We start from the raw sequence: 57,671 nt of genomic DNA on the forward strand, positions 1-57,671 counted from the left end.
CGGTGACGGCTGGTGTTTTGGTCGACTTCAGACGATACCGCCGGTCTCCCGCTGCCGCCACCTCCGCAGGAGCCGCCGGCCCTGGTCCAGCCCACCCGTGCACAGCGCCCGGCCTCAGGCAAAAATGGCCAAAGTCGAGGGAAAATGACCCTCACTGAAATCATGCATCATCGGCCTTGGACTCCAACAGCGGACCGGCCGGAACACTGAGCCCGCGTCGTCCAATCGATCAAACTGAAAAGTCGATGGTCAGATTCTTGAGGTCGAGAACGGCGCCCGCCCGAAGCAAAGCATCCAATCCCAATATGCCATTCATCTTGAAGCCATAGTCCAATCCGCCGAATTCGATGTCCAGCCATGAGGCTTCGTGTCCGCCGATGGCAATCGCATCGACTGGTCGGGAAAAGACATACTCCACCCCACCCACTCCTCGTATCCTGCGAAGGCTGTCAGTGGTTTCGGGGTAAATGCCGAGAGAGGCGACCGCATCAATGGACAGCAGCGTGGTGGCCGAGCCGGTATCGACCAACACATCGTCAATCTCCAGCCTGACGCCGCGATAGACCAAGGTCACCGGCGCAAACAGCAAGGAATCGCGGAGTATCAGCTTCATGCACCGGTCCTGATACCCATCCAGCGCCGCTCCTCGACCCGCAACTCTTGGCGGCTGGTATGCACGAACACAAATTCGCGGGCGGGATAGACCTGATGAAGACGGCGGTAGGCAGCAAATGCGGCGGCGCCATCGGGACATTTTTCCACGACGGTCATGTCATCGCCGACGAAGACGTCTCCCTCCTCATGGAATTGGATCGCCTCGACGACCAGCCATTCGTTTGGATACTCGGCTCGAACCTCTGCCCACTTCATTCGTACCTCCTGGCGCTACCGTCAAGTGATCGATCTCTTTGGCTTCATTCCGCGGATGTCCGCGCCGCCTGTTTGATCGCGTTGCTGTAGTGGCAGCCATTCCAGCGATTGCCGTCCGGCTCTTTGCCGACGCCGGTGAAGTCTTGCGTCACCTCGTCCCAGGCCCAGAACCAGGGGAATTCGGCCCTGTCTCGTGTGGGCTCCTTGCCGCGATCCTTTTCCCACTTCATGTTAGGCTTAGTGCGCAGGATGCCGGCGCCTTTCTTACCCACATCCGGGGCAAGCATGAAGGGACGGATGTTCATTCGCACACCGTCGTTGAGGTCGGGCTGCCAGCCGATGGCCTGCTGCGACAGCGGCTTCCAGCGGACGAAGAGGTCGTAGGGCGGCTCGCCTTCCAGGATGAGCTTGAGCGTGGCCTGCAATTGTTTGGCGGCTTGCAGCTTGGCGTCGCTGCCGGACTCTCCGGCGTCCACGGCGGCTTGCTGGCGGCGCATCCAATCGCCAAGGTAGGAATAGGTCAGCTTTTCCAGATTGGCCTGGGTGAGCTTGTGATAATTCACCAGCGCGCTGAATCCGCTCTTGTGGCCGTCCCAGAGGTGCCAGATGAAGGGGCGGTGGTGGAAGAGCCTGCAATGCTGCTCGAAGAAGCCGTTGCGCAGCCAGTCCTCCAGCGAGGCGCCGGCGTAACCCGCCTGGGCGAGCAATTCTTCCAACCGGGCGGCGTTCCAATCCACACCAAAGGCGCGGGCGAGGAGTTCGCGCAGGCGTTCGGCGGCCGGGCCTTCGCCTTTGGCGGGGCTGATGGGCACGATGCCGTCCTCATCCGCCAGCGTTTCCAGACCATCCGGGCCGAGTGCCGGGCAATCGGGAAAGCTCGAACCGGTCTGGCGCGGCCACTGGTAGCCGAGCAAACGCGCCACGGCGACATGCAACGGCTGGTCGGCACCGGCCGGGTGGCCGTTGAACAGCCATTGCGTCGGGTCGCTGGAGAACGGCTTCGGCAATCCGTCCGGATACTCTTCTGCGGCCACCCTCTCCCAGTAAGCTAGGTCGAAGGGGACTTTGATTAAGGTCAGGTTTGGAAGTTTGAGAGAACTGTTGTCGAGCCTTTTCACCTGATCCCGATACTCCTGCGATTGGCAGTAAGCCCACATCGCCGGCAAATCCTTCTCGTCCTTCGGAATAACCGCAGCGGTATTTTCATCAAAGAGATCACCGAGATACAACGCGCATGGCAATGTAGTCATTTGACCAATGGCGACACCTCGATGTTGCCATGCTTGCTCACCTCGCAACCACGCACCGACGGAATCTTCTCCCAAGCGTTCAGAAACGAATCGCAATAGCTGGCCGCGTCCGCTCTCCCAAAGAACAACTTGCTCGCGACCTCCGTAAGCAGCAGGAACATCCACGCGCCCCTGTAGTGGCGACCAGACGTTTCCAAACGGGGTGTGCTCCCAAAACGAGTGAATAAATCGGCTCATGTCGCCAGTAGCTATCCCCTTATAAGAGTCTGCAAATGCTCTCAGTAAGAGAGTCGGTCTATCCCTATCGGTAATGATTCGAGCGTCGGGATTGTCTAGTTGCTTCAGTTGCCCGAGCAGCACCACTTGATCAGTCAGCAACGCGGTGGATTTTGCTTCAAGCGGTAGCATTGGCGAGACATCAAGACTCGAAAACGTCGAGTCTCTATTTGTGGTAGCTTTCGATATTGTTGTTAAATTTACATTCACAACCTCTCCGCCAATTGTGGCGAAGGCGTGCTTCCCAAGTTGAGCCACAAAACTAAACCTTGTCGTTTTTAACAAGTGTTCCCGCAGTTTCCTATATGGCCCTATAAATAACCACGCTTGTGGACTTACTATCGCAGTCGCCCCCGCATTGGCACACAGCTCGATGCATCGTTCCAAGCAGCAGGTGGCCAAGTCCGTCCGTCCACGAGGGTAAGCGGCTTCCATGAATCCCTTGAGTTCTGGATCAAGGTCGTTACACCCTCGATAAGGCACGTTGGTGGCGAGGAGCGTGAACTGCCCAGCAAGAATTTCCGCCGCCTTGGCCAGCCCGCGCGCGGTCACGGCCAATTCATGCGCGCGATCGTCCTGGGTCTCCTGCGCCAGTGCCTGCTCGAGCAGAGGCTGGAGTTCATGGAACCCAGCCTCCAGCAAATCGCCCTCGCCCGCGCGCGGGTTGATGAGGCTGCCCAGAACGGGCGCATTCCGGAACAGCCGGTAAAGCCGCTCCATACCGTTCCTGAGCTTCTCGCCGTCACCGGCAATCGCCAACCAGTCGGCTTCGCGGGTGTTCGGCGCGAGGCCGGAGCAGGCCAGATTCATCGCCGGAAGCCGGCAGTGGCCCACGCGTCGCCAGGCGGCCAGCGCCAGGTTGAACGCGGCAATCTGGGTGCAGCGCGGGTCGATCTCCAGGCCGAACAGGTTGTCGCGGATGACCGCCGCTACCGCCGCTGCCTCGTCCAGCCCTTCCTCCTCCAGGCGCAAGGCCACCAGCCGCTCGAACATCGCCACCACGAAATGCCCGCTTCCCATGCAGGGGTCGAGGCACTTGAGTTCTTTCGCGGTCTTTGGCCAACCGTCGAAGGTGCCGGCGGCGGGGGTCCAAAGAAAGGATGAAGGATGAGGGATGAAGGATGAAGGGGAGTCAGGGGCTTCGCCGTCGGGGGGGATCTTGACGAAGCGGAGGTATTTCCATGGGCAGCCGGGCAGGGCAACAAACCGGCGGGCATCTTCCTCGGTGGCAAACTTCATCCTTCCTCCTTCCTCCTTCATCCTTTTCCCCGCGTGCCACGCGCCAAGCGTGTTGTCCAACAGAAAGTCCACCATGTAATCCTCGGTGAACAGTTGGGTGACGGCCGGCAGTTCGTCCGCGCCGATCTTGTTGCCGGCGGCGTTGACCTGGTCCTTGCGCTCCGCCTGCCAGAATTGATAGCACCAGCCAAGGCTGTCGCTTGCGGTGAACACGTCCACCGGCAGCCCGGTGACGAGCTGGACGAGTCCCTGGCGGTCTTCCAGCGGCAGTTCTACCCCGCCCGCCGGATCATCCGCGCGGAAGATCTCCGGCAACTCGACGGCGGCAAAGCGGGCAGCGACCGCCCAGGCGTCCTTCAAGCCCAGCGAGGGGCCAAGTTCCTCGCAATCGTCCAGGGACACGGATACGCCGTGCTCGGGCGATATGAGTAGATCGTTTTCCAGCAGAAAGCGGGCGAACAACAGCCGATGCCACTGGTCGTAGGCGAGCTTCTCGACCAGGTGTTCGATCGCGTAAGCGCCGCGCCTGGTCCGGCTCTCGCCATCGCCGAGTTGCTTGGCCTGCGCCCGGAGTTGGCGGCGGTGCGTACGCTGGGCCTCGTCCATGTGTCGGTAAGGATCAGGCTCATGCACGGCCAGCGCTTCAAGCGCCTTGCGGGCGCCGGCCACGGCGAGATTGCGGGCCTCACGCGCCGCACGTTCCAACTGGCGGCGAAGGGGCGTGGACAGAGTGCTCATAGGATCACCGGACCCTCTTCGAGTTTGGCTTCTACTTGTTGGCGCACGTCGGCGAGCCACTGGTCGAGCTCGTCCGTGTTGTTGATGATGGCGCCGGGCAACACAACCCGCACGGCCTTGGGGGTGGCCAGCTTGGCGGCCTCTTCGAGCGCGCGTGCGAAACGCTGCGGCACGGCGTCGAGCAGGTTGCGCCGGTCGGCGAGGGTGCGGGCTTGCAGGGCGGCGAGGATGTCGTCGTCGGTGCCGATCGCAGCCTTGGGTGGCGGCGTGAGTTGGCAGGTCTCGGCAATCGCGGCGCGCTGTTCTCCCGTCTGGCTGGCCCAGACCGGGGAGGCGGCCAGCTTGGCCTCGCCGGCCAGGAAGGCGGCGGCAAGGTCGTCCTGCAATTGGCCAAGGGCGATGCGCAGCGCCGTCGTGAGCTGTTTGGTCAGCTCGGGCACGGGATCGGGCTCAGCCAGCAGTGTGCGGCCGCTGGTGACGGCGGCGATGGAGAGGGCGCAGGCGTCGGCTTCCGGCAGGCAGGTGGCGAACTCGTGAAAGTCGAGCAGGCGTTCCCAGGCGGGCCAGCGCTTTGCGATGGCCTCGGATGCCTTTTTCCATGCGGCAAGGTTGGCGGCGAGCCCGTCCTTCTGCCCGTGGAGCTTGAGCAGTTGCGCATTGCCGCTCTGGAGTTGCAGGTCGCGCAGGTCCTGGGTATCCGGGGTGTCGGGCCGGGGGGCCGCGCCGCCGGCGGATTCGGCCAGGGCCAGCAGCTTTTTCAGGAACTCGGCGGCGGCCTCGGATTCCTTGCCGTTCTGGGTGCCGATGCCGGTCTTCTGGAACAGGGCCTTGAGGTCGAGCCGCTGGCCCACATCGAGCGGCGGCACATCGACATAGAAGCTGGCGACGCCCACCTGATTCTGCGGCAACGATGCCTGGACGGGCTGGCCATTGAGGGTGGCGCGCAGGTTGCCGGCCACCAGCATGACGAGCAGCGCGCCGTCGATGGCGTCCTGCGGCCAGCCATAGGGGGCGGCCTTGAAATGCTCGCGCAGATCCTTGCCCTTCTTGCCGGCCCCAACGAGATCGAACACCCGGCGGCAGACCGGGTGCTGCGTGGGATTGCCGGGGTAGCCCACTTGAGCGAGGGCGCCGACATCACCGCCACGGGCACGACTGACGACCTGACCCCAGTTGGCGTGGTCCGCCTCGGCGAATTGCGGGAACAGCCGCACCAAGGCGCTGTCGGCCGAGTCCTGCACCTTGTCGGCCAGCTCGACGCCGTTGGCCTCCTGCCCGCCGCCGAGAAAGACCTTGGCGCCGCCGATGATGTGACCGAGCCGTTCCGCAATGCGGTGCTGCGCCACCGCCAGATGGGTCTCGACGGCCTTGCGGGCCTCGATGGCCTCGGGCGTGCCGGCCGGCCCATGCGCGTCCAGCGTCTCCTGGGCGGCAACCTGCGAGGCAATGGCCTGCTTCAATTCCTCGTGGTGGATGCGCGGCAGGTAGCCGAAGAGCATGGGGCTGTCGACACCGGCGGCACGGGCATCGTTCAGCACCGACTTTTCGTCGTCGCTCCAGCCATCGCGCACCCACAGGGTGACCTCGTCGCTGCCGGTGGTGGGCCGGCTGGCGGACAGCTCGAAGGCGAGTTTGCGTGGCTGGCGCGAGTTGCCCTGCTGCAGGGAGACCGGCTTGAGCGCCTGCTTGGTGCCCTCGCGCAGCAATTCGGCGCGCCGGGAATTGATCCGTTGGTCGTCATTGAGCGCGGTCGTGCGGCGACGGTTGAAGTCGTGGGTCCAGAGGGCGCCCTCGCGGGTCTGGAGGCGGTACTCGGTTTCCACCGCCATGAGCTGACCGGTATCGACGAGCTGCTTGAGGTGCTCGGGGATGCGTTGCTCCAGCCTCTGACGGTCTGTCTTCAGATCGCTGACGAGTAGATCCACCAGCGTGTCCGCGTCCGCCCGCACACCGTCGTCGGCACCCGGAGTGCGGGGCAATTTCCCGATCAGGAAGATCAGGGCACACAGACTGGAGCGGAGATCGCCGTCCGGGGTGCCATCGCGCTGCTTGCGGATGATCTCGTCATACTCGCGCTCCAGCTCTCCGGAGTTGAGTAGATCGGTGGAAATCTGATCGTAGATGAAGTCCGCCGGCACCACGGTGCCGACGGCCGCCGCCGCAGTCTGGCGCGTCGCCTCGAAGACGATCTGCAACTGGGAGCGCAACTGGGCCTTGGTGCCGGAGTGGTCGGTGTTGCGCAGTACCTTCTCCCAGAACCGGCGCCGGGTGGGGAGCAAGGGGTAATCGGCGACGAAGAACTTGTCGTCTTCGTGGGTGGCGGCGAGGCGGGTGTTCTGGAGATGACGGGCCAGCTCGCCTTGATTGGCATCCAGGCACTTCGCGATGCTTGACTCTTGCTCGGGCTTCTTGCGCAGGACGGTCTTACGGATGACGCTTTCGACATCGGTGTCGGAGAGCTGCACCTTGACCGCGAAGCGGGCCTGAAGCCGTTGCAGGGCGGGAGTGGCGCTGTGCAACGCGGACTGGCCTGTGCCCACGAAGAGCAGGCGACTGCCAAGATCGGTGCAGACGTGCTCGGCGATTTCCTGAACGTCGTTCGCCCGTTGAATCTTCTCGCCGATAAACTGCTGGATCTCGTCCACCACCAGCAGCGTGCAGGAGAGCTGGCCGACATGCCCGAAGATCTGCTTCACGATCTCCAGCGCATCATCGACGGTCGGGGAGTTGTTGTCTTTGAACTGGTCCCGAATGGCCGCCTGGGCGTTGGCGGCGGTGGCGTACTTGGGCTCGGCATTGACGAGCGCCTCGGCCAGGGGGACGGAGAGCTTCAAGCTGAGGACTTCGCGGGCAAGCTGGCGACTCTGCTGCTCGAGTGCCGCCTCGACCTTGGTCTCCAGCCCGGATGAGCGCAGCCAGAGGATGAATCGGGCCTGCGCGAGATTCTCCGGCAAGCCGGCGGCGCGCAGCAGCAGTTGGATGAACGCCAGGCGGACGTTGTCCATGGAGCCCGCGCCGAGGGTTCCCGCCGCGGCGCGCAAGCCGCCCAGGGGTTTGGTGCGGTTGGTCAATTCCGTCAGCAGATCGGTGATTTCCGTTGGCAGGGTCACCAGCGAGCGGGCGGTGGCACCATCTGCGAAGTGGTAATCCTCCCAGAGGTAACGCAGCACTTTGACGAGATGGGACTTGCCACTGCCGAAGAAGCCGCTGACCCAGACCGCCTTCTGCTCTTCGCGCCCCAGTCCATCGAGGAACGCCTTGAGAATTCGCTCCATCCCGTGCGCGTATTCGCCGTCGCAGACAAAATTCTGTAGCTCGAAGCGGAGCGTCTTGATCTGTCCCGCGTCATGGCCGATTTCGGAGACCTTCGAGACGCCGTTGTTCAGCAGCTCAAGGGTGATGGGATCACGAAAGTAAAGCTCGCGGTTCGTCACGGGTTGATGAAGCTCTCGGCTGAGGTGATGGGAACGGCCATGTAGTTGAAGCCGTCGCGCGCGTCCATGAAGCGATAGACATTGCCGGCGTATTCGCCCGGAAAGAGCACCAGCAAGCGACCGCGAACGCAGTCTTCGACCCGCTCGATCAGGCTGGACACCCGCAGGAAGTCGAACAGCGTCGCCAGCCCGGTGACGGCCACGACGCTGGCGGCATTGACATCAGCGCCAGCCCAGGCCTGACGCACCCGCTCAACGGCCAGGTCTTCGAGCTCGCTGCTGGCGCTGAACTGCTCCGGCTCGGCGAAGATGGCTTCGCGATACTCGTGGGCCGAGATCCATTGCGGCAGCACGTCGGTGAGGTCAACGGTGGTCCAGCCGTGGTCGGCTTCGAGCGTGAGTGCTTCGAACTGCGGCAGCCGCGCCCGTACCCGCCGTTCTTCTGCCGGCGGATACACCGCAAACCAGACGCGCTGTTTGCCCGAGGTGTGGGCTGCCCAGGGCAGGCGCACCTGGCGGGAGTAGTTGGAAAGCAGGCGGTCGATGGCGCTCATGATGGCTCGGTTTGGAATTCCGCGAGCAGCGGGAAGTTCAGGTCAACGACTTCGCCCACCGCACGCAGGTTGAGCAGTCCCGCCCGATGGGCTTCCTGGCCCATGGCCCTGGCACGGTCGGCATTCAGATCAAGGAGCGCGCACCAAGGGTTGGAAAACACCGCCGCACCGTGGTAGCCGGCGAAATTCCCAAGGAAAAAGGCCATGGTGACGGCCACTGCTGTCGGCTTGATGCGCTGGCGGGTCTTGTTCGCGTGACCGGTGAGGTGCCCGGACTGGGTCCAGGAGGAGGCGGCATTGCGTGCGACCTTGTTCCGGCTCAGCTCTGAATACTGATCCGGAAACGCGGTTTCCAATGCGTGCGCCAGGCTGGCCGTTTCAACGCGTTGGCCTTCCGATGCGTCCAGGACCGCTGGCGTGGTGGCCCGGAACAGTGGATCGCGCGCCCAGGCCTCCTGGACGGCCAGGAGCGGCAGGCTCGCGGCGTCGATGGCGTGAAGCTTTCGGAGAAGTCCGAAAATCGGTGTGGCTTCTTTGAGCGCATACAGTTCGCGCAAGTGACGAAGCGATTTCTGCCGGGTGCTGTCTGTAATCTTGCCCAGCACGTTCTTCAGAAGAATGGCCTCGCGGTAATCGGTGGCATCGGAGCCGACAGGAACCGCGGACAGCACCGCGTCAAGCTCTGCCAGCATCATGGTACGGCTGATATGCGCGCCACCGGAAGAGAACTTGAAGCCGAAGGTCTCCAAAGCTGGGGCGGTCGCGGGAAAATCAGGTGAAAAAAGGCTACTGGCTCGCACTATTCCTCGTCGGCAAGAAAATAGGAAATATACCGAGGGATCGCCAGAGAAACAGGACGCTGTCACGCGGCGCACCTGTTGTGCCGCATTCGGCCTTTCGCTGGCCTCAAACACGTCCAGCAGTTTCTTCGCGCTAGGGAAGCGCTGATAAAATTAGCACTTGCGGGGCCATGGGATTCTTATGTCGTTGTTTCTGAAAGGCCACCGACTGCGATCACCGAATAAATCAGCGTTTGCCTAGGCTAAGGGACAAGAGAACAGCCCCACAACCAGTCGGCGACGAGGATTGCGGAGGGAGTTTACGCCCGATGCCTGTGGTGTCAACGGCTCCACGAAGGCGGTGGGAGGACCTTCGCGGCTCTACGCGGGAGACACTCGGGAGGGTTCGCCTAGAGCTTTGCCGGCCGACGCCGTGCTTGTGCCGAAGCCGTGCTTGTTGGGATATGGGCGCATGGGCGCGTCCGGGTACCTAGGCGGCTACCGCGGTGTCTGGACGCAGCCCTGCACTCGGCCATGTAGCCAACCAGTCGACGCGCGGATCGCAATGGGGCAGCAGTCTCCCGCCACAACCGGAAACACGTACACCACTGTAAAAAAACACTACTGATTCGCGAACGCTCACGAGGCAACCGTCCGGAATCGCGCCAACACTGGCGTTTAGGGCATGAAAATACTAGCTGACCATGATTGGATCTTTGGGTTTTGGTGGTGTAGCCACGGTTCCATACCGCGTTAATTTTATGAGAATCAAGTCAATGTTTGCCAGTCCAGTCCACGGGTTCTGCTTGTCTGGCAATCCGCCTGCCCGGAAAGCCCGGGGTCAGTCACGTGGCCAGCCCCGTCCCCTGAACCCATGCTCCTTCAGCCCAGTGCCGCCCATGGTCCACGCTGAAACGATGACCTGACCGCAACATACAGGCACCAACACGCGGCGATCGAGATGGTACCCGCCAGGCCGGAATCTCTCTAACCGGTCGGTCGGCAGCAGGTCCCGGACCGGTTCGGCGGCGGTCATCAGATCGCCCTCGAGGTGCTTGGCGGCGCTGAAGCTGGCGGCGACGTGCGGTAACCCGGTGGCGGGCGGGCCGGGGTTGGGCAGTGTGGCGGGCGTGATCGGCGTCGGCGATGACTCGCGCCGCTCAGCGGGCGCCGGCGGTGACGGCGACCAGTGCGCCGGCACCAGCGCCGCGCGCAGGTTCGCCAGCATCCCCCCGGCCGCGCGCGCGGCCTCGCCGCCCACATCGCCCACCAGGACCCGGATGTCGTGCGCGATCACGAGGGCGCGCTGGGCGTGGCTCGACCAACCTGCCGTGATCGATACGGGCAGATAGGAGACCGCCGAGATCAGCGCCAGCCCGAGCGTCAGGTCGCGCAGGGTGCTGAGGGTGTGGCGGCCGAGGGTCTGGAGGGTGGCGACGGAAACCGAGGCGGGTGAGGATCGAGAACGGCGGGGGCGGCTGGGTATCCGGGCACTGGCGAGCGGGCGTGGAAAGCACGGGCCGGTACTGTACCAGAGCGCGGGGCTACATTTTGGTGATGGCGCGCATCAGGCGCTTGCAGCGACGTGCAAGCTAAACGGGCGACGATGGCAGGACGCCACGCCTAGGCTGGCGATCATCTACCGCGTACCGCTGGCACGGGCTTGGTGGCTTGCCGTTGGCGCGCCGCTGGAGTGAGGGGTCAGGCATCACTGTGACGTGGTGTTCGTAAACGTGCTGCGATCAGCGGTGAGAGGGCGAGGATCACCATCCCGCCGATCATGAAGCCACCTTGCCAAGGCACGTAGTCGGCGATGATGCGTTCCCACGAGAGTCCGACAGCGCGACCGACGCCAACCTCGAAGCAGAGCATCAGGATGAGCCAGAGCAGGCCAACCGCTACCAGTGGCTTGGCATCCCGCGCGCCGATCCATCCAATCGCTAGGTAGGCGATCAGGAGAATCATGAGCGACCCTGTGAGAACGCCAATCTGCCGTGACGCAAGGTCTCCAACAACGGGTTGGAGGAAAAGCGTCCGCAGTGTCCCGTGAACCGCCTCGGCCAAGGCAATCAGAAGCCACACCGCGAAGCCGCGAAGCAAATATGTAGTCATGCTTGATCGAACCATAACAAGTTGCTGCGCCGACATATATTTTGCGCGTCAGGGCAAAAGAATAGAAGTATCAATCAGTTTTTTTAACTTCATCATCGCGAATCGCGTGCGGGACGCTGGATTCATTCCTACGCCTTGTCTGTTACACCAATCTGATAGCTCCTCCGCATCGAAATCAATCTTACATGCCTTAAATCCGCTTTCTTCCATCTCATGATATCTTGCTTCTGTGATTGCTCGCATCTCGTCATACGACATTGAGAATGTATCTTTATCCATAGCAATCTTACGAAGATAATCATATGGATTACGTCGATAATATGGAATTGCGCAGTATCTATCTTGAGTTTTCATATTAGGAGCGAGCGATTATTGAATACGCGATTCCTTGAGTGGCTAATTTCTCCCGCATGGGGAAGCCTGGTTCGTCCACTACATCCCCCTCGGCGTTATGGGCTGTACCGATTTGCTTGCCTTTATTAAACACGGACCGTCAGCGCTGTCGCGCCTGCAGCGAATTATTGGAGTCATAGCTGGAAAGCGCTTCGGGGCCGGGTGCCAAGGGAGTGAGTCAAGCGGCGATGGCCGAGGCGCCGACCGAGCGAGCCGGAGAGCGGGGGCAGAACCTGGCCCCATCGCTCGCTTTCGAGTCCGTGCCCCGGAGTAAGGCGTCGTGCTACGCGGCCAGCGCCGCTGGCGGGGTTGGCACATGAGCGGTGGGGAGGCTGGCTGGGGGCGAGATTGGTGGTCTGTGGCGTTTGGGTTCAAGCCTGGTGCTGGTCGGGTGGGCAACGGGTCTGCCCGGACCGCGCCCGCCTCTTGGAGGATCACATCGTTGTATGGCGGTCCCTTGACCGGACTGTTGCGCCGGCTGATGAGCAATGTGGTTGATTCCGATCCGAAGGGCCTCGGCCAGCGCGTCGCCAACCGGACGGGCCGCCGGGTCCAGCGAAGACCAGGCGGAGAAGATGGCGCCGAAGGCGATCCAGAGGAGGTGTTTTGGGCGCATGGTCTTCCTCCTAGGAGGCCAGGTACATCGCGGGTTGCGAGCGGAAGGGCGGCGGAGCGCCAATGGGCATCGGCAGCAAACAAGAATCATTGGGGGTTATTTGCCACCCGCTCCTGAAGGCGCGTCCCGAGAATGCTCTCACCTCTGCAACACGATCTGGTAGTCGGTGGTGGAAGTCGTTGGACACCCTTACAACGGCGTCGGTAGGTTATCCGAAGCGGCCAGAACGCTGGAGCGTATTCCGCCTGTGTTGGTGTCGGACATTTCCGATGGCGGCTCGCTGGCTTTTCCGCAGCGGAAACCAAGAAGCGTATAGGAACGCCGCAACGGCGGGGCACGCACCACCGCGACCGAGCGGAGCCGACTCAATCAGGCGTCTTTGACGCCTTGCAGTGCCCCGTTTCCGCACTCATCCTCCCGACCAACGGCATCGGCCGCAGGACCGCCGTCAGGAACCGTGGCCGTGACCAAGGCAGGAACACGTCGTCGACCCAACACGCGGACAGCCGCCAAACCCGTAACATGCCAACCCATCCAGCGTTCGACCGGAACGTCGCAACACCGGTCAGACTCCTCATCGCTGAAGATGAGGCCCTGTTGAGGAGCACGCTCCCGGACTTGCTGCGCGCCATTGCCCCCGATGCCGTGGACGTCGTGGCGGAATGCGGGACCAGGACCGCGGCCTTGCGCCATGCCCGCTCGCTCACACCCGACGTGATCTTGCTCGACCTGCGGATGCCGGACCACGAGGGTGGACCCTGCACGCTGAGCGGGGCCGAGACTGTCGCTGCCTTGTTTCGCCAAAGTCCGGCGTCGCGGATCCTGTGCCTGACCTCGCATGAGGATGCCCAGATCGTCCGCACCTGTCTGGACGCCGGGGCGCTCGGCTTCCTGAGCAAAGGCGTCCTGCCCGGCGAACTCTGGCAGGCCATCCGCACCGTCCACGCGGGCCAACGGTACGTGGAGGCCCAACTCCTCGCGGACGCTGACCGACGTACGACGCTGTCCGCCGACCAGGTGCGGGCGGACCTGCTGGTCGGCCGGCGCGGCGATGTCCTGCGCCTGTTACTTGACGGTTACTCGCCGACCGAAATCGCCGCCACGCTGCCGGTCGGCAAGAAGCATGTCGACAAGAAAATTGCGGAAATCAAAGCCATCCTGGGGGCGACCACCCATATCCGCATCTACCGTCAGTGTCGGCAGTTGGGCCTCATCGAGGACTGATCGATCGCCATGCACAGCCGCGAGCCGCTCCCGCCCTATGATCCCGCCCTATGATCCCGCACAGGCACTGGCCCTGGCCTCCGGGAGGACGGCGATCCGGGATCGCATCCTGGCGGGCGCGCTCGCGTTCCTCGCGCCCGACTCGGAGGTCGCCCCGCTGCTTGATGTCGCGTCGTACCGCGACGCATCAGGAGAACGCGGCGAACTCGCCCACCGGGCGATCACGCTGATGACACAGGCCGGCATGCCGCAGCTCGCGAAAATCTTCCGGGCCTTGAGCGATGCGCTGCAAGCGGGACGTCTCGGCGAGGCCGAACGGATTGCCGGCGGACTTCCCGAGGCGATCCGCCAGGTTCATGCGGCGGTCGCCGTCGCCGCGACCGGCGAAACCTAGACCCTCCGGGCTATTGCCTGGCCGCGCCGTTGGGCGTTCTAATAGCCCGATGGGCGGCGTTGGTTCCAGGGGGCTCGCCCGTTGGCGCGGTGCACGACCGGCGAGCGCTCGACGACGCGGGCGCCACGTCGCGGTGCCGGACCTGCCGGCTCCGCCAGACCCGAACGCTTCGCCAACGATTGCACCAAGCGCGGGACCGCGGCATGTTAAGCCGACCCTGCGTGTGCCAGTGTCGACCAATCCCGCGATTGGACCGCTTCATCTCCATCAACCGGTAGGCGAATGGAGTCAAAACGCCCAAGCGCCACTCCCGAGCGCGGAACTAACCGGTTCGCCGCCGGTCTTATATTGCTTGCGATCCACTGGTGGTTGGCGTTCTTGCCGATCGCCCGACCGGTCGCCGCGCCAAGCAGTGTGTGTGCGGATGCCCCGGTAGTGCTGGTCCACCCACAGGTGAGATCCCGCGACGAACACGTCATCGCACAGATCGTCAGAGGACTACGTGAACGCACCCATGCCGCAGTCGGGGTCTGTTCGATCGAGGAGCTACCCGGCTCAACGCTGGACAGCGAGGGCAAAGCCGTGGTTGCCGTCGGGGAGAACGCATCCGCCGCGGCGACCCTGATCTACAACAGGGCACCCGTCGTTCCTATTCTGGTACGGCAACTGCCGAAGGAGACAGGCAGCGGGATTTCACTGTTTCTCGATCCAAACCTCTACATCCAGCAGCTTCGCGCGTTATCGCCGGACGTGAACGTCGTCACGCTGATCCACCGTGACGACGTTCCGCAGTCCTTCATCGACACCGTCAGGGCCGCAGCTGCGGCGCATCGGCTGCGTTTCGAGGCGATCGGGGTGGCCACGCTTCGCGATGCTGCGGTGGTCGTCGAGACCGTGGTGCGTCAAGCCGGCCCCCAAGACGGCATTTGGTTGCAAGGTCGTGTGATCGGCATGAACGCCGACATCCTACTCCCGAAGATCGTCGCGTCGAGCTGGGAGAGAAAGGTTCCGGTGTTTACCGACGAGGCGGATTATGTCGCCCGCGGCCTGCTGTTCGCCGTCACCCACGACTATTCCGATCTCGGGCGGTCGGTCGCCGACCTGATCGATAGCGCTCGGCAAGGTATTCGGTACGCGAACGGCGTCAAGACAGTGCTCAATGGCCGCACGGCCACCGCGATCGGTATTTTCCTGCCAACGTCACAGGAAAAGGAGTTCGATGATGTCTACAAATGACCAGCCCCCGAGCACCACGAGTTTCCTGCGTCAACTGCTGCAGGTCTTCCTTACGCTCAGCCTCGTGATAGGACTCGTCGCCCCGGTCATCATCTTTTTGACTTCCTGGCACCAGATACGCATCTTTAGCGAACGCACGGCCCAAGAGATCGCTGCGGTATTCGCAGGCGATGTCCGATATGCCCTGCTCGTTGCATCGGCCGAGGACGCGCAAGTGGTCGTCAGCAATATCCTGAAGTTTCCAGAGGTGTTATCCGCGGAAGTGGTCAACGAGCGAGGTGAACGCCTGGCCGTAGGGAATGCGCGGGACTTGGCGGCGGCGCGTCGCACGTTCGCCATCGCGCGGGTGGTGACCGCCGAATCGATCGGCGCGCCATCCGCGCTAGACGAAGGTCAGCGCACGCAAGTGGATCTCGGTCGTATCCGGATCACCGTCTCGCTCGACCGCGCTTATCGCACCTGCTTTGACGCCGCCCTTTATGCTGCCGTTCAGATCGTCGCGGTGACGCTGTTGTTATCGCTCGCGCTGATCCGCGTCTCAAGGAAGATGCTTGCGCCGTTGGCGACGCTGGTGCAGTCGCTGCGGAGCGATGCCGGCGACGCCAGCCTCCCGGCAGTCGCGGCGTGCAGTCCGTCGGAGGTGCACTTCATCTACCGGGCGATCGACGCGATGCGACGGCGCATCGCCGACGACAACCAACGCCTGGTCCGGTACGCCGATGGCCTGGAAACCATGGTCGCGGAACGCACGCGCGCGCTGGAGGAGACCCGCGACCAAGCGGAGAGCGCCAATCGCGCCAAGACGCTGTTCCTGGCGAACGTCAGTCACGAACTGCGCACGCCGTTGCAGGCGATCATCCTGCATGCCCGCTTGATCGGCGGCGGGACTGGGTTAGACAGCGCTCGCAACAGCCTCAGCACGATTCTGAGCGCATCGTCCCATCTCCTGGAATTGATCGAGCAACTTTTGGATCTGTCGAAGGCGGAATCGGACCATGGTCTGGAACTCTCCTATAGCACGTTCGGGATTCGCGACTTGGTCCACGAGGCGGCTTCCACCATTCGGGCCACACTCGCGCCCGGCAACACGTTGACGGTGCACTGTTGCGGGGACCCCGCCGCGATCGTGTCCGACCGGACCCGGTTGCTGCAGGTCATGTACAACCTGCTGCGCAATGCGGATAAGTTCACCACGAACGGCCGTATCACGCTCACGCTGGATGTCACGAACGACCCCGATTGCGTGCGGCTGACGATCACTGACGACGGGATCGGCATCCCGCAGGAACAAATCGACCGCATCTTCGAGCCATTCTTCCAGGGCAAGTCCGCACAAGGCACCGTGTCCAGGGGGATCGGGATTGGTCTGTGGGTCACCAAGACCATTGTCGACGCCCTTGGTGGGCGCATCGACGTTTCCAGCACGCCGGGAGCGGGGGCCGCATTCCGCGTCGAGATCCCGCGAGTCCCCAACCTCCTTGCTGCGAGGGCCGCCCCCCAAAGCCCGGATGGCGAACAGAAAACCGTTGCGGCCGGTCGGCGGTCATCCCGTGGTATTCGGGTCTTGTTCGGCGAAGACGAGGCGGTCATCCGCGAGGCGATGAGCCTATTTCTTCGGGACGCGGGATACGTCCTGGACGAATGCGCGGACGGTGTCTCGGTGCTGGCGATGCTTCAGCAGGACCCGCGCGGATACGATGTGGTGGTGTTGGATCACCGGATGCCTGGCCGCACTGGACTGGAGATCCTCACGGCGATGCGCGACACGCTACACCTGGGAACGCCGGTCATCCTATTGACCGGCAACGACACCGCCGAACTGCAGGAGGAAGCGGCGCGCTGCGGCGCCGTACTGATCGCCAAACCCGTTCAGCCAGAGCGGCTGATCGAAGCCATCGCGCTTGCCGCGGGTGAGGCGGCTGCGACGGTGACCGGCCCAGAGGGTTGAAGACCATGGATCGTAACCTCGTGTCCGTGTCGTTATGTCTTGGGGAATTACTGCCGCCGTAAGACATCGATCAGCCCGGCGCAAAATCCGAAATACTCGCCACGGAGCGATTGGTAGGCGGCGGTTCGTGGCGACATCGGGCGTTCGGCCGTGGTGCGCCCGTCAGCGGCACCCATGCGCCGATGGAGCCGCTCCAAGATGTAGCCCAACTCGTTCGGCGCTATATCTTCCCCGGAGACGATCCGGGCGCGCAGGGACAGGACGAAATCGCGTGCGGCCAAGTAACCGCGACGGTAGCCGCGTTGAAAAGGAGAGATATTCGACTTGATCATTGTTCGTCTCCCGGCCCTTGAGCGATGCAAGTCCAACAGCAAGGGCTGCTCACGGTCGATTCGGCGGGCTCCGACGATTCGACCTATGGGAAGCCTTCCGTTCCCGCCCCGGAGCCTAGCGAATGACTGCGAACGCTCAATGGACGTCAAAAGACGCGACTGTTCCACTATTCGGATGACCGTGACGACGCGCCTTGGGATTGCCCATGGCAACTCACTTGGAACACTGTCCGGTGACCTTCGTTGGAGGAGAGCATGGTTCGCAGTCGAGGTTGCTCCCCAAGATTGCGAACAAATGCGCGGTATACCAGGCGTCAAAGGCGCCGATTTTCATGGCGCTCGCAGCGGTCAAAGCGGCTGAACCGGCACGACAGAAAACGAAATGTAGTATCCTTATAGGGGATCCGGCGTGGATGCCGTTGCGGGATTTGCATGGGGCTCGATAACCCTGCCAGTGATCGGCACAACGAAGATGGAGCTGACAAGAAAGACTTGATTGCTGTTTCCTCTTCGGGAAGGTGTGCCGCCCACGACTATTTGTTATCCTCGGATCTGTCGACATGAGATTCGCCATAAAAGCATCCACCCGAATCCATTCCGGCATAGCTGTCCACAGAGCATCCGGTCGCTGGATTGATGATATTCCGCTCCCAATCATTCCACGGGTTTGCTTGTGGCCAATCATCAAATAGCGCAGACGGGCTTGCCGTCGTATTCGGCGCGGGTCTTATGGAGTCGCAGTCGGAGTCGTTTGGTGACCACTCGCACCATGCCCTGCGGTTAGCGTCCTCTGCCACTGACGGGTTTCCGTCGCTGGAAGCGGGTGCGGCATGGCGCGAGGCAACATTCCGCTGGCTCATCAATCCTCGCAGGCCGGAAGCCGCAAGCTGGACAAAGAGACCAGAAATTACCATGGTCACGCCGAGATCGCGGTCGAAAACGAACGCGCCCACGATGAGAATCGTAACCGCGAGCGTCCACCAGGAGCGGCCGGGAACGGTACGCAAAGCAGAGAAGTTCATCTTGGTCTCCGTTGTTAAACCTGAAATCCACCCCGGTCGGGTCGCGATGCCGGTCGCCACCGATCGATTCGGGACCAGCACCTGTTATGTGCTCGCATTAACCCGCCGGAGCGCTGCCTCGACCTTCGGCAGGTAGTCCAGCGTCTCCTGTTTCAGTGGTCGCCCGATGCCGGCCAGATAGTTCTGGATTCGCTGCGGCCCGGCGTTGTAGGCCATCACGGCATGCTCCCAGTTCCCGAAGGTTCGGTAGTCCCGTGCGAGGTGCATGGCCGCCCCTTCGGCCGCCTCCACGGGGTCAAAGGGATTCGCTACGCCCAGCGCCGCGGCGGTTTTGGGCATGATCTGGAACATTCCCTGCGCACCCGCGGGCGAGACCGCCCCCAGGTTGAAGGTGCTCTCAACATAGGCAATCGCCGTCAGCAGACCGCTTGGCAAATCGTACTTGCGTTCCACCTCGCGGAAGTGTCCGCTCAGGTGGGCGGGTGCCACCAGGGGCTGTTCAACGCCCCCACGTTTGCTTAGCCCTTGCTCATGGCTTTTTTTTTCCTCGACCGTGGTTCTGTTGTAGGCTCCGATCAAGCGCAAATCGCTATCGTCCTTACTCCCCGCGGACCGCTCGATCAGTTCGGCCAAGTGCGCCCCCGTCCGCGGCCCCGACTCGTCGATCACCGCTTGACGGGCGGTCTGTTGCGCCGCAGTCGGTGCGAAGCTAAACACCGATTCGGTTGCCTGCCGGTACAACTGCGCTTGAGCAGGCGTCAAACCGTAGGACGAGATCTGACGCATTCGCGCGTCGATCAACGCCTCGCGCGCGGCCGTCCAGCCCTGTTCATCTCCGGCGGCCTCGCGCCCCGCCTGCAATGAAGCTCCCAGGCCCTTGCCATCCATCAGCGACTGTGCGAAAGCCTTCGCGCCCGCCGTCACCTGGCCGGCGACGCCCTCGGCTCCGGCGCGGGTCACCGCGCCCGACTCGGCGAGCCTTGCGAAGACCCCGCCGACCTCGTTATGACCAATCTGCGCCGCGGTACGCGGCAGCAAGGCGCGTTGCTCGATGATCGCGCCGAGCGTCGCCTGCTGCTCCAAGTGCATGGCATGCTGCCGGTCGGATCGGAACGTCGACACGTCCCGCCCGGCGCCTTGCGCAAAGCGGTCCGGGGCGGTGGGACTCCAGGTGTCCTGGACTCCGCGTGCATGGGCAGCAACCTGCTCGGGTAGCCCTTGGGCATCCGGGCGAGCATCCCGTAACCCGACTGCATCGACCTGGGAGCGGGTGGCGCCGAAGCCGGGCACGGTCCCGGAGAGGTCGGCGTTGCGGTCGGGGGCGATCCGGTCTGGGGTGCGGAAGTTGAACAGCCCACTCAGGATCTCCATCCCAGCCTCCTTGGCCGATGCCCGTTCGCCAGCGGTCATGCTGCGGACGCGTTCACCGTCAGCGTGACCCAGGAGCAAGCCCATACCGGCCATCGCCCGCGCCTGCTCCGGGTCGGCCGTGACCCCGCCCGCCAGCAAGCGGTGGGTCTCGTACTGGACATCACCGTCGAGATTATACCGGGCAATCTGCTGCTCAAGCCGCTCGATCTGCGCTTGGTTCTCAGGTCGGACCAGTGCCGCACCGGTGGGTACGCCATTGTACGACCCCAGGGTGCCGAACCGTTCTGCTTGGGACTCGGCGTGATCAAGGCTGCGTGAGGACGACAGGATATCGTCTGCCGACTTGGTGAGGTTCGATGACTCCTCGCCACGCAAACCGGCACTGAAGACGTTACGGTTGCCTGATGAGGAATCGACCTTCAGCGCTTCGGCAATGCGTGTCTCCAGTCCTTCGCTGGAGGTCACCTTACGCGCAATATCGGTTGCCATTTCATCAGCGAGGTTCGTTTGAACCTGATACTGGCTCTGGAGCTTTGAGCTGATGTCAGCTCTTGCAGCTTCCTGTCTTTCCTGAGAGGAGCCCCTGAAATTGGCAGCACCACCAAGCCCGCCGGACAGAATCGCCGCCAACTGGTTCGTGGAGAGACCGCTTTCACGGTACTGCTGCGTCAGCCCTTCCGCGGTCTGCCATACCACCTGGTCGGTGGCGCTCTTCGCGCCGTCTTTCATCCAGGTCGACGCATGGCCCTCGAAACTCTCGCCGCTGCGCGAAGCGGTCAGCGACGCCGCGCTCGACAGCGCCGACGCGAATCCCTGGCTCGACCGCTCCATCGCCTGCTGACTCGACCGCAGGTCCCGCTGCACGTCCTGCCCGACATTGGCGGTCCAGGTCACCGACTCCGCCCCCGGTGCGGCCGTGCCCCGGATCGGGCCATGGTCATGTATCGGTCCGACCGTCAAGGCCGCAGCCGGGTTCACCACATCCGGGCTTGCGATCTTCTCGTTGATCAAGTCCCCGCCCTGCAGCCGCCCGGCCAAGTGCGTCGCGGTGACTGCGGAGCCGTAGATCAGCATCAAGGAAATCGCCGGGGTGCTGGCCGCCAGCATCCCGCCCACCCCCAGGTAGTCCGAGATCAAGAAATCCAACTTCCAGATCGCATAGATCGACGGCAGCGGGGTGTTACCGAGCCCGGCATCCTGGAGCGCGTCCAGCTTGAAGCGGATGGCCATCAGCAGGTACAGGTTGATGATCGCCAGGATCGGCTGCCACAGTTGGATCCACAGACCGAACAACAGGTATTTGCCGACCATCCGGATGCCGACCGGCCCCAGGCCGACGGCGAACACCATCAGCGGCGAGACGGCGAACAGGAAGGCCTCGAAGAAGGTCATCATCGGGCGCACGATGCGCGCGAACAGCCGCTCTTCCGACGCCCACTGGGTGTTGCGCTGCTGCGCCGCCTGCTCGATCGCCACCGCGTCCTGGTACTGCAACAGATCGCGCTTGTTCTTGGCCTCCGCGTAGGGCAGGAAGGCCGCCGCGGTCGCCATCACCATGTAGTTCTGGGCACCGACCCCGCCCCCGGCGATGGCATCGAGCGCCGCGTTCACCGCTCCCGGCACCTCGTCCGGGTTGCGGATCCCCAGCGTGGCCGCGACCGACCGGCGCAGCGCCGGTTCGTACTGCGTCATCAGATAGGCCGACAGATCGCCCCAAGCCTCCGGGCACTCCTTGGTGACCGGGTTGCCGCCGATCCACAACTGGGTGGTCGGGACCACCAGCGAACTGCCAAGGGCGTCGGCCCAGTTGGGATTGCGCAGGATGTCGTCGGCGCTGCGGGTGCCGTTGTTGTACCCGTAGAGCGTGCATTCGGAGAGGTAATTGACGAAGGTCTTGGCCATGTCCGCCCCAGCGGTTGGGGCATTGGCCGCCCCCAGCGCGGACATCGACAGCGTCGTCTTGCGCACCCCTTGCAGGATATGCAGCGGTGCGGCGAACCCGTACTCGGTCATGGCCGGGGTGGAGAACGCCTGCTCGAAGAGCCGGGCCACCCCGAAGCCGATCTGGCTCATCGCCGAACCGATCGCCGCCGGGCCGAGCGGGACATTGTCGACCACGCGCACGGCCCCGGAGTAGACATCCTCCACCGACAGCCGCACGGTCGGGCCGAACATCCCCAGATAAATGACCCAGGCCACCAGCAGGTGTTGGAGCTGCGGCGGCCGGGCCTGGATGATCCCCTGGAACAGGATCAACAGCAGACCGACCAGGAACCCGATGCCGGCCAGGGTGCGCATATCGCCCGAGCCCGAGAGCATGGCCACCGCGTTGAGGACCGCGGTCAGATAGGCGGCATCGCCGATCGAGACGATTTCCCACATGGCGGCGACTCAGTTGGCGCTCTCAGTTCCGGAATCGGGGACCCCGGACACCATGGAACGCCCTTTCAGCAGCCCGGCCAGGTTGCCGTAATACTGCATCAGCGATTGCAGATTCCCGTGCCGCTGGGCGAGCTCGGTATACTCCTGCGCCACATCCTCCTTGGCTGCCCGGATCTGTTCGACCGCCTGTTTTGCATAGGGGCTGTCGTGGATCGCCACCGCCCCCTCGACCTGGCGGATCAGGTCGTCGATCAACAGCTTAGTCATCTCCAAGGCAATGATCGGCGACGCCTGTTCGGCGAAGGCCCGCGCGGTACCGCTGTCGTGCTGCCCGAGATTCCGGAGCATCGCCCCGACGCCATGCGGGGCCAGTTCCATGAACGCCTTCTCGGCATCGGTGAACGCCAGGTTGCCCCAGCGGAACTTCTCGACCAGGCCGACGTTCGCCGCATTGCGCGGATCGCCCAGCAGCATTCGGCTGGTGTACTGGGCCAGGCCCACCAGGGCGTCCTCGCCGACGATCTGCGGATCGAGGCAGGCGTTCACGTCGCGATCCAAACAGTCGTAGCGCTGCACGACCTGGGTGGTGCGCCGAACCGGGTCGCGCTCATGCACCCGCGGTCCCCACAGCAGATCCCGCACCGACAGCACGTTGCCGCGCAAGGGCGTAATCCGGGCCGATTCGCCGGCACCATCGGGTGCCGACTCGGCGGGACCGACAATCACGCTGCCGGTCACGCTCATGATCGCTTCGAGCAACCGGTCGTCGCCGCCCGCGAAGCGTGCCGCGACATTGCTGCGCTTGAGCGCCTGCCAGACGATGTTGCCTTGCAGGTCCGCTTGGGAGCGCTGCGCATCCGAGAGATTGGTCCGGGCCTGAGTCGCCGGACCCTGACCGGTGCTGGCAGTCCAGGTCTCGAAGATGTCGCCGATGCCCGTCGTGGCCAACGTCTGCGAGGTCTTGGCCGTCAGCGTGCCCTGGAAGGCCGAGACGGTATCGTTGACGAGGCCCTGGGCCAGTTGGCACGAGTCGGCGAAGCCCTGGTTGAGTTTCTGGAGGGTGTCCTGGAGCTTGCTCATCAGTTCGCCGGCCTCGCGCGACATGGCATTGACCGCCAACTGGAAGGCGTAGCCGGCGGCATTGGCGGCAATCGCGCGCAGTAGGGCCTGGAACTGCTCGGCGTTGATAAAGCTGAAGCTGCCCGCGTACAGGTCGATGCCGCCGCAGCCGGCCTCGAACGAGGGCGGTACGATGTGCCAGAGCGATTCGGCCGCGATCCGGTTGCGCGCCTGCAAGGACCCGCCGTCGAAGACTCCGCGCCGCTGCCCCAGGTGCGCACTGGGGGCGGTTGCGTTGGTCATGGTATTGAACAGCCGCTCGGACTGTTCGGCGATGCCGTCGGCGCGCAGGCCGCCGGCATCAAGCAGGATCCCAAGGACGAGCGGGGCGATGCGCAGCAGTCTATTCATGGATCAACTCACGCAGACGGGCGACCAGGGCGGTCGGGTCATCGGGCAATTCATCGGGGGGCACCAACAGCGCGCCGCGGGTATCAGCAGTGACCGCCCGCGTCGGACTGACCTCCGCTTCGGAGACCCAGCCCGCGGTCACGGCGGCTAGGACGAAGCGCTCCTGCAACTGGGCGAGCGAAAGGACCCCTTGGGCGACCGGCGCAAAGGCCGGGCCCTCGGGCCGGACCAGGAACAGGGCCGGGGTGGAGCGGACGCCCAAGGCGCGTGCCTGCCCGCTATCGGGACGAAAGCGGGGAAAGAACCCGCTCGGCAGCGCCTTGCCGTCCAGCGAAACGGCCAGCACCGTGAAACCGTAGCGGCTCGCCATCAGGTCCAACAGCGGGGCCTGGGCCTCGCAGTAGGGGCAGTCGGAGCGGTAGAAGAACCAGACCGCGGCCAGCTGGCCGATCCGCCTGAGCAAGGCGTCCCGCGCCTCGCCGGCGGTCTTGTTCGCCAGGTTGGCGCCGAAGGTGGCGGTCGGTCGTTGGGTGATCTCATCAAGGAAGGGGTCGCCCTGGACCACCCGCTGGGCGACGCTGGCGAACTTGGACGATTTATCCAGCACGATGCGCTGGAGATAGAAATACGCGGCCACGTTCTCCGGCGTAGGCTCATCGATGGCCCGGTCGCGGTAGCGGTCCAGGTGCTCGCGCATCCACGCGGCCGAGAGCGGCGGCGGTGGAGCGGCGACTGAGACCGGGGTGGCCTCGGGGACCGAAGCAACCGGTGGAGCAGGGGGCTCGGCCGCCGGCGCGGGATCGACCGGCTCGGCGGGCAGTACCGGCTTGGGGTCACGGTACCAGAACCAGCCCTCGCCCTTGCGCTCATAGAACCGCCCGGGCTCGGCCAAGGCTCCCGCCGCGACCAGCAGCCCCAGCCCAACGGCAATGACCTGACGGGGACTAGGCGCGGACATAGAGTGCACAGATCGGGCAGCGCAGGCCCAGCGACCCGGTGTGCATCAGGAGATACTGCACGTCGCACCGCGGGCAGCGCGAGAAGCTCGCCTGGCCGCTGCGCAGGTCGCTGGCCACGGCCCAGGCCAGGTTGATGGGGAGCAAGGGCCGCGATCCTCCCGGCAGCAGCGCCAGGTAGAGATCATAGGCATCCGTCAGGGCGAGGTAGTCGATGGCCTGGTCGAGGACCGGCCCCTGGCGCGCCAGGTAGAGGCGCGCGAACAGCGACGCATGGGCCTGTTGGCCGCGGGTCTTCGCCACCGTCCCGACGCTGTTGGCCAGCGGCCCGCCGCGCGGCGGGCGCTCATGGATCTCCCGGTACAGTCGGCGTAGCGTCTCCAAGCGCACCGCGGTGGCGGCATGGACGATCGACAGCTTGGTGTGGTGGCCGATCAGCCGGATCGCCAAGGCGAAGCGGTGATGACGCTCAAGCGTGCTCATAGCGTTCGCCCTCGACCGCTTTCAGCACTGTATGCAGCCCGACGACCGCGGCGCAGTCGCCATCCTTGATGCCCGCGCGTCCGGGATGCTGACCGCAGGCACGCTCCAGCGCCCGTGGCGGGACCCGGACCGCGAAGGCGCACACCGGCAGCTTCGCGAGGGCCATGACCTCATCGACGCTGGCCGTCGCGAGCCACTGCCCAAGGGTCGGCGGGACCCCGAACGCGGTCACCGCGTACTGGACGTTGTCACGGGCGGCATCGCGCGCCGCCAGGAAAAAGGTGAGGTTGACCCGCTCGATCGCTGCGCTGTGCGGCTGGATGGCGACGGCGTGGGGGGTGGCGATCGTCTGTGCAGTCACGTTCATCGATAGCCCTCGCGCGCCGCCAGGACGCGCGGCACATAGCGTTGGGTCTCCGGGTATGGCGGGACCCGGCCGTAGCGGATCACCGCGCGTTCCCCGGCGTTGTAGCCGGCGGCCACCAGAGCCGGATCGCCGTCGAACAGTTCCGCCAGATCGCGCAGATAGCGCACCCCGGCCTCGATGTTCTGACCTAGGTCCCGCGGGTTGGCCCCGTAGCGTGCGGCGGTGCCGGGCATCAACTGCATGACGCCGCGCGCCCCTTTGGGCGACACGGCCGCGTGGCGGAAACCGCTCTCGGCCTGGGCGATGGCGAGCGCGAAGGCCGGGTCGATCCCGTGGCGGACGGCCGCGGCCCGGACCATGCCGACGATCGGGTCGGTCTCCGCTGCCGCGGGCCGAACGCCGGTGTAGGTTCGAATTGCCACGGTCCCGCGCGCTGGCCCGGCATCGTCCAGGGCGGCGGCGATGGCGAGGACCCGTCGGCCAAGGGTCCGTGCCGCGGTCGGATCGTTCGGATGGGCCACACGCCCGACCGCCAGTGCCGGGTCCTGCGGGGCCGCGCGCAACCGCTCGGCCAGGGCTGCCGCGGCGCGGCGCAGATTCGTCGTCGGGTCCAGCAGACCGGCTGCCGCGGCGCCAGGCCGCATGTGCACGAGGAGTCCCGTCATGCCGACGCCAAGCTCGGTGTGTTGATCGAAGCGCGCCATCGCGGCCTCGGCCTCGGCGCGGCTGGCGTACTGTCGCGGTGTCTCGCCGATGATCAGGGTCCAGGGCCAGGGGGCGGCGGTCCGGTCCTCCCCGATCTTGCCGCTGCGCGTCAGCGCGAGCGCATACAAGAGTCCCGGAGCGATCCCCTCCCGGTGTGCGGCCTGCTCCCACGGGGTACCGTCGAAGCGAATCGGCGGTGAAGTAGCCGTATCGGTGCGCGCGGTCGCAATGGGCGCTGCTGACAGCCAGGCAAGCATGACGATGAACATCGCAAGTAATCGGGACAGGCGGTCGATGATACCGCCTTTTTCGGTGAATGACATGATGCGGAACCGTATTCGTGAGTGCATAAGCGAGCGCTAATAAGGCGCGCAGCACTCTATTGCACCGAGGGCTATATGGCCGAGCGTGCTATTCATCGGGAGCCACGCAATTCAATAGCCGCAGACGCCGCGACAATTGTGGGTCGGAAGTCGGCGGCGATTCCGGCGGTGGAGCCAGTGCGATTTCCGGTCGATGGGCCGTGCCGACCCCGCCGCGCAGCACGGCCAGGCCGATCAAGGCGAGCGAGCGCAGCCGCTCGGCGCGGTAGCGCGGCCCGACGGCGCTCAAGTCGTCGATCAGTTCGCGTTGCGCCGGGTGGATGTTGACGATCACCCGGCGCACCGGGTCGAGCGGCTCGGCGTGGGCCTCAGCGGGCATGATGGAAGAACCCCCGGACGTTCGCCGCCACCGGGTCGGCGGCCACCACCACGGCGGCACCCGGGAAGAGACTACCGACCGACGCGCCGTAGAGTTCCCCTCCGCCGCCCGCGAGCAGCACCAGATCGACGCTCGCCTCTTCCCGGCGCAGTGACTGGCGCAGGGCCTCCAGGGCGACGCCCGCCACGTCGCGGGCGATCAGCGTCAGCACCGGTGCCAGGTCGACCGCGCGCCCGGCCTGAAAGAAGAGTGTGCGGCCCGCGCGCACCGCCGCCTCCAGGGCCAGCGGGGCAGGTTTGCCGCCATGGACCGCGGCCAGATGGCGGGCGGCCCGCTCCAAGAGTACCGACATCGCCTCCAGGCTGGTGCCCGACGCCGAGCGGCGCAGTTCCCCGCGCACCACCAGCGCCCAATCGAAGGAGTAGAAGCCGGCATCCAGGACCAAGACGCTCCCGGTCTCGATCCGTTCCAGGAGCCCCGGTTCCTGGGCCGACCACACCAGATCCAAGTAGGCGCCCACCGGTTGGGCGATGACCCGGACCCGCGCCACCTCGATCGGACCGGCGTCCGTGTGGTGGGTCCCCAGGATCGCCTGCCGCAGCGCCTCGCACCGCCGCGGATCGTTCGCCTGGCCGACCGGCAGGCCGGTGACCACGGTGTCGAGCTGGCGCTCGCCGGTCAGCACCAGCGCTGTGGCGACCAGCGCACGATAGGCGTCGCTGCTCGCATAGTCCTCGTGCAGCGACCGCACCCAGCCGTCCAGTCGTGCCGGTTCGATCCCCGCCGCCCAGCGGCGCCCCCGGACATCGACCAGGATCGGCACTGCCTCAGCGTTGGCCCGCTCCTCGCGGATGCATTCGCCCAGGCGGTCGGCGGGCGCCGCTCCGGCCGGCCGTACGCGCACCCGTGGCTCAGCCCCGCGCTGCCCCACGGCGATCTTCAGGTTCGAATAGCCGATGTCGATGGCGGCCACAGCAGACATGGATGCTCCCCAAGGTGCACGGGTGGTATTGGTGAAGTCGCGTCCCTATTCAATTGCCGGTCAGGGACGGTTGGTATGGCGATCCTGATGCGCGACAGGTCTGCGCGCGGGCTTTACGCCGATGCAGAGGATGGCTCGCGCGACTGGCCAACGCGAGCGTTCAACGTGCGCTTTTTCTGGCGGAATGCGGGAGGATATGGAGCGACTTGAGTCAACGCCGTGGGCTGCGCTAGACTCGGTGGCTCATGGGGCCAACTGTGTGATTGGCCTACGGTCGGTCGACACAGGTCGTTGATCCAGCTTGGGGGAGGCTAGTTCGGCAGATGCGGGGACCACACGATTCGCCCCATGAGCCGACTCGGTTTGCGTGGGTAAACGGACCCCGCCGATTTTTGTATAGGAAAACGGGGTCTGCCGCAACCTCCAATAAGCGCTTGCCCGCAATAAGAAAGTGCGCCATGGGCGAACGGGGGCGGATGAAAACGGTATGGGTAAACGGGGGTGCGGAAAAAGCATCGCGTGCACGCCCATCCCGTGCATGGGTAAACGGACCCAGGCCGTCGCTGTATGGGTAAACGCACTGTCGGGAAGACCGCGGCAAGCTCCTGTCTAAACAGGTAAAAATTCCTTGGAAAAGGGTTGGTTGATGCGCATCGGGGAAACGGACCCCCGCAATATGCCAACGGGTGCGAGATCGTGCGAGCGGCCCCCAATCGAGAAATCGAGGGGTCCGTTTCACCAAAGATAATTTAGTGAAAACGAGGGGGTCCAAAAATGCAGGGCGGGCAGGGCGCGTCAGCGCAAACTGGGAAGCCAGGCCGACACGCGGACGGCGTTGCCGACCGCTGGGACGACCAGGGCGGCGATCCGCTGGAGCTGGACGCCGACGACCAGGACGTGGCCGCCGCCGTGGACCGCTGGGTCAGGCAGCGGTTGGACGCCCTGCGCGCGCAGGCCGAGTCGGTGCGGGCGCAGTTCGAGTCGCGGCTGCGCGCCGAAGCCCAAACGCGGGACCGGAGCGAGCGGGGGCGGATCGGACTGCGGGTGCGCGAACAAGCCAGTCCACCGGCCACGCCCGGCGCTTTCACCATCGAGTGGTGTACCTACCGCTTCACCCGCCAGGCCGACGGCAACGCCTGCTTCACGAATTACATCCCGAAGGGCGACGGGGACCGGTACCCGAAGAGCGCCTTCCGGGGCAAGCTGCGCAACTGGCAGCGGCCAATTGTCGATTCCGCTGAGACGCGGCTGGCGGCAATCCGGCGGGCGGCCCGCCATGTCGCCCAGGTGCGCACCCAACTGCGCCTGGCGGTGCGCGTCGAGCAGGCGCTGCCGGAGCTGCTGCGCGAGGATGGGGAGTCGGGGGCGGACTGACGCGAGCGCACCCTGGGACCTGATCCAGTCCCGGCTGCCGGGCACCGACCTCCCGCAAACCGCCACACAAACGTCACCTTGGGGCCTCACGCCGGGCCGTCCTCACCGGCATCATGAGCGGCATGTTCGCCTTCCTCCGCCGCCTGACGACTCGCGCCTCGCCCGCACCTGCTGCCCAACCGGCGCCGGGCGCGCCGGCCGTGCCCGCGCCGGTGCGGCCGGAAATCCCGCGCTACCCGCCGTTCCTCCAGGGCCTCCCGGTCGTCCCATCCGTCGACCTGCTGGCCACCCAGGACGAACTGATCGGCAGGCTCCGTCACGGCATCGGCTGCACCCCGGAGTTCTTCGCGATCCATGTGCTTCCGGTGGTGGACCGCTACGCTGCCTTCGTCCACCTGCTGCCGGCCTCCGAGGCGCACCACCACCGCGGTGCCGGCGGGCTGCTGCACCACGGGCTCGAAGTCGCCTTCCTCGCCGGTCAGGCGAGTCACGGCAAGGTGTTCGCCTACGACCGCGAGCCCAAGGTGCGGCGCGTCCATGAGCCCCTGTGGCGCCTGGCCGCCGCGTTGGCGGGGCTCTGTCACGATATCGGCAAGCCGGTCTCCGACCTCTCGGTCACCGACCGCGAGGGGACCCGCACGTGGTCGCCGATGCAGGAGACCATCGCCGCCTGGGCCGCCGGCCACGGTATCGACAGCTATTTCCTGCACTGGCGCGACCGCCGCCACAACCGCCACGAATCGGCCGGAATGATGGCGCTGGAGCGGGTCCTGGGTCCGGCCACCATCGCGATGCTCTACCAGGCCGACCCCGAGATCATGAACGCCCTGATCGATGCGGTGGCGGGCCAGAACGAAGGCGCGACTCTCAGCCAGTTGGTCACCGACGCCGACCGCGCCAGTGTTGAGCGCGACCTCAAGACCAACCGTATCGACCCGCAGGCGACCGCGCTCGGGGTGCCCATCGAGCGCTACCTGCTCGACGCCATGGCCCGCCTGGTGCGCACCGGCGCCTGGCGCATCAACATCCCCGGCGCCCGCCTGTGGATGTTGCAAGAGGGTCTGCACGTCGTCTGGCCCCAGGGCGGCGACGAGATCGTCGGCCTGCTCGCCGCGGATCGCGTCCCCGGCATCCCGCGGCATCCCGATACCCTGGCGGACCTGCTGCTCGAGCGCGGCTATGCCACTGCACCGGACGACGGCGATGGGGTGCGCCGCTACTGGCGCCTGGCCCCGGCGCTGCTGGCGCGCGAGGGCAAGCCGGTCGTGCTTAGCTTGTTGCGTCTGGCGTCGCCGAGCTTGGTGCTCTCCGGGCCGGCGCCGGCCGCGGTGGACCTGCATTCCGAAAGTCCGGTGCGCGTCGCGGTACCGGGGTTCGGTCACGTCGAAATCCAGGGTCACCCGGGTCTTCGGCCGCGAGCAGTCTCTCAGCCCTTCCTGCTGGACGAGACTCCCCAAGACGACCCAAACACCGCCGGCCTGGACCCGGCGCGGTCGGAGCACGACGGCGAACTGGTCGCAGCGATTCAGGTTGCCCGGATTCCGTCGACCACGGACAAGGAAACGCCCGCGGCGCAATCCGGTCAGCGCCGAAACCAACACGGTGACGACGGGGCGGGCTCAGCCCCAATGTCGGCGGCATCCCGCGCCGTCCAGGCCGTGGCGGCGCCGCAAGACGACCCACGGACGCTGGCTCTGGCCTGGTTCCAATCCCGCCGCCCCGGCGCGGGTGCCCGCCTGCTGCTCGCTCTGGCCGAGGCGATCCGCACCGGGGCGCGCGAACCGGAGTCGGTGCTGTATGTGGCGGGCAGCCAGGTCTGGGTTCGCGTCCCCGCGGGTCTGGACGGCTTCGGCGCCGCCGTCGAGGTCCAGATCGACGCCCTGTGGGACGACGATCTGTTGGCGGTCGATATCCTCAAGCCCTACCTGCGCGTGCGCGAGATCGACGGCATCCGCGGGGTCGCGCTCAAGGCCGAGCCGAGCGGCCACTTCCTCGCCCTGGTGCCGGCCGCGGCCCTTGAGCATTGCACGCAGGAGGCGTCAATGGCGATCAGCCCGGCCGCCGCAGCGTCCACCGCTGCGCCGGCCACGGTGGACCAGCCAAAGCCACCGGCGCGCCGTCGCAGGCCGACATCCAACACCGCAGCCGCATCGCCCCGTCCCAGTCCGACCACGACCAGCCCGAGCGCCAAGCCCAGTCCCAGCGCCGTCGCCGATGCCCTGCTCGCCCAGGTTCGAGAAGAGCACGCCCGTACGACCGCCGGACCGGACGGCGAGCGTACGGTCATCGTCCTGACGCGCGCCGACATCGCCGCCGCCGCCCAAGCCGCCGGCCTCCAACCCCAATCCATCCGCCGCGCCCTGATGGGCCGACCGGGCTGCACCGTGACTGCGGATGCGGGGGTCGAGATCGCAATCCCATGAGTGAGACCTACGCCAACCCTTGGCGCCCCAACTACGAGGCCCGCGTCTGCCTGCTCTGGCTCGGTGTGGCCGCGTTCGCCTGGGGCACCGTCGACCTGTGGCGCCTGCACGCGGGCGCCTTCCACTGGCTGGCGATCCTTGCCTTGGTCATGGCCCTGATCTGGCTCCCCAGCGCCCTGAGTCTCGCTAGCAGGCATGGGTGGTTGCGAGGTCACCCGCTGGGATTCATCGCCCCGGCAGATTTCACCGCACGGATGCCTGGCTGGGTTGGCGACCTGTGGCTCGGCTGGGGCTTCGACTGGCTTCCCGCCCATACCCAACTGGCCCTGGACCTGATGCGCGCCGGTCCGGAGCGCTTCGCCCGGCGTCAGCCCAAGAGCATGGGCGCGACCTGGCTGCATGGCCTGGGCGGACGCGACCGCGACGTCCGGGTCCCGCTGGAGCACATCGAGGGGCACCTGCTGGTGGTCGGGACCACCGGCGCCGGCAAGACGCGGTTGTTCGACCTGCTGGTCACCCAGGCGGTGCTGCGCGGCGAGGCGGTGGTGATCATCGACCCCAAGGGCGACCAGGACCTGCGCCACACCGCGCAACGCGCCTGCGCCTTGGCCGGGATCCCTGGGCGCTTCGTCTCCTTCCACCCGGCCTTCCCCGGCGAGTCGGTCCGCATCGACCCGCTGCACAGTTTCAACCGGGCCACCGAACTGGCGAGCCGCATCGCCGCCCTGATCCCGAGCGAGACCGGCAACGACCCCTTCAAGGCGTTCGGCCAGATGGCCCTGTCCAATGTCGTCCAGGGCCTGCTCGCGGTGGACGAGCGTCCGAGCCTGGTCAGCCTGCGTCACTACCTGGAAGGCGGGGCCGAGGCCTTGGTCGAGCGCGCCCTGCGGCGGTACTTCACCGACTGCCGGCCCGGCTGGGAGGACCAAGCGGACGGGTTGCTGGCACGCGCCCGCACCGGAGATGCACGGGTCAAGGCCCTGGTGCGCTTCTACCGCGAGCGCGTGAGCCCCGAGCATCCCTCGACCGTGATGGACGGGCTGATCGGACTCTTCGAGCACGAACAGGTGCACTTCTCCAAGATGATCGCCAGCCTGATGCCGATCCTGAACATGCTGACCGCCGGGGACCTGCAAGGGCTGCTGTCGCCGGACGCTGCGACGCCCGCGGACGGGCGCCGACTGGCCTCCATGGCCGGGGTCATCGCGGCCGGCGAGGTGCTCTACGTGGGGCTGGATGCACTCTCCGACACCATGGTCGGCAGCGCCATCGGGTCGATCCTGATCGCCGACCTGGCCGCGGTGGCGGGCGACCGCTACAACCACCAGGGGCGTCCCAGTCCGGTCAACGTCTTCATCGACGAGGCGGCAGAGGTGGTCAACGACCCCTTCATCCAACTGCTCAACAAGGGCCGCGGTGCCGGTCTGCGCCTGACCATCGCCACCCAGACCTTCGCCGACTTCGCCGCCCGCACCGGCAGCGAGGCCAAAGCGCGCCAGGTCCTGGGGAACATCAACAACCTGATCGCCCTGCGCGTGCTCGATGCCGAGACCCAGGAGTATGTGGCCGAGAGCCTGCCCAAGGCGCGCGTGGTGACCATCATGCGCGCCCACGGCAGTACCACCGATTCGACCAACCCGGTGCTCTACACCGGCAACACCGGCGAGCGGCTGGTCGAGGAAGAGGTCGAGCTGTTCGCGCCGGCCCTGCTGGGGCAGTTGCCGAACTTCGAGTATGTCGCGAAGCTTTCCGGCGGACGGATCGTCAAGGGGCGGCTGCCGATTCTGGGCGCGCCGCGTGCCCCGCGGAGCGCGCCGGCCCAATGACACCCCGGACGCGACCCAAGAACCTGCTGCTCGCCGTCCTGACCAAACGCACGGACCGCGAGGCCCTGGTGCAGGCGGAGATCGACTGGCCGGACAGCCGCGGCCTGCTGGAGCGACTGGCCACCGCCCTGCGCGCGCGTCATGCCGCGGACGACATCCTGTACGCGCGCATCGCAACCATCACCGCCGGCGGGCTCGCCGCCCACCGTGCCGCCCGCAAGGCACAGGTTCCCGACCGCGAGCGCTTCGCGGCCTTCGTCCAGGGGATCGCGAATGGCCTCGACCCGTCCGAGCAGCCGCTGCTGGTCGAATCGATGACGGCCGCCCAGCGCCGCATCCTGAGCGCCCGGCTCGGTGCGGCGCCCTCCGAGTCAGCCTTCCCGCCGGAGACCACCGATGCTTGACGACAGCCACGAGGGCAGAGAAGGCAAAGGCGTCTGGCTGTGGACCATCGCCTCGGGCCTGATCCTGTTCGTGATGGAGTTCATCCTGTTCGCTGCCCTGGTGCCGACCGACTGGGCGCGGCAGGTCAGTGCCCGAGAATTGGCGTCCCTGGTGGACACGGTGGGACCCGACACCACCGCTGCCATTGTCGCCCGCGCGGCCGGGTGGTATGAGGCCCTCTTCATCCGCACCGGCCTGCACACGGCGAGCTACCAGATTCTGCTACCGGGTCCCGATACCGGTGGGGCGGGGCTCGCGAAGCTCGCCGACAGTCCCTTTTGGGCATGGCTCGCCGGGCGGCTGACCGTCGTCTGGTGGTCCCTCGGCCAGGCGTGTCAGCGGCTCGCGGTGTTGCTCTCGTGGTGGCCGTTGCTCGGTCTCCTGGCGCTTGCTGCATGGGGCGATGGCTGGCTGCGGCGGCGCATCCGGCAGTGCTCCTTCGCCTATGCCAGTCCGCTGACCCATCATCTGGCGTTGCGGGTCGTGCTGTGGCTGGTCATCGGGGCACTGCTGCTGCTCGTGGCGCCGGTGCCGTTGCCGGCCCTGGGTGTGCCTGTGGTCGGCGCGGCCATTGCCTTGCTGCTGGGGCTGGCCCTGGCCAATACGCAGAAGCGGCTGTAGGGTCGGTCAGGGGTCGCCTAGCGACTGGACGGCTGAAGACACCAGATTGAGGAGCCTGAGACTTGGCGTCCGCTTGGGCAGGTCTCGGCCAATTGCGGTCATTGAGCGCGGTCCGGCGACCGTCTGGAGGACCGCGTAAAGCAGCCGACTGAACCGTGCCCAGGGCGTGATCGCCCCCTGCACTCCGCCTTGCTCACTCCATTGCGGCGGATGCCGCCAGGGCGCGCGTATTGGGTGCCAACCCCCAAGCACCGACCGGGCCCTGGCAGTGACCCGCCGCCTGCTCTCCCAGCGAACCTGTGACACCCCACGCACCCTATTCCGAACACCTTTGCTCCCACCTTAGACTCCTGATAGTGTTGACCCTCGCCAGAAATCTGATCCAGGATGCAAAGGAAATAGGGAGGCAAAGAGATGGTTCGTCATATCCCCTGCGGAACTTTCGTCAACGAAAGCGAACGCATCGCCTGCGAGCGGTTGCGGGCCAAGCTCCAGGGCGCCGAAGGCGATTGGATCATCCTCTCCAACCTGAGTCACGCCCAACACACCGGTGCCCGCGCGGACGAGATCGACCTCGTCGTCATCGGCCCGCCCGGCGTCTGCACCGTCGAGGTCAAGCACTGGGACGCGGCCTTCCTGCGCAAGGACTCGCTGACCGTCGACCACGAGGCCGACCGCATCGACACCAAGGCCAAGCGGATCGCCGGCCGGCTGCGCACCGGCCTGGATGTCGGTTTCGTCGCGGGTAAGTTGCTGCTGACCAAGGGAGATCTCCGCTTCCCGTCCGACCGGCGACCCAAGCCGCGCGGTATCCCGGTGTTCGGACTGCCGGAGTGGCAGGAACTGCTCAACGTCGGCGGCGGCCAAGGCCTGTCACCCGAGCAGATCGCCATGGCGGCCCGCCTGCTGGAGCCGCGGGTCAAGGTCGCCCTCGACGGCGATCTGCGCCGCTTTGCCGGGCTCATCAACCTGGAGCGGCTGTCAGCACCCGCCGACGCCTTCCATCGCATCTATCGCGGCCAGCACCCCACCCGGCGCGATCGCGTCATCCTGCACCTGTACGACCTGTCGGCGAGCGACGACAAGGACGCTCTTACGCTCGCGCGGCGCGAATTCGACAGCATCCAGCGCTGGCAGAAGGCCCAGTTCATCCCGAGCCTGCTGGACTCCTTCCAAGAGGCCGAGGGCTATCCCGGCGAGTTGCACTTCTTCTCGCTGGTGGACCCCGCGGCCCCGAGCCTGCGCGAACGGCAGGCCGATTCCGGCTGGGACCCGCCGGCCAGGCTCGCCTATGCCCGTGCCGCCGTCGCCGCCCTGCAGGAATTCCATCGCCCACAGGACCCGCAGGTGGGACCGGCTTTGCACCGGCAGTTGACGCCGCGCAGCCTGCGGGTGCGACACAACAATCAGCCGCTCTTTACCGAGCTCAACCTGACGCGGTTGCAGGATGCCGTCACCGTGGCGCCAACACGGCTCGACTGCGGCGAGCTGACGCCCTTTTTCGCCCCGGAGGTGTGCGCGGGTGGTCTCGGCGTTGCCGATACCCGCTCCGACACCTTTGGCCTGTGCGCGTCACTGCTGCTGCTGTTCGACGGGACCGATCCTCTCTCCCGCGGCATCGCGCCCGTGCTGGAGGTCGGTTGTGCCCCGGCCCCGGCGGATCGCGCGACGCTGGACGCGGTCGCGGCCCGGCTTGCGGCTCTCGCCGAGGTCCCGGAGGCCCGCACGGATCTGGCGCCAAGCCTGCCGCCCGCCGAGTATTGGGACGAGGACACCGTGGTCCCGTTCCAGCAGTCGCGCTACAAGATCCTTGGCCGACTAGGGCAAGGCGGTGTCGGCCAGACCTTCAAGGTCGTCGAACTGGACCAGGGGTCGGACGAGCGCTTCGGCACCTATGTGGCCAAGTTGGTCCGTCACGCGGAAGACGGTAAGGCCGCCATTCACGCCTACCGGCTGGCCCGCGCCTACACCACGCATCCCCACCTGTCCGCCATCCACGAGTACGCCGCCGAGTGGGAACAGGATCGCTTTGTGGCTCTGCTCAAATGGGTGGAAGGCACACCCTTGCACGACCTCGCCGGGGTGCTGCCGATCCTCGCCGAGGACCTGGGTGAGGCGTCCGACGAGGCCCTCGCGCGGCGTTGGCTGCGCCAGATCTGCACCGGGCTCGATGCGCTGCATCGGGTGGGGCTGGTCCATGGCGATGTCAGCCCGCGCAATATCATCGTCGGCGGCGGCAATGCCGTGCTTACCGACTACGACACCGTTGCCCGCACCGGTCAGATACCGCGGGGCGGTACCTTGCCTTACGCGAGCCCGGCGGTGCAGTCACGCGCCCCCATCACCCCCGCCGACGACCTCTATGCGCTGGCCGCAAGCCTGTTCCAGGCCCTCACCGAACGCGACCCCTTCACCCATGGCCCCGAACGACGCAAGGACCTGGGCCTCTGCTGGGACAGCATCGACGGCCTGACGCGCCTGCGTCCGTTCCTCGATCAAGCGACCGACCCCGACCCTGGCCGCCGCTTTCGGGACGCCGCCGAGGCCCTGACCATCCTGGATGCACTGGAGGCGGAGACGGCCGACGATCCAAGCAGCGGCATCCCAACCCGGCCGACGGCTGCCGAGCCCCCGCCGCCGCCCTTGTCCGCCAACACCAATCCCTGGCTGGACGAACTGCTGCGCACCTACCCCGGCTCCCGTCACGGGGTGCGCGAAACCCGCGGCCTGGACTCGGCGTTTGCGATCTCGACCTATGTGGAGACCCGGCTCGATCAGGTGTTGTTCGACGACATCGAGGCGGGGCGCGTCAACCTCGTGATCCTGTTCGGCAACGCCGGCGACGGCAAGACCGCCTTCCTGCAACACCTGGCCCGCCGCCTGGGCCTCGGCGAGATCCATTCCTCCCGCCGGGTCTGGGAGACCGACCTCGCCGACGGCCGCCGCGTCATGGTCAATCTGGACGGCGCCGCCGCCTGGCAAGGCCGCGATGCCAACGCGCTACTCGACGACCTGTTCGCGCCCTTCCAGGTCCCGGACTTCCCGCGGGATCGCGTCCACATCGTCGCCGTCAACAACGGCAAGCTCCTGGAGTGGATCGAGACCCGCCCGGCCGAGACCTGGCTCACCCGTTCACTACGCCAGGTGCTGCTGTGTGACGTACCGGCACCCGAGGCACGGTTTCGGCTCATCGACTTGAATCGCCGCTCACTGGTTGGCGGCATCGACGCCGATCGACAAGGGCTCAGCGCCGACTTTCTGGGGGCACTGATCGACCGGCTCGTCGGTACCCAGCACGCGCCCGACCCCTGGCAGCCCTGTGCGACTTGTACCGCCAGCGGTCGCTGCACCGCCTGGAACTCGGTTCAGACCCTGCGCGACGCGGCGAGCGGTCCCCGCCTGCGCAACCGTCTCACCGAACTGTTCCAGGCCTGTCATCAGCGAGGCGAGGTCCACATCACCGCCCGCGAGTTGCGGGCGGCCCTGTCCTATTGTCTCTTCGGTCTCGACGACTGCGCCGACCTGCACCAGGACCCCGACCGTCGCCCGGTGCCCTTCTGGCACCGCGCCTTTGACGCCGGCTCCGACCAGCGCCAGGGCGAACTGCTCGCCGAGATGGCCCGCTTCGACCCGGCCCTGGAGGCCGACCCCGCTATCGACCGTGTGTTGCTGCGCCAGGATGCGGCCGTCGGTGGCCCCGACCGGCTCCGCGAGGCCCGCCGCCGCGCCTGGCTGCGGCGCCCGGACCCAGCCCCCAACCAGGATGAAGACGACGGCGTGCGGCTCAGTCACGGCCGCCATCTCGCCCGCTTTCGCGATCTGCCGCTGCTTCCGCCCTCGGACCAGGACGCCACGCTACGCGACCTGTGCTTAGGTATCGCCCGCCTGGAGGACCTCCCCGCGCTCGCCTTCGTCCCCGACAACCTGGCCCGCGGCGTGCCGCTGCGCATCACCCCACGCACACCCACCGAAAGCGCCTTCTGGGTGGTCAAGCCCTGGGACCGGTTCAGCCTCGAACCCGCGCTGCCGCTGGCGGCCGATGGACTGGAGCGCCTGCATACCCATTTGCACCTGACTTACCGGTATGCGCAAGGCGGCACTGAGACCCTGATTATCGGTCTGGAGATCTTCCATCTGCTGCTGGAACTGAAGGACGGCACCCAACTCTCCGGGGTCGGCGAAGAGGGCGTTTTCGCCAATCTGGAGATCTTCACCCAGCGCCTGGCGAGCGAAGACGCCCGCGAGTTGCACGGCTGGCATCCCAGTGACGAGCAGGGGCTGTTCCGGGTGCGCGTCGTACCACGCGAGGGGTGGCAGGTGCTGGTGCGGGAGATGCTGTGAGCGGCGATACTTGTCCATATGCCCGGTCGCGCCAGGCTGAGCGCTTTACATCCATTCACAGCGAAGACCCGCGGTGACCACCATTACGCTGGATTTGTCCGAGTCCCTGGTCCGACAGGCAAGCCAGGCCGCACGACTCATGCACCGCCCCTTGGAGCAGGTGCTTGCCGTGCTGCTGGAGGCGGCCCTGCCGCCATTGGACGACTGCCCGCCCAAGCTCCAGACCCAACTGATCGAGATGACCTGGCTAAGCGATGGCGCCTTAATGGATATCGCCAAGTCCAGCATGTCGGAGCCCGACCGGCTGCGCCTTACAGATTTGGGGCTGCGTGCCGACGCGCTGACGGCCGCAGAACAAGAGAACCTGGCACTGTTGCGGGAGTGCTGTGGCGAACTGACCCTGCGCAAGGCCCGCGCCTATGCGCTGCTCAGTTTCCGCGGCGGCGAACGACTGCTCGCGCACGCGGCTGCGGCTTGATGGCCGATGCAGAACGCTTTCATAACGACCTTGCCGTCTACTCCCAAGCTGCGCAAGACCATATCCGCGCATTGGGTTTCAAGACCATCGTGGCCCCGCCGCAATACACTTTCAAAAGCCAAACCCCGAGTGATTGACATGAACGCCACCGAAATCATTAAGATGAGCGTCGCAGAGCGGATCGAGGCCATGGAGGCCATCTGGGATTCTCTCATGATCGCCGACGCCAAGATAGAATCGCCGGATTGGCACCACGATGTCTTGGCCGAGCGGCGCAGACGGCTTCTCGATCCTTCCGCGGAATTCGTTTCGCTGGCGGATCTCAAAATCGGGAATAAACTGTTACGGGGAAAACGATGGGCTACATCGACAGAATCGTATTAGCGCCGGGTAAGCGCGGTGGGCGTCCCGTCATCCGCGGCCTTCGCATTACCGTTTATGATGTCCTTGGATGGCTTGCGGACGGCATGACCGCCGACGAAATCATCGAAGATTTTCCGGAGTTGGAAAGGGCCGACATCCAAGCGTGCTTGGCCTTCGCCGCTGATCGCGAACGCCGCGCGGTCGTTGTTCAAACGTCATGAGGCTGCTGCTGGATGAGAACCTGTCGCGCAGGATCGTGCCATTCCTGCAAGCGCATTATCCGGGAAGCAGCCAGGTTGTACTTGCCGGCTTGGAGCAAAAGACCGATCTTGAAATCTGGAAGTACGCTAAGGAGCACGGGTTCACGATTGTTACCAAAGATTCGGACTTTCAAGTCCTAAGTTTGCTGAACGGCGCTCCGCCTAAGGTCATCTGGCTGCGGATCGGCAATACCAACAAGGCGAATGTAATTCGCGTCCTAACCGAGCGTTGCGATGCGATTGTAGATGCCATCGCGGATGCGCAGATAAACTGCCTGGAAATCGGATGAACAGCAGCGGGCATTCTTTGGTCTCCAAGATCTGCTTGAGAACCTATGCCGGGAAGCTTTGCTTCCTGAATCGAGCAACCAAAGCAGAGCTTTGCCCGCCACATTTCCAGGCAGAGCTTGGGAGCGACAAATTGAAGGGGTCAGCATCATGCGAAACATTGTCGAGGACGTACTCACAAAAGAGCGGACCAAACGGCTCTGGACGACGAATTATTTTCCGGCTCTGCCGATCACGCCGCAGGACTTCGACATCGGAGCCGTGCTCCCGACGATGCTTTACCTTGCTCGATTCGGACACCGCCGCGGTAAAGGGAAGTTCGTCAGCACATTCGGACAAAGCACCACAGGGGGGCTCAAGGCGCCGACTGTGTCCGATGTCGCCGAGAGGCTGACCGCGCGTCACACAACCCAGATCCAAGGTTTCGACGATGAGATCGGCAAAGCGGTCCTAAGTGATTTACTGCTGTCCCGGTGCCTGGAGAACCGCAAGCACGCGCAAGGACACCATGAGCAGGTGCAGCGCATCTTTCCGACGCACTATTTCGCGAGTTGGATCGACCTGCCGGAGCAGTCTGTCAATTTGCGTAACGTACCTGAACTCTTGACGGCTCTGCTTGCCTCACAACCCGTCGGCGAGTCGCTCGACCCTCTCGGGGTAGGGCCGTTTCCAGTGGGCGTTGCCGATCTCGCACAAAACCGCTTGCTCGCGCTGTTCGGGCGGCACTGTGCCATCCGCGGTCCGCATGCCGCAAACTTGGCATCCGATGTGTTTTTGGAGGATATTGCAGAGGATATCGGTATTGATGAGTTACTGGCTATCCGGATCGCGAATGCCTGTGGAAACGCTCCCGACAGTGCTGGGAAGGACAACAATATTCCTAATCGGCACCCATTGGCTAGCCTGGCCGCAGGTGCTCTTCAAGAGGATCTTGCCGTATTCATTTCCGCCTACGGTCGAGCGATCCCGCGTCATGCATTTCTCCAGATGCTGGAAGCGGGAATCGGACTCGGTTTGCTCAATCTTCTCTTATCGACTGCTCATATTGTTAACGACTGGGAGCATACTGGCGAGGTCATCGCCGGTGCGCTGCAAACCGGGCTGCCGCTCTTTGTCGACGCATCCCAGGGCCAAAATGGAACGCTCAGGGAGCTATCTGAGGCATCACTGACGGAGTGTCTACGTCGTTACGACCGGCTCCCTGTCGGGATGATGTTGTTGCGGGTATTGGATGAGGCGGTCGCGTCCGATCCTGACCTCAAAGACGCATTGCCTCAGGGGCATCCAGCCCCCTCCGATCGTGTCGGGTTTCTTGGTGATATTCTTCACGAGCGACATCCCGACGCACGCCTGATACGGCGTGATCTGGATCGGGACTGTCAGCGACTTGCCGATTCGCTGGAGAGAAATGATTTTGCAGAGAATGTCGTTACGATACTGAGATCAAAGGATCGTAACGCGGCCGTTCGACTTGCGGAAGCTCTCTGCGATCTGATGGGTGACAGGCAGCAAGCGGCGAAATTTCGACTCGCATTGGACAGCGCCCTACTGACCGACAAGTCAAATGGCCTTGCTGTGCGGCGTCGGGTGAGTCGGACAGTCGACGGTAGACGACGCAGCCTTGATGTCCGTTCCATTGTGCTCTCTTCGGCAACCTTGGATTTCCTCGTCCATCGCCACCTGCGCGATGGTGTTGACGGCGAGTCGTCGTGCCCCCTGACGCTGCATCATTTCCTGGATCTGCTGCGTGATCGCTATGGTCTCTTCGTGGACCAGGAGCCACCCGGCCAATTGATCCCTCGCGAGTTGCTGCTGAAGAACAAGGCGTGGCTGGAACGGCGGCTACGTGACCTGGGACTGCTGATTGGCGTCAATGATGCGGAGTCGATGAAGCAATTGCGCCCTCGCTATCAAGGAGTCGCGAGCCATGTTGACTGAAGCCATCCGCTCCATCTTGAAGGGCGCCTTCGCTCGGATTCTCGGGCAACCAGAGTCTGGAAGTATGGCCTTTGTCCGCTGTCTGCCCGCCGAGTTGGTTGGGACGCTCGCGGCGGATGCCGCATTCGTGCTGGAGGGTTGGCAGGTCGCCGCGGTCAGGGATACCGCCGACCCGGCGGCACGCTGCATTACGGCGGACCAGGCCGTCGAATGGCGCGAGGACAAGGCCGACGCTGCCCTTTTGCTGATCGACCCGCAGCGTGCCGGGGCGGGCATGGACGGCATCTACAGTGCCGCGCGCGAGATCGGCGAGTCAGAATTGTTCGATCTGGCGGTCGAGTTGGCCCGGCAACGACTGCCCCACGGCTGCAAGGGCTTCGCGCTGAAGGCTCTGTTCAAGGCGGGTTGGAAAAAGCGCCGCCGCCCGTTGGCGCCCTGGTCCGCATTGGCCTACCTGGGCCGTGCGGCCGAGGATGCACAGGTCGTCGGCACGGCCCTGCCGATGATTGGCTTGTGGCCGATCGCGATCACAGACCGCCCAAGCGAAACGGACCTGGACCACGCCGCCGTGCTGGTCGAGCGTTTACTCCCAGCCCAGGGCGCGCGGATTGCCCCGGAGCAACGGGTAGCCGCGTTGAACCTGGACGCGGGGCAGGAGGTAACCGCGGTGCGGCTCGTCGGATTGTTGCGTGAGGTCGATGGGCTGCCGCGGATGCAAGCCTTGCAGCGCATCGCGCTGGAACAGGACCTGTGGCTGAATCACTTGCGGCCAGGATTATTCGATCAACAGACCCTGCAGGGTATTCGCATCCAGTCCTGGCGGCAGCGCAAGGGCGATCCGTATCGCTGGTCGGGACTGGTCCCAAATCCAGACGGGGAGCTTGAGCTGCGCCTGAGCCTGGCGAGCGACGACGGACACAACCAAGCCCGGTTGGAAGTGCGATGGACCGCGGAGCCGGAGGGTCTCGCGCCTGGGGCAGCGACCTATCAGGTTGAGGTCCATGCAGGTCAAAACGTGCTGGCGGAGCGCAGCGTCAGTCACGCGGGCAAGTCGGCGGAAAAGGCCGTGTTCAGCCAGGACGACTTTGATCTGGACGAGAACGCGCGGTTTCAGGCACAGGTGCGAATCACGCCGCTCGGTGACGCTGCGTGCGAGCCGGCCGAGAGCGAGGGATTCATCCTGTGCTTTGGTGACGCATCACGGGGACCAGCGACGAGCAGCGCCGGCAAGATCGCGGCGACGCTGTCGCTGGCCGCCATTCAGGTCGTCCCGGATTGGGACACCTTCAGGCAACTGGCCAAGCAGCCCGGCGACCCGGCCTGCTTCGAGACCGACAAGAAGGGATTCATCCTGTGCAAGTGGCAGGGCAAGGTCGCAAAGGTCTTTTGTCCGCCGCTGTTTCGACAGCTCAGCGAGGACTGGATCGCGCGCAACGGCGCGCTCGGGCGTTGGCGCCTGCGGGTGCGGGAGGACGGCGCTCCGGTCGGCTCACCCGAGTTTGTGCCGATGGGCGACAGTGACGCGACCGAGCCGCTCGCTGCGGCATCGGGAGAGTTGGCGGCTTGGCTCAAGCCGACCCAAGGTCCACTGGGCGTGCTGTATTTGGTCGATGAGCTGAAGCAGGTTGACCGTTATGTGGACGCCGCGGCCAGGCTGTGGCAGACCGGCGACCCCGAGTTGACGCTGATCCAGACCCTGGAGGTGCAGTCCCTGGCTGGGCGCTGCCTGGGCCTGATCGTGCTGCCGACCCACCCGCTGCGGATCGCCTGGCAGCAGGGGTTCGACCTCATGGTCGCCTACCATCGCTATAACGTCGGGAATGCCGAAAGGCTCACGCCCCAGCGAATCGCGGATATCCTGAAGCCGGTGACCGGCGCCCACTATCCGGCCTTCCTGCCGGGGCTCGAACCGGGCCGGACCTTCGTCTTCGGCGATACCCTCGGGTTCCATGCGGCGGCCATGGTCGCGGCCGATGACCCTGAGCCCAAGGCAACCTTGGCGCTGCTCGGTCGGCTCCTGGGCGGCGAGGCGGCCACGGCGCCCTCGGTCGGCGATGGTGCGGCCGATGCCTTGGCGGGCGAACTGGGGCGCTATCTGCAATTGCATCCGCTGTATCGGCGCATCCGGGTCCATGCCCTGCGGGCCGGTGATGCGATGCCGGTCGCCCGGGCCCTCGGCAAGGCGCTGCGGGCCGTCGCCGCGGATGACGAGACTGCGGATGACGGCGATGATACGCACTGTTTTGAGTTGGAGTTGTTCCCCGGTGCCGGGCAGTCCAGCGCGCAGACCGGGCGCTTCTTGTCGGCCACCGCGGAGCGTCGGCGCAGCGGTGCTGGGGCGGTGCCGGAGGAGGATCGTTGGTTGTTGCAGAGCGTGACGCGCCCCGGCGGGGTGAGCCTGCCGCGGCTGCGCTGGGCACGACGTAACCGGGACCGCCCGCAAACCGCGGCCCATGTCGCCATTGCCTTCGATGTCTTCAACTCCAGGGTTGAGTGCCGCGACCTCGCCGCCCTGCCGGCGGATGGCGGCGTGCTGGAGGCCCACGGCCTGATGCTGATCCCGTCGCGGGAGTTCCATGCCGGTGCAACCCCCCATTGGCTGTCCTACATCCCACCGAAGCCCAAGGGAGATCTCCACCCCTTTCCGCCGAAGTTGACCAAGCGCCAGGTTGATTTGCATAGCAAGGTGCTGCGGGCGACCGCGCGCCATCTGGGGGGTGGCGATGCGGCTTGGCCGGTGCTGATTACCGAGGTCAGCCCGGAACAGGCAGACCTGCTCGCGGACCTGCACCATCTGTGCGATTGGGTCATGACCGCCGACCGCAATGCCGGGATGGAGTATTTCGACTCTCCGCATGAGCTGCCGACGGTCTACGACGCCTACGTCATCGACTGTGTGCCGGAGCGCGACGACCTGGGCTTTATGCAGTTGATCACCTCCACCAGCAACCTGGATGAAGTGGTCGGGCTGCTCGACACTGCCTTGGGCGAGATGGGCCTGTCCGCGAGCCCACGTAATTGCCGTTCCCTGCTGGATGCGCTGAAGGCGGTGAGCGGCCGATTGGCGCTGCGCCTGGCAGGAGCGGGCACGACGACACAGCAAATGATCGCAATTGCGCTGGTGCAGGGGCAGTGCAGCCGCGCCGTTGTCGGCCATCCGGTCTGGCCGGCGTTGACCGAGGGCTTTCTGATCCCGGTAGACGATGTGCCGGAACTGTTCCGCAAGCCTGCCAAGCCGGGGCAGGAGGGCGATGAGCGCGCCGACTTGCTGTATGTGTCGGTCGGCGCCGACGGCGGGCTCGCGGCGACCTTCATCGAGGTCAAGTTCCGCCGTTATCTGAAGACCGCCCGCGCGGCTGATCTGGTCGCGGCGATGGAGCGTCAGCTTGAGGCATCCTGTCAGCGTTGGCATGGGCTCTTCGGCGCGCGCACCTCGACCCTGGAGCAGACCGTCAACCGGGCATGGCTGGCGCGCATCCTGCGCTTCTATGCGAAGAAGGGGCGCCGACATGGTCTCACCGCGGCGGCCTATACGCGGCTGATGCGCGAGATCGACCGCTTCTTGGTCCGCAAGGAAATCGACCTGCCGGACCTGCTCGATCTGCGCCGATTGGGTTTCGTCTTCTGCCCTGAGTATGGCGGGGCGCAGCCGGCGCGGATCGAGCAGCTCGGCCATGCGGACCTGTGGCTGTTCGGGGCCGGAATGCTGCCGGAGCCGGGTCTGGCGTCGGCGGACGGCGGGCCGGGCGACCCTGGCGACCCCGAGGCGCCGATCAACGACGTGGCGCGTGAAGGCATCGCGGCCGTCGTCGGATGGCAGGAAAACACCGCCGCCGCCCCAACTGGGACTGCGCTGTCGGCGGACGAGGCCTCGGCACTGAGCGATTCGCAGTTGCATGAGGGCGCGCCGGGGAGTCATGCCGATACCGAGCCCGATGACCCCACAGAAGAACCGCCAAGTCCCGCTGCGGTCATCCAGCCCGCGGCCGGAGCGCCGCCGGTCGGTGAGGCCAGCGTGCTGCTCGGCCATCAGCACCCCGGCGATGATCCGCTGTATTGGCACCCGATCATTCAAGCCAATCCGCACCTGATGATCCTGGGCCTGCCGGGGATGGGCAAGACCACCAGCCTGATCAACACCTGCATCCAACTCGACGCCCAGGGTGTGACGCCGATCGTCTTCTCCTACCACGAAGACATCGACGAGAAGCTGGCCTTGCACCTGCCGCAGCAGCCACTGGTAGTCCGCTACGCCGGGCTCGGCTTCAATCCGATGGAGGTGGTCGGCGACGGCCCCGTCGCCTATCTGGACAATGCCGGTATGTTGCGCGACATCTTTGCGGCGATCTTTCCCGACCTGGGGGATGTGCAGTTGGGTCGGCTGCGCGATGCGCTCAAGCAGAGCTATCTGGACCAAGGCTGGGCACCGGGCCAACGTGGTGAAACCCCCGCGTTTCACACCTTTCTGGAGCGGTTGCGCACCGAGGACAAGCCGGACAAGGGGCTGCTGACCCGACTGAGTGAATTGGATGATTATGGGCTGTTCGCAACCGTCCCCGGCACCGGCGCGCCGACCTTGCTCGACCAGACGCGCCCGGCACTGATCCAGATTCACGGCACGCAGAACGACTACCTGCAGCGCGCCTTCGCCACCTTCGTACTCTACAACCTTTACCAGGGCATGTTCCGACGCGGGGTGCAGCGCCGCATCACACACGCGGTGATCTTCGATGAGGCCCACCGCGCCGCGCGCCTGAAGCTGCTCGCGACCATGGTCAAGGAATGCCGCAAGTATGGCATCGCCTTTGTCGTCGCCTCCCAAGAGGCCAAGGACTTCGACCCATCGCTGTTCACCGCGATAGCGAATTATCTGGCCCTGCGACTGAACGACGCCGACGCCAAATTGATCGCCAAGACCTTTGCCGCCTCCGACCGGGTGGCGCTGTACGCGGATCGGATAAAGCAGATGAAAAAGTACCATGCGATGTATTACGGGGAGGGCCTGCGGGCACCGATCCTGGTGGCGCTGGGGCAGTATCAGACCCCGAACCATCCGGAAGACGCCGTTGGCTAAGCCTGAACCCGAGGATACGGTCGGCATTTGTCGGATGATCATGCAGGCGGCATCGCGGACAAGATATGCTGCGTCCCCGCCCCAATTTATCCCCGAGGTTCAATGTATGCTTCGCCGCACTTTGCTGCCCCACGCAATCAGCCGTCAATTGACCGCTCCGGGTCGTTAGCGCCCCCCTGCGTAAACCCTTCGCTGCGGCCGTTCTCTCCCCCCGCACTCGCGACCAGTCGACTTGAAAATGGCAGTCAGCGCGCCAACGACAACGCTCGGCGCACCAGCCACCCGGTCGCGCCGGAGGGGAGAAAGATGATCGCGCGACTGTTCGTTCAGCCCGTCGGTTGGCTCGCCGCCCTGGGGACGACCCTGCTTCTCGCGGCGGGCGACTGGCGCTGGCCGCAAGCCTGGGCCTTCCTGGTCGAGCTTGGGGTCGGCAGCCTGGTGGTAAGCCTATGGCTCCTGCGCCACGATCTGGCCCTGGTGGCGACGCGCCTGTCCGCGCCGGTGCAGCGCAGCCAACCGCTCTGGGATCGGGTTTTCATGGTGGCGTTCATCGTTGCCTTCTTCGGCTGGCTGGCGTTGATCGGTCTGGACGCCCGCCGCTACGGCTGGTCGCAGGTGCCGTTGCCAGTGCAGGCGCTCGGCGCCGCGCTGCTTGCGCTGGGGATGGTCGCCATCTGGGAGACCTTTCGCTACAACAGCTTCGCCGCTCCGCAGGTGCGCGTGCAGGTCGAACGCGGCCACCGTGTCGTCACCGATGGACCCTATGGCCGCGTGCGCCATCCCCTGTATGCCGGTGCCCTGCTCTGGCTCGTCGGGGCGCCGCTGCTGCTCGGCTCCTGGTGGGGTGTGGTTGCGGTCCCGCTGATCGGCGCAGCTCTCGCCTGGCGAGCTGTCGGCGAGGAGCGGCTGCTGCACTGCGAGCTTCCGGGCTACGACGACTATCTAAAGCAGCTCAGGTTCAGGCTGATTCCGGGCCTCTGGTGAGACGGCGACAGGTGTCGCCACCGGCCGTCTCTGGAGGATCAGGGCGGTCTCGATCCGCGCCTTGGTTGAATCACCGGTCCGGCGTAGCGTTGAAACGAGTTGGGCGGACCGGAACCATTTGCCAGCCGCCGCGGTAGTGGCCCCGGCGACGGGGCCGATGCTGGTACGCGGCTGAAGACCGGGCTCGTACACAGGGCCGATCGCAGAAGAACCTGGTAACAACGACAGAGGAGACCGCCAAAATGACCCACAAGGGCAGTTGCCATTGCGGCCGTATCGCCTTCGAAGTCGATGGAGAGCCGACATCCGTGATGGACTGCAACTGCTCCATTTGTGCCCGCAAGGGCGCGCTGTTGTGGTTCGTGCCACGCGATCGCCTGCGTCTGCTGACACCGGAGGCGAACCTGAGCACCTACACCTTTGGCGAGGGGACGATCAAGCACCGGTTCTGCCAGGTCTGCGGCATCCATCCCTTCGGTGAAGGCAGCAACGCTGATGGCACCGCGATGGCCGCGATCAACGTGCGCTGCCTGGAGGACATCGACCTTTCTGCACTACCCGTCGAGCGCTTCGATGGGCGATCAGTGTGATCCGCCTTAACGTATCGCTGTCGCCGCCGCATCGACCTGGACGAGGACCCCTGTGATTGCCTCTCAATGAGGCTGTTCGTCCGCCGGTGGGGCTGCAACCCCGTGGCGTGGAAGCGTCGTCGCCCGCCGCAATCGAGGGGATTCGTGCCCGCCCGCGGTCTTGCCACCGCCTGCTGAACGCCATCGAGGAGGAACGCCGTGCCGGAATCGACCCCGATCGCCGCGAGTCGCGACGAACGCTTCGACGACGCTTGCCAGCTCTGGGCGGGGCGTTTTCAGGCGGTCATCGCCACCCACTCGCTCGCGGACCCCGGCTACCCCTTCGCCTCCGCCGTTCCCTATTGCTTGGACGCGTGCGGCAACCCGCTGCTGCTCTTGAGCCACCTGGCCCAGCACACCAAGAATCTGAGCGCAGACGCCCGGTGCGGTCTGTCCGTGGTGCAGGCGACCGAAGGCGACGTTCAGCAGAGCCTGCGTCTGGGCTGTACCGCGGATTGCCAGGAGGTAAATCCAGCCGATGCGGCCAGCCACCGCCGCTGGTTTCGCTACTATCCATCGAGTCGCAGGTATTTTGAGCAACTCAATTTCCGCCTCTATCGACTGATCCCCCGCCGGTTCCACGTCAACGGCGGATTCGGCACCGCGCGCTGGCTCGACAGCACGCGCATTTTGCGCGTCTCTCCGTTCGACGAGGCGCAGGAATTGGCCCTGATCCAGACCGCACAGGGCGTGAGCGACGCTGTGTGGCCGGACCCGGCCGATCGGCCGACTGCCGATCCGATCCGCATCGTGGGTGTCGATCCCTGGGGCTTGGATCTCGCCCGGGGGGACGCGCTGCGGCGAGTCCCGCTGCCAGAGCCGATCACCGACCTGGATCACTTGCGCCTTGCACTCCTGGCTCGGACCGTTGGGTAACCGTCGCCAACCCAGATGTCGCCGCTGTGCCGGCTAATTCTGGCGCGGATTCCCTAATCGGGGGCGGTCTGGTCGGTGTCCGACCCGCGGGCGCAGCGAGCGGGAACCATCGGCAGCGAAGGCCACTGACTGGTCACACGCGGACAACGGCGCCTGGTCGCTTGTGACCCGTCATCGCGCGGGTTGTCGACACCCACTCCACGGCGACGGCCTGAACCGTTACTTGGGGATCAGCCAACGCGGGGCCTCAACCGGGCGACGCTGTGCCCGCCTTGCGCGGACCGCACGCAGGGCTGGCCTGGCGATCATGAAGGTCCTGGAGGGCCGCCAGCGCGTCCGGTGCGAGAACCCGTTGGGCGGTCTCGAAGAGTTCGCTCTCCTCAAAGCGGATGTGATCGGCGAGCATCTTGGCGAATGCGGCCAAGTCGTCGGGACCGCCCGCATTGATCATGACGCGCATTGCGCGGTGTTCGGCCGTGCGTTCGACCAGCGTCCGCTCCCCTGCGTCCTGCATCGCTCGTAACAGTCCGTGCTCCTCGCGTTGGAAGTGAGGTTCCAACGCGTCGGCGAATCTTCTCCGCAACTCGACCCATGCACCCGCCGGGTCATCTTGCGGCTCCCGCGCCCGGCGGGCGATGACCAAGCCGCGGTGATGTTCGTTCGAAAGCCGTTTGAGTGCCGCGAACCGCTGCATTAGCCGGGTCGCCGCTGGCAAGAGCCGCTAAGGCGCGACCCGTCAATATCGTCGCGGGTCCTCGTCTGCATGTCTGTCTTTCCGCTCATAGAATGTTTACTGCCGCCGATCTTGGGACCGGCGATGTTTCTCGATCACTTGGACCAAGTCGAGATTTCTGATCGCTTGCACCGCGATCTCCCAGCGCCCCTCGCCGCACAGACCGCTCACACCAGCCTGCTCATAGGCGTCCAACGCGGCCTGCAAGCAGGCCGATCTGACCGCTTCCGCAAGATCAAGGCCGTCGATCATGATCATCACATTCCGGGCGCTTACCTGAGCATGGGCAACGTCGCCGCGCAGGCGATTCGCGGTGTGCCTCAGCCAGCCTGGCGGCGGGCTCATGGGATGAGCCCCGGGTTGGTGCACAATGCTCGACACCTTAAGGTGCGAGGACCCTGCGCCTACACGGTCTAGCGGGTCAAGCGCAGACACTTGGAGGTTATGGCAAAGCGCGGTTGCACCCGCCCGCCGTCCGTTGGACTGGCGGTGGTTCGGGACCACCACGAACTGCCTGGCCTCCCCGCCGGATTCGCCCCAGTGACAGGATTCTCCCCCATGTTCCCTCGGCTCCCAATCAAGCTCGACGACTGCACCCACCACGGCCTTGGCTCCGGTGCAGAATTCTATGTCGTCGAAGGCGATTCGGCTGCGGGCGCGGTGAGCCGGATGCGCAACGCGGATTACCAGGCGGTGCTGCCGATGCAAGGCAAGCCGCTCAACACGGTCCGCGCGACCGCGCAGAAGGTCGTGGCCAATCCGTGGTTCGCGGCGCTCACGCAGGCGCTTGGTACGGGTCTGGGTGATAGGTTCGATCTCCAGGCCCTGCGGTATGATCGGGTGATCCTGCTCATGGACCCGGACCCCGACGGCATCCACTGCGGTGCGCTGGTCTCCATGTTCTTTTACCGCTGGATGCGACCTTTGCTCGATGCTGGGCGGGTAGGTATCGCGCAGGCGCCGCTGGCGACCTTGGTGGTCGGGTCGGTCGGGCATCCCCGGTACGTCGAGCACCATGTTCGGTCCGAACAGGAACTGCGGGCGGTTGCCGAACAATTGAAGGCGCAGGGCGATACTGAGGTCGTCATGCGGCGCTACCGCGGGCTCGCCGGGACCGATCTGCACGTCCTCGCGGCCACCTGCCTCGATCCCGCGACGCGCACCCTGCGTCGTATCGGCGCGGCGGACGCGGAAGCGGCTATCACGGTGTTCGGCGGCGGGCGCCCCGCTCGGCATCCTCGCGACTGACCAAGCCCGCTCGTTCGGGGCGGGCCACCGACGCCTGGGGCCGATGACGGGGATCAGTTCCGCCAGTCTCCCGCATTCCGCCAGAAAACTCCCACCTTGGCCACTCGTCCCCGCCGGCCTACCCGCGGCACACTGCCGTCCATGGCCGACGCCCTCGACATCCCCAAATCCATCGACGACCCACCGCTACTCCTGCTGTGGCGGGTCGACGACCTGGCACCGATCGTCCTGACCCTGGTGGTGGGCATCCTCACCGGCAGTCCGCGCACCCTGTTCCAACTGCTCCTCTTGGGCGTGCTCCTGGTGCGCCTCTATACAAAGTTTCGAGAGCGGCGGCCGGACGGCTATGCGCTGCATTTCCTCTACTGGCATGGTCTGCTGCCGCTGCGCGGACGCACCACCCCGAACCCCTTCGCCCGCCGGTGGCTGCCGTGACCCTGGACCGCTTCCTGGCGACCTGGAACGGCCTGACGCTGGAGAACCGCGTCAACCGCATCGTCATCCTGCTGCTGATCGGCGCCAACATGGCGCTCGCGATCACGCTCAACCAGACCGAGCGTACCGTCGTCCTGGTCCCGCCGGTCCTCGAAGGGGAGGTCACGGTCGCCCGCTCGTCGGCCAGTCAGGAGGTCAAGGAGGCCTGGGCGTTGTTCGTGGCGGAACTGCTCGGCAACGTCAGCCCGACCAATGCCGAGTTCCTCACCAAGGCGCTCGACCCCCTGCTCGCGCCGTCCTTGCGCCAGGACATCCTGCAAGTCCTGGAGACCCAAATCGGCGAAATCCGCCGCGAGAAGGTCAGTCTCTCCTTTCAGCCGCGCGCGATCAGCCATGACCCGGCGACCGGCACCCTGTTCGTCACCGGCACCCACATCACCAGCGGCCCGGCGGCCAAGCCGGTCAATGCCGAGCGCACCTATGCCCTGCGCATCGAATTCAAGAATTACCGCCCGGTGGTGGTCTACCTGGATGTCTATCCGGGGGCCCCGCGCACCGGGCCGAACCCTGGGGAGGCCCCATGACGCTGCGACCGTTGCCGATGGCGCTGATGCTCTTGCTCGCGGCCGCCGGACCAGGGTCCGCCGCCGACCCCGAACCCGATGCCGCAGGCGCGACCCCGCGGGTCTCCTGTGATCTGCTCGATGTTCGCACCGACGCACCGCGCACCGCGCCCCCTGCCGCCTGGGCTCCCCCTCAAGGCGGTGGACCGGCCATTCGCCGGATCGGCGGGCCGGGGACCGTCCCGGCCGGCAACGGCGGTTTCCTCAAGGTCGGTCGGGGACCGGGGCAGGTCATGCCGGCCGCACTGGAACTCGGGCCGCGCAGTGTGAGCGTACCCCCAGGCACCACGGCCTTGGTCGAGATTGCCATCGATCACTTGAACCGCATCGTCACCCCCTTCCAGAATCCGGTGGTCCATACCGTCTCCCCGGCGAGCACCAGTGTCAACGGCCGCGTGGTCTACGTGGCCACTGCGACCGAAGAACCCGTGGCCCTCTACATCGGCGATGGCCCGAGCAGCGACCTGGCGCTGTCCCTGACCCTGGCCCCGCGCGCGATCCCGCCGCGCGAAATCCGCCTCACTGTTCCGGGCTACCGGGGCAGCGGCAACGCGATCGCCGGCACGGCCCCCGAGACCGTCGGCCCGCCAACAGTGTTGCCAGGTCTGCCGAGCGGGCTCGGCGGCAACCAACCCTATGTCGAAACGATCGCCGATCTGCTGCGGGCGATGGCCCAACGCCGCCTGCCGGCCGGCTACCAGGTGCAGAAGGGCGGGGGCCTCAAGGCCCGATGCGCCCCCGGACTCAAGATCACCAACACCCAACTGACGCAAGGACTGACCGCCAGCGTCCTCACGGTCGGGGTCCGCAATGGCGGGGCAGGGACCATCCCGGCCAACGCATCCGCCTGCGCCGTGGACAAGCACAGCGTCGCCGCGGTCGGCGCCTGGCCGCTCAAGACCCTGGCACCGGGCCAGGAAACAGAGATCTTTCTGGTGCTCCATGCGGGCGCCGTCGCGGCCGATCCGCTCGGTAAACCCCAGTGATGCACCTGAGTGCCCGCTGGGCGTCACTGTCCCCCGATGTCCAGCGCGCGGTGACCTGGGGTGCCGGGGTCGCTCTGCTGTTCGGCATCGCCGCCATCGCGGTCCTCACCGCCGCGCCGCGCCAACCGGTGGCCAGTCCGCAGGAGACACTGGTCCGCAACCTCCTGACCGACACCGATCCCCGGTCGCTGGGCATCGAGGGCCTGGCCGCCCGATTGGAACGGATGGAGCGCCACCTGGATGCTGTTGCCCAACAGGCGGCCAAGGCCGCCGCGACACCGCCGGAGGCCGCTGCGCTCACCGACACCGTGGATGAGCCGCGTCGTCAGGAACTCGACGCACTGAAGGTGCAACTCGATGCGCTCCAGCGTCAGGTGACTGCGGCCAAGCACACCGCGCCACCGACTCCACCGCCCGCGGCGCGGATCAACGAGCCAACATCGACCCCGCCGCCCCCCGTGGCTCCGATCGCCCCGCCGCGTGCTGAGCGCCCCCTCGACCAGTTGTTCACGCCGCCCAGCGCGCCCGTCCTCCCGGCGTCCGGTGCCCCACGCCCCCCGGCCCGCCCGCTGGAGATTCGCGTCGTCAGTGCCCCGGCCCCGGAGGACAGGACACCGGCAGCCACCCCGCCGCAGGACGCCCTCTTCATCCCCGCCGGCGCCATCCTCAGCGGTGTCCTGCTCAATGGCCTGGACGCCCCAACCGGGCAAGGTGCCCGCAAAGACCCGACCCCGGCGCTGCTGCGCATCAAGCACGACGCCATCCTCCCCAACCGCTTCCGCGCCGACGTGAAAGAGTGCTTCGTCATCGTCGGCGGCTTTGGCGACCTGGGGTCGGAACGCGCCCTGCTGCGCAGCGAGACCCTGACCTGCGTGCGCACCGACGGCGGCGTGATCGAAGTCCCGCTCGACGCCTACGCGGTGGGCGAGGACGGCAAGGTGGGCGTGCGCGGCCGACTGGTCAGCAAACAGGGTGCGTTGCTTGCCAAGGCGCTGCAGGCCGGGTTCCTGACGTCGTTTGCCAAGGTCTTCACCCAGGTCCCGAGCATCCCGATCAGCACCGGGGGCACCCAGATGCAATTCCAGTCGATGTTCACGCCCCAGGCCGCGGCGGCAGGGGCGGCTGGTGGGGTGGGTGGTGCCATGGATCGGTTGGCGGATTACTACATGGAGATGGCGGAGCAGACCTTTCCGGTGCTGGAGGTCGATGCAGGACGGGCGGTGGAGTTGATTGTGAACAAGGGGGTTTCTTTGCGGTTGGCGAGGTGAGGGACTGCTGCGAGTCCGAAGGTTCTTTGACCGTGCAGTCTCGTGACTCTTGTCACGCATGTGGGTATAAGTGCCCGCGGTGCGGGTCGGTGCTAGCGGAGATCGGCTTAGCCACCTTGTTGGCTATGCGCACAGCGACCAGGAGGCTGCGGTTAAGTACATTTATCATTTCGTGCCAGAACGTCCTGTCGGACATAGCGCTACAACTACCCGATTACCCAAGCCCCTCGGTATAGAGGGGTTGTCCAGGCCCCATAAGCGCGGATCACTGCGGCGAAGCTATCCACCTGCGCCTAACCGCTCGCGAGTCGGTAAGACCAGTCGTCACGCGGTCTGACCTGGAGGAAACCTGCACGACTCGGGTAAGTTGCGGACGGGCGCCGTCCAGGGGACGCCTTTGTTGTGCTCGCGCACGGTCATTGAGTGACCTCCCGGATATCCAAACGCAGCCCGGCAATGAACTCGATCAAGCAACCTTGCCCGAGGGGAGCATCGTCAAGACCCAAAAACCGTAAAGTACGCGAAGACGATTGAAACCGGAATAACAACGCCGACCAGGACTCCGAACGTAAACTCGCCCCATGGATGCCAGCGCCTATTTGATTCAGGATTCGTTGCTCGATCAGGCTGCTCCCACAATTTGACCAGATAAGACAAGTCTTCCGCACAAACGAGCTTGACCCCCCCTTTCGCCAGTCGGTCTAAACCATTGGCATCGTCCGTGCGATTTGCCTGCGGGTAGACAAAAATTGAGTCTTTGGGAAGAAATGTGATCGCGAGGGCAACCTTGTCCGGGAAACGATCAACCGCCCCTATTTTTCCCTTATTGTTAATGATCCCTGTCGCGCAGAGCGTGAGTTCTGAGACAGCCTCCATTGAAAATCTTGCACGCTTGTCCGCCAAAGCAAGAGCCAGTCCAAAGGACAGGCCGTCGAAGTCGTCGTCGTCCAGCCGAATGACTACGTCGGTATCCAAGGACTCGATGCCCTCCCCGTCGCGGCTATAACTCAGGACACGCTTGACTTGCGCCAGCTTCCTGTCGGATGCGCAACTGCGCATCCCGTTGCGGCGATCGGGATAGGCAACGACCTGGACGCGGTTCATGCGGGGCGTCGGACCACAGGTTGGGAAAAAGACCTCGGACTGCTGCATTGGTGCTGGGCGCAACGGTGTCAAGCAGGCTCGATGACGAGGCGGCTTGTTGCCAATCGATCGACCGGGGAGCCACCGAGCAACCAAGGCGCACTCAACTCTCCATCCGCGTCCGGGGACCCCTGAAGCCAAGTCGCCCCTTGCTCGTCTCGCACCCGCAGCGGCGAACCGGCAAACCCGGCAACCAGCCGGGCAGCGAGCCTCAGGTGCAGCATCCACTCTTGGCCCGCGGGGTCCAGCGGCAGCAGCGTGAGCGTGAAATCCTGATTGGATAGGGTCACCGGCTCGATGGGGCCGCCGGCCGCCGCCTGTAGCATCAGGCCGTCATCCGCCGCCGACTCCTTCCACTGCAAGATCTGCTCGGCGCGCCGTACCTCGGCGAGAAACCTCAGTCGGTCGCGTGCCGCTGGTGATCGCAGCAAGGCGGCGCGCTCTCGATCATCGAATCCCCGACGGCCGGACAATACCTCGGCCGTCCGCTCCACGGTTGGCTCCGGGTTTGGTTCGGCGAAGGCGACCGGCTCCGCTTGGCCCTTGAGGGTCCAGGCCAAGATCCTGGTGAGTTGTGCGCGTGGTTTCATCAAAAATCACTCCTTAGCGTCCGCCTCATCGCCGCAAAGACACGCAAGCAGCCTGTTTCGCGCCTTCGCCGCCCGTTTGCGCATGGCCTCCCGGCCGACGCCATAGTGCCGAAAATAGGCGTCGTCGTTGAGGAATACCGGCTCGTCCGAGAGGCCAAGGGCAATGGACATCGCCTCATGTAAGTCCTTGGGGAGGAGGGCCAGGCATTGTTCGAGTTGGATCCAGGTCTCCGGCGAGCAGATCTCCCCGAGCATCAGTGTCTCATCCCAGGGGTCCTCGGTGACGGCGGTCGCGGCCTGCGATTCGTAGAGGTACTCCAGGATCTTGGTCGGCGTCGCCGGCAACTGCTTCGTAAGGTTCGATCGGCGGACCTCCAACGCCATATCCGCGGCCAGCTCCGCTAGACTGCCGTAGCGGCTCGGTGGGCTCGCCGCGGCCTTGCGTTGGGTCAGATCCTTCGCCATCCGCTCCAAGCGCCGACGCGCCTGGAGCACATGGGTCCCATGCCCGCCGGCGTACCCGTCCAACTCATCCATCTTGCGTTTGAGAAACTGGCTCAAGGTATTCCAGAGCACCGAATCGACCCGCGACTCCAGATCCAACCGCCAGGCCCGGCATAACTCCGCCAAGGATGGCGCCACCGCGGCCCCGCACCCGTCCGCGTCCCGCAACAGGGCCATCGCCATGGCCTCACGGCCATCGCGGTTTCCCGTGGCCCGGATCGTCCCCTCCAAGCACTGCCGCAGGGCGCCGAACCACCGGTCAAGGGTGCTGACCAAGCCGTCGCCCGCCGGGCACAGCGCCGCCAACAAGTCATCCTTGTGCGCGAGGCACAACCTGCGGACCAGCCGCAGCATCTCCCACCGCTCCATCCCCTGATAGACTAACGG

48 protein-coding genes (1 of these 48 running past the window's edge) are annotated in these 57,671 nt (G+C 65.4%); 24 read left to right on the plus strand and 24 right to left on the minus strand.

The genetic code is table 11. From position 1 onward, the window contains the following. Nucleotides 1-229: 229 nt before the first annotated feature. From QZY03_RS12340 to QZY03_RS12380, 9 genes are all read right to left on the minus strand, one after another. A complete protein-coding gene (locus tag QZY03_RS12340; RefSeq protein ID WP_295581414.1) occupies nucleotides 230-613 on the minus strand; it encodes an aspartyl protease family protein in 384 nt (127 codons plus the stop codon). Beyond that, nucleotides 610-870 (minus strand): hypothetical protein, encoded by a 261-nt coding sequence (locus QZY03_RS12345; RefSeq protein WP_295581416.1) that lies wholly within the window; start codon nucleotides 868-870, stop codon nucleotides 610-612. Before QZY03_RS12345 ends, QZY03_RS12340 begins: the two co-directional genes overlap by 4 nt. 44 nt (nucleotides 871-914) lie before the next feature. After that, nucleotides 915-4,373: an SAM-dependent DNA methyltransferase gene (locus QZY03_RS12350; protein ID WP_295581418.1), complete on the minus strand. Its 3,459-nt coding sequence runs from the start codon at nucleotides 4,371-4,373 to the stop codon at nucleotides 915-917. Further along, nucleotides 4,370-7,807, minus strand: a complete 3,438-nt coding sequence (brxC, locus tag QZY03_RS12355) for a BREX system P-loop protein BrxC (protein WP_295581420.1) — start codon at nucleotides 7,805-7,807, stop codon at nucleotides 4,370-4,372. Before brxC ends, QZY03_RS12350 begins: the two co-directional genes overlap by 4 nt. Then, a complete protein-coding gene (locus tag QZY03_RS12360) occupies nucleotides 7,804-8,361 on the minus strand; it encodes a BREX protein BrxB domain-containing protein (protein ID WP_295581422.1) in 558 nt (185 codons plus the stop codon). The genes brxC and QZY03_RS12360 overlap by 4 nt, the downstream gene beginning before the upstream one ends. Next, complete coding sequence (locus tag QZY03_RS12365) at nucleotides 8,358-9,275, minus strand: hypothetical protein (RefSeq protein WP_295581423.1); 918 nt, start codon at nucleotides 9,273-9,275, stop codon at nucleotides 8,358-8,360. Before QZY03_RS12365 ends, QZY03_RS12360 begins: the two co-directional genes overlap by 4 nt. 706 nt (nucleotides 9,276-9,981) lie before the next feature. After that, complete coding sequence (locus QZY03_RS12370) at nucleotides 9,982-10,437, minus strand: hypothetical protein (RefSeq protein WP_295581425.1); 456 nt, start codon at nucleotides 10,435-10,437, stop codon at nucleotides 9,982-9,984. Between the two features lie 404 nt (nucleotides 10,438-10,841). Continuing rightward, a complete protein-coding gene (locus QZY03_RS12375) occupies nucleotides 10,842-11,105 on the minus strand; it encodes a hypothetical protein (protein ID WP_295581427.1) in 264 nt (87 codons plus the stop codon). Nucleotides 11,106-11,300: 195 nt separating this feature from the next. Continuing rightward, nucleotides 11,301-11,606 (minus strand): hypothetical protein, encoded by a 306-nt coding sequence (locus tag QZY03_RS12380; RefSeq protein ID WP_295581429.1) that lies wholly within the window; start codon nucleotides 11,604-11,606, stop codon nucleotides 11,301-11,303. A 1,177-nt stretch (nucleotides 11,607-12,783) separates the two neighbouring features. On the opposite strand from QZY03_RS12380, the gene QZY03_RS12385 reads away from it, so the two are divergent. From QZY03_RS12385 to QZY03_RS12400, 4 genes are all read left to right on the plus strand, one after another. Further along, a complete protein-coding gene (locus tag QZY03_RS12385) occupies nucleotides 12,784-13,485 on the plus strand; it encodes a response regulator transcription factor (RefSeq protein ID WP_295581430.1) in 702 nt (233 codons plus the stop codon). Between the two features lie 37 nt (nucleotides 13,486-13,522). Then, nucleotides 13,523-13,879 carry a hypothetical protein gene (locus QZY03_RS12390; protein WP_295581432.1) on the plus strand — a complete coding sequence of 119 codons (357 nt, stop codon included), beginning with the start codon at nucleotides 13,523-13,525 and terminating at the stop codon, nucleotides 13,877-13,879. A 282-nt stretch (nucleotides 13,880-14,161) separates the two neighbouring features. After that, the gene (locus QZY03_RS12395) at nucleotides 14,162-15,115 is read left to right on the plus strand and encodes an ABC transporter substrate binding protein (protein ID WP_295581434.1); all 954 of its coding nucleotides are present in this window, start codon (nucleotides 14,162-14,164) and stop codon (nucleotides 15,113-15,115) included. After that, nucleotides 15,099-17,063 (plus strand): ATP-binding protein, encoded by a 1,965-nt coding sequence (locus tag QZY03_RS12400; protein WP_295581436.1) that lies wholly within the window; start codon nucleotides 15,099-15,101, stop codon nucleotides 17,061-17,063. Before QZY03_RS12395 ends, QZY03_RS12400 begins: the two co-directional genes overlap by 17 nt. A gap of 47 nt (nucleotides 17,064-17,110) precedes the next feature. Here QZY03_RS12400 and QZY03_RS12405 read toward each other — a convergent pair whose 3' ends face one another. The 10 genes from QZY03_RS12405 to QZY03_RS12450 all read right to left on the minus strand — a co-directional run bounded on the left by QZY03_RS12405 (nucleotide 17,111) and on the right by QZY03_RS12450 (nucleotide 27,835). Further along, entirely contained in the window at nucleotides 17,111-17,395 is a 285-nt protein-coding gene (locus tag QZY03_RS12405; protein WP_295581438.1) for a hypothetical protein, read from the minus strand. A gap of 533 nt (nucleotides 17,396-17,928) precedes the next feature. Beyond that, entirely contained in the window at nucleotides 17,929-18,417 is a 489-nt protein-coding gene (locus tag QZY03_RS12410) for a hypothetical protein (protein WP_295581440.1), read from the minus strand. An 84-nt stretch (nucleotides 18,418-18,501) separates the two neighbouring features. Further along, entirely contained in the window at nucleotides 18,502-22,170 is a 3,669-nt protein-coding gene (locus tag QZY03_RS12415) for a conjugal transfer protein TraG N-terminal domain-containing protein (protein WP_295581442.1), read from the minus strand. A gap of 9 nt (nucleotides 22,171-22,179) precedes the next feature. Next, complete coding sequence (locus tag QZY03_RS12420) at nucleotides 22,180-23,640, minus strand: conjugal transfer protein TraH (RefSeq protein WP_295581443.1); 1,461 nt, start codon at nucleotides 23,638-23,640, stop codon at nucleotides 22,180-22,182. Continuing rightward, nucleotides 23,633-24,598 (minus strand): conjugal transfer protein TraF, encoded by a 966-nt coding sequence (gene traF, locus QZY03_RS12425; protein WP_295581445.1) that lies wholly within the window; start codon nucleotides 24,596-24,598, stop codon nucleotides 23,633-23,635. Before traF ends, QZY03_RS12420 begins: the two co-directional genes overlap by 8 nt. Next, nucleotides 24,585-25,079, minus strand: coding sequence for a FlhC family transcriptional regulator (locus QZY03_RS12430; RefSeq protein ID WP_295581447.1), 495 nt, complete (start codon nucleotides 25,077-25,079; stop codon nucleotides 24,585-24,587). Before QZY03_RS12430 ends, traF begins: the two co-directional genes overlap by 14 nt. Further along, the gene (locus QZY03_RS12435; RefSeq protein WP_295581449.1) at nucleotides 25,066-25,446 is read right to left on the minus strand and encodes a hypothetical protein; all 381 of its coding nucleotides are present in this window, start codon (nucleotides 25,444-25,446) and stop codon (nucleotides 25,066-25,068) included. Before QZY03_RS12435 ends, QZY03_RS12430 begins: the two co-directional genes overlap by 14 nt. After that, a complete protein-coding gene (locus tag QZY03_RS12440) occupies nucleotides 25,443-26,474 on the minus strand; it encodes a lytic transglycosylase domain-containing protein (RefSeq protein ID WP_295581451.1) in 1,032 nt (343 codons plus the stop codon). The genes QZY03_RS12435 and QZY03_RS12440 overlap by 4 nt, the downstream gene beginning before the upstream one ends. A gap of 88 nt (nucleotides 26,475-26,562) precedes the next feature. Next, nucleotides 26,563-26,853 carry a hypothetical protein gene (locus tag QZY03_RS12445; RefSeq protein ID WP_295581453.1) on the minus strand — a complete coding sequence of 97 codons (291 nt, stop codon included), beginning with the start codon at nucleotides 26,851-26,853 and terminating at the stop codon, nucleotides 26,563-26,565. Continuing rightward, nucleotides 26,843-27,835 carry a ParM/StbA family protein gene (locus tag QZY03_RS12450; protein ID WP_295581455.1) on the minus strand — a complete coding sequence of 331 codons (993 nt, stop codon included), beginning with the start codon at nucleotides 27,833-27,835 and terminating at the stop codon, nucleotides 26,843-26,845. The genes QZY03_RS12445 and QZY03_RS12450 overlap by 11 nt, the downstream gene beginning before the upstream one ends. A 774-nt stretch (nucleotides 27,836-28,609) precedes the next feature. On the opposite strand from QZY03_RS12450, the gene mobI reads away from it, so the two are divergent. The 15 genes from mobI (at nucleotide 28,610) to QZY03_RS12525 (ending at nucleotide 49,754) form a co-directional block, all read left to right on the plus strand. After that, nucleotides 28,610-29,209, plus strand: a complete 600-nt coding sequence (gene mobI / locus QZY03_RS12455; RefSeq protein ID WP_295581457.1) for a conjugative transfer protein MobI(A/C) — start codon at nucleotides 28,610-28,612, stop codon at nucleotides 29,207-29,209. A 122-nt stretch (nucleotides 29,210-29,331) separates the two neighbouring features. After that, complete coding sequence (gene mobH, locus QZY03_RS12460) at nucleotides 29,332-31,632, plus strand: MobH family relaxase (protein WP_295581458.1); 2,301 nt, start codon at nucleotides 29,332-29,334, stop codon at nucleotides 31,630-31,632. After that, nucleotides 31,629-33,458 carry a conjugative transfer system coupling protein TraD gene (traD, locus tag QZY03_RS12465; protein WP_295581460.1) on the plus strand — a complete coding sequence of 610 codons (1,830 nt, stop codon included), beginning with the start codon at nucleotides 31,629-31,631 and terminating at the stop codon, nucleotides 33,456-33,458. Before mobH ends, traD begins: the two co-directional genes overlap by 4 nt. Beyond that, on the plus strand, nucleotides 33,455-33,862 hold the full coding sequence (locus tag QZY03_RS12470; protein ID WP_295581462.1) for a hypothetical protein: 408 nt from the start codon (nucleotides 33,455-33,457) through the stop codon (nucleotides 33,860-33,862). Before traD ends, QZY03_RS12470 begins: the two co-directional genes overlap by 4 nt. Further along, nucleotides 33,855-34,523, plus strand: a complete 669-nt coding sequence (locus tag QZY03_RS12475; protein ID WP_295581464.1) for a DUF4400 domain-containing protein — start codon at nucleotides 33,855-33,857, stop codon at nucleotides 34,521-34,523. Before QZY03_RS12470 ends, QZY03_RS12475 begins: the two co-directional genes overlap by 8 nt. Before the next feature lie 414 nt (nucleotides 34,524-34,937). Next, complete coding sequence (locus QZY03_RS12480) at nucleotides 34,938-38,864, plus strand: NERD domain-containing protein kinase family protein (RefSeq protein ID WP_295581466.1); 3,927 nt, start codon at nucleotides 34,938-34,940, stop codon at nucleotides 38,862-38,864. Nucleotides 38,865-38,937: 73 nt separating this feature from the next. Further along, the gene (locus QZY03_RS12485; RefSeq protein ID WP_295581468.1) at nucleotides 38,938-39,342 is read left to right on the plus strand and encodes a hypothetical protein; all 405 of its coding nucleotides are present in this window, start codon (nucleotides 38,938-38,940) and stop codon (nucleotides 39,340-39,342) included. 138 nt (nucleotides 39,343-39,480) lie between these two features. Then, the gene (locus tag QZY03_RS12490; protein WP_295581470.1) at nucleotides 39,481-39,726 is read left to right on the plus strand and encodes an addiction module protein; all 246 of its coding nucleotides are present in this window, start codon (nucleotides 39,481-39,483) and stop codon (nucleotides 39,724-39,726) included. Further along, entirely contained in the window at nucleotides 39,699-39,926 is a 228-nt protein-coding gene (locus tag QZY03_RS12495) for a DUF433 domain-containing protein (RefSeq protein WP_295581472.1), read from the plus strand. The genes QZY03_RS12490 and QZY03_RS12495 overlap by 28 nt, the downstream gene beginning before the upstream one ends. Then, a complete protein-coding gene (locus QZY03_RS12500; RefSeq protein WP_295581474.1) occupies nucleotides 39,923-40,255 on the plus strand; it encodes a DUF5615 family PIN-like protein in 333 nt (110 codons plus the stop codon). The genes QZY03_RS12495 and QZY03_RS12500 overlap by 4 nt, the downstream gene beginning before the upstream one ends. Nucleotides 40,256-40,403: 148 nt before the next feature. After that, nucleotides 40,404-42,191, plus strand: coding sequence for a hypothetical protein (locus QZY03_RS12505; protein WP_295581476.1), 1,788 nt, complete (start codon nucleotides 40,404-40,406; stop codon nucleotides 42,189-42,191). Continuing rightward, complete coding sequence (locus QZY03_RS12510; RefSeq protein WP_295581478.1) at nucleotides 42,181-47,265, plus strand: hypothetical protein; 5,085 nt, start codon at nucleotides 42,181-42,183, stop codon at nucleotides 47,263-47,265. The genes QZY03_RS12505 and QZY03_RS12510 overlap by 11 nt, the downstream gene beginning before the upstream one ends. A gap of 306 nt (nucleotides 47,266-47,571) precedes the next feature. Then, complete coding sequence (locus tag QZY03_RS12515) at nucleotides 47,572-48,249, plus strand: isoprenylcysteine carboxylmethyltransferase family protein (RefSeq protein ID WP_295581479.1); 678 nt, start codon at nucleotides 47,572-47,574, stop codon at nucleotides 48,247-48,249. A 242-nt stretch (nucleotides 48,250-48,491) separates the two neighbouring features. Next, on the plus strand, nucleotides 48,492-48,839 hold the full coding sequence (locus QZY03_RS12520; RefSeq protein WP_295581481.1) for a GFA family protein: 348 nt from the start codon (nucleotides 48,492-48,494) through the stop codon (nucleotides 48,837-48,839). Between the two features lie 198 nt (nucleotides 48,840-49,037). Beyond that, a complete protein-coding gene (locus QZY03_RS12525) occupies nucleotides 49,038-49,754 on the plus strand; it encodes a HugZ family protein (protein ID WP_295581483.1) in 717 nt (238 codons plus the stop codon). Nucleotides 49,755-50,001: 247 nt separating this feature from the next. Here QZY03_RS12525 and QZY03_RS12530 read toward each other — a convergent pair whose 3' ends face one another. Further along, nucleotides 50,002-50,448: a hemerythrin domain-containing protein gene (locus tag QZY03_RS12530; protein WP_295581485.1), complete on the minus strand. Its 447-nt coding sequence runs from the start codon at nucleotides 50,446-50,448 to the stop codon at nucleotides 50,002-50,004. 96 nt (nucleotides 50,449-50,544) lie between these two features. Then, nucleotides 50,545-50,832 (minus strand): hypothetical protein, encoded by a 288-nt coding sequence (locus QZY03_RS12535; protein ID WP_295581487.1) that lies wholly within the window; start codon nucleotides 50,830-50,832, stop codon nucleotides 50,545-50,547. 213 nt (nucleotides 50,833-51,045) lie between these two features. On the opposite strand from QZY03_RS12535, the gene QZY03_RS12540 reads away from it, so the two are divergent. From QZY03_RS12540 to QZY03_RS12560, 5 genes are all read left to right on the plus strand, one after another. Then, nucleotides 51,046-51,735, plus strand: coding sequence for a toprim domain-containing protein (locus tag QZY03_RS12540; RefSeq protein WP_295581489.1), 690 nt, complete (start codon nucleotides 51,046-51,048; stop codon nucleotides 51,733-51,735). A gap of 141 nt (nucleotides 51,736-51,876) precedes the next feature. Next, nucleotides 51,877-52,170, plus strand: a complete 294-nt coding sequence (gene traL, locus QZY03_RS12545) for a type IV conjugative transfer system protein TraL (RefSeq protein WP_295581506.1) — start codon at nucleotides 51,877-51,879, stop codon at nucleotides 52,168-52,170. Next, a complete protein-coding gene (locus QZY03_RS12550; protein ID WP_295581491.1) occupies nucleotides 52,167-52,754 on the plus strand; it encodes a TraE/TraK family type IV conjugative transfer system protein in 588 nt (195 codons plus the stop codon). Before traL ends, QZY03_RS12550 begins: the two co-directional genes overlap by 4 nt. Further along, on the plus strand, nucleotides 52,751-53,779 hold the full coding sequence (locus tag QZY03_RS12555; protein WP_295581493.1) for a type-F conjugative transfer system secretin TraK: 1,029 nt from the start codon (nucleotides 52,751-52,753) through the stop codon (nucleotides 53,777-53,779). Before QZY03_RS12550 ends, QZY03_RS12555 begins: the two co-directional genes overlap by 4 nt. Continuing rightward, nucleotides 53,779-55,047: a TraB/VirB10 family protein gene (locus tag QZY03_RS12560; protein WP_295581495.1), complete on the plus strand. Its 1,269-nt coding sequence runs from the start codon at nucleotides 53,779-53,781 to the stop codon at nucleotides 55,045-55,047. The genes QZY03_RS12555 and QZY03_RS12560 overlap by 1 nt, the downstream gene beginning before the upstream one ends. A gap of 495 nt (nucleotides 55,048-55,542) precedes the next feature. On the opposite strand, the gene QZY03_RS12565 is transcribed toward QZY03_RS12560, so the two are convergent. From QZY03_RS12565 to QZY03_RS12575, 3 genes are all read right to left on the minus strand, one after another. Further along, nucleotides 55,543-56,151 (minus strand): hypothetical protein, encoded by a 609-nt coding sequence (locus QZY03_RS12565; protein ID WP_295581497.1) that lies wholly within the window; start codon nucleotides 56,149-56,151, stop codon nucleotides 55,543-55,545. A 68-nt stretch (nucleotides 56,152-56,219) separates the two neighbouring features. Then, on the minus strand, nucleotides 56,220-56,780 hold the full coding sequence (locus QZY03_RS12570) for a hypothetical protein (RefSeq protein WP_295581499.1): 561 nt from the start codon (nucleotides 56,778-56,780) through the stop codon (nucleotides 56,220-56,222). A gap of 6 nt (nucleotides 56,781-56,786) precedes the next feature. After that, nucleotides 56,787-57,671, minus strand: partial view of a hypothetical protein gene (locus tag QZY03_RS12575; RefSeq protein WP_295581500.1) — the 3' portion only. It continues 9 nt past the right edge of the window; 885 of the gene's 894 nt are visible here — the last part of the coding sequence; its start codon lies off the right edge, out of view; its stop codon occupies nucleotides 56,787-56,789.

It is taken from the genome of uncultured Lamprocystis sp. (assembly GCF_903933125.1).
Taxonomy (GTDB): Bacteria; Pseudomonadota; Gammaproteobacteria; order Chromatiales; family Chromatiaceae; genus Thiodictyon.

Coding starts and splice junctions, on each gene's coding strand:
- QZY03_RS12340 (WP_295581414.1), bottom strand. CDS start 613: ATGAAGCTGATACTCCGCGATTCCTTGCTGTTTGCGCCGGTGACCTTG.
- QZY03_RS12345 (WP_295581416.1), bottom strand. CDS start 870: ATGAAGTGGGCAGAGGTTCGAGCCGAGTATCCAAACGAATGGCTGGTC.
- QZY03_RS12350 (WP_295581418.1), bottom strand. CDS start 4,373: ATGAGCACTCTGTCCACGCCCCTTCGCCGCCAGTTGGAACGTGCGGCG.
- QZY03_RS12360 (WP_295581422.1), bottom strand. CDS start 8,361: ATGAGCGCCATCGACCGCCTGCTTTCCAACTACTCCCGCCAGGTGCGC.
- QZY03_RS12375 (WP_295581427.1), bottom strand. CDS start 11,105: ATGATTCTCCTGATCGCCTACCTAGCGATTGGATGGATCGGCGCGCGG.
- QZY03_RS12380 (WP_295581429.1), bottom strand. CDS start 11,606: ATGAAAACTCAAGATAGATACTGCGCAATTCCATATTATCGACGTAAT.
- QZY03_RS12385 (WP_295581430.1), top strand. CDS start 12,784: ATGCCAACCCATCCAGCGTTCGACCGGAACGTCGCAACACCGGTCAGA.
- QZY03_RS12390 (WP_295581432.1), top strand. CDS start 13,523: ATGATCCCGCCCTATGATCCCGCACAGGCACTGGCCCTGGCCTCCGGG.
- QZY03_RS12395 (WP_295581434.1), top strand. CDS start 14,162: ATGGAGTCAAAACGCCCAAGCGCCACTCCCGAGCGCGGAACTAACCGG.
- QZY03_RS12400 (WP_295581436.1), top strand. CDS start 15,099: ATGATGTCTACAAATGACCAGCCCCCGAGCACCACGAGTTTCCTGCGT.
- QZY03_RS12405 (WP_295581438.1), bottom strand. CDS start 17,395: ATGATCAAGTCGAATATCTCTCCTTTTCAACGCGGCTACCGTCGCGGT.
- QZY03_RS12410 (WP_295581440.1), bottom strand. CDS start 18,417: ATGAACTTCTCTGCTTTGCGTACCGTTCCCGGCCGCTCCTGGTGGACG.
- QZY03_RS12415 (WP_295581442.1), bottom strand. CDS start 22,170: ATGTGGGAAATCGTCTCGATCGGCGATGCCGCCTATCTGACCGCGGTC.
- QZY03_RS12420 (WP_295581443.1), bottom strand. CDS start 23,640: ATGAATAGACTGCTGCGCATCGCCCCGCTCGTCCTTGGGATCCTGCTT.
- traF (WP_295581445.1), bottom strand. CDS start 24,598: ATGTCCGCGCCTAGTCCCCGTCAGGTCATTGCCGTTGGGCTGGGGCTG.
- QZY03_RS12430 (WP_295581447.1), bottom strand. CDS start 25,079: ATGAGCACGCTTGAGCGTCATCACCGCTTCGCCTTGGCGATCCGGCTG.
- QZY03_RS12435 (WP_295581449.1), bottom strand. CDS start 25,446: ATGAACGTGACTGCACAGACGATCGCCACCCCCCACGCCGTCGCCATC.
- QZY03_RS12440 (WP_295581451.1), bottom strand. CDS start 26,474: ATGTCATTCACCGAAAAAGGCGGTATCATCGACCGCCTGTCCCGATTA.
- QZY03_RS12445 (WP_295581453.1), bottom strand. CDS start 26,853: ATGCCCGCTGAGGCCCACGCCGAGCCGCTCGACCCGGTGCGCCGGGTG.
- QZY03_RS12450 (WP_295581455.1), bottom strand. CDS start 27,835: ATGTCTGCTGTGGCCGCCATCGACATCGGCTATTCGAACCTGAAGATC.
- mobI (WP_295581457.1), top strand. CDS start 28,610: ATGCAGGGCGGGCAGGGCGCGTCAGCGCAAACTGGGAAGCCAGGCCGA.
- mobH (WP_295581458.1), top strand. CDS start 29,332: ATGTTCGCCTTCCTCCGCCGCCTGACGACTCGCGCCTCGCCCGCACCT.
- traD (WP_295581460.1), top strand. CDS start 31,629: ATGAGTGAGACCTACGCCAACCCTTGGCGCCCCAACTACGAGGCCCGC.
- QZY03_RS12470 (WP_295581462.1), top strand. CDS start 33,455: ATGACACCCCGGACGCGACCCAAGAACCTGCTGCTCGCCGTCCTGACC.
- QZY03_RS12475 (WP_295581464.1), top strand. CDS start 33,855: ATGCTTGACGACAGCCACGAGGGCAGAGAAGGCAAAGGCGTCTGGCTG.
- QZY03_RS12480 (WP_295581466.1), top strand. CDS start 34,938: ATGGTTCGTCATATCCCCTGCGGAACTTTCGTCAACGAAAGCGAACGC.
- QZY03_RS12490 (WP_295581470.1), top strand. CDS start 39,481: ATGAACGCCACCGAAATCATTAAGATGAGCGTCGCAGAGCGGATCGAG.
- QZY03_RS12495 (WP_295581472.1), top strand. CDS start 39,699: ATGGGCTACATCGACAGAATCGTATTAGCGCCGGGTAAGCGCGGTGGG.
- QZY03_RS12500 (WP_295581474.1), top strand. CDS start 39,923: ATGAGGCTGCTGCTGGATGAGAACCTGTCGCGCAGGATCGTGCCATTC.
- QZY03_RS12505 (WP_295581476.1), top strand. CDS start 40,404: ATGCGAAACATTGTCGAGGACGTACTCACAAAAGAGCGGACCAAACGG.
- QZY03_RS12510 (WP_295581478.1), top strand. CDS start 42,181: ATGTTGACTGAAGCCATCCGCTCCATCTTGAAGGGCGCCTTCGCTCGG.
- QZY03_RS12515 (WP_295581479.1), top strand. CDS start 47,572: ATGATCGCGCGACTGTTCGTTCAGCCCGTCGGTTGGCTCGCCGCCCTG.
- QZY03_RS12520 (WP_295581481.1), top strand. CDS start 48,492: ATGACCCACAAGGGCAGTTGCCATTGCGGCCGTATCGCCTTCGAAGTC.
- QZY03_RS12530 (WP_295581485.1), bottom strand. CDS start 50,448: ATGCAGCGGTTCGCGGCACTCAAACGGCTTTCGAACGAACATCACCGC.
- QZY03_RS12535 (WP_295581487.1), bottom strand. CDS start 50,832: ATGAGCCCGCCGCCAGGCTGGCTGAGGCACACCGCGAATCGCCTGCGC.
- QZY03_RS12540 (WP_295581489.1), top strand. CDS start 51,046: ATGTTCCCTCGGCTCCCAATCAAGCTCGACGACTGCACCCACCACGGC.
- traL (WP_295581506.1), top strand. CDS start 51,877: ATGGCCGACGCCCTCGACATCCCCAAATCCATCGACGACCCACCGCTA.
- QZY03_RS12555 (WP_295581493.1), top strand. CDS start 52,751: ATGACGCTGCGACCGTTGCCGATGGCGCTGATGCTCTTGCTCGCGGCC.
- QZY03_RS12560 (WP_295581495.1), top strand. CDS start 53,779: ATGCACCTGAGTGCCCGCTGGGCGTCACTGTCCCCCGATGTCCAGCGC.
- QZY03_RS12565 (WP_295581497.1), bottom strand. CDS start 56,151: ATGAACCGCGTCCAGGTCGTTGCCTATCCCGATCGCCGCAACGGGATG.
- QZY03_RS12570 (WP_295581499.1), bottom strand. CDS start 56,780: ATGAAACCACGCGCACAACTCACCAGGATCTTGGCCTGGACCCTCAAG.